Source organism: Amycolatopsis palatopharyngis (genome assembly GCF_003385185.1).
Lineage (GTDB): Bacteria > Actinomycetota > Actinomycetes > Mycobacteriales > Pseudonocardiaceae > Amycolatopsis > Amycolatopsis palatopharyngis.
The window spans coordinates 57,340-113,132 of the sequence record NZ_PQHZ01000016.1 but is presented as its reverse complement, the minus strand read 5'-3'; the positions used below and the strand labels follow the sequence as shown (position 1 = coordinate 113,132).

At 68.2% G+C, this 55,793-nt stretch carries 58 protein-coding genes, 1 tRNA gene and 1 pseudogene (2 of these 60 only partly in view); 30 read left to right on the top strand and 30 right to left on the bottom strand.

The features are described 5' to 3' along the window. Both D0C15_RS15050 and mscL read left to right on the top strand, forming a co-directional pair. Positions 1-150: the final stretch of an SAF domain-containing protein gene (locus D0C15_RS15050; RefSeq protein WP_162830086.1), read on the top strand. 525 nt of this gene lie to the left of the window's left edge; only the last 150 of its 675 coding nucleotides appear in the window; its start codon lies beyond the left edge, outside the window; its stop codon occupies positions 148-150. A 68-nt stretch (positions 151-218) separates the two neighbouring features. Next, positions 219-620, top strand: a complete 402-nt coding sequence (mscL, locus tag D0C15_RS15045; protein ID WP_116045546.1) for a large-conductance mechanosensitive channel protein MscL — start codon at positions 219-221, stop codon at positions 618-620. A gap of 22 nt (positions 621-642) precedes the next feature. On the opposite strand, the gene D0C15_RS15040 is transcribed toward mscL, so the two are convergent. Further along, the gene (locus tag D0C15_RS15040; RefSeq protein ID WP_116045544.1) at positions 643-834 is read right to left on the bottom strand and encodes a hypothetical protein; all 192 of its coding nucleotides are present in this window, start codon (positions 832-834) and stop codon (positions 643-645) included. Beyond that, positions 831-1,337: a MogA/MoaB family molybdenum cofactor biosynthesis protein gene (locus tag D0C15_RS15035; RefSeq protein WP_116045609.1), complete on the bottom strand. Its 507-nt coding sequence runs from the start codon at positions 1,335-1,337 to the stop codon at positions 831-833. The genes D0C15_RS15040 and D0C15_RS15035 overlap by 4 nt, the downstream gene beginning before the upstream one ends. Before the next feature lie 258 nt (positions 1,338-1,595). Between D0C15_RS15035 and D0C15_RS15030 the strand changes: the two genes are divergently transcribed. Next, positions 1,596-2,657 (top strand): NAD-dependent epimerase/dehydratase family protein, encoded by a 1,062-nt coding sequence (locus D0C15_RS15030; RefSeq protein WP_116045542.1) that lies wholly within the window; start codon positions 1,596-1,598, stop codon positions 2,655-2,657. Positions 2,658-2,690: 33 nt separating this feature from the next. On the opposite strand, the gene D0C15_RS15025 is transcribed toward D0C15_RS15030, so the two are convergent. The 3 genes from D0C15_RS15025 to D0C15_RS15015 form a co-directional block, all read right to left on the bottom strand. After that, complete coding sequence (locus tag D0C15_RS15025; protein WP_116045607.1) at positions 2,691-3,740, bottom strand: sensor histidine kinase; 1,050 nt, start codon at positions 3,738-3,740, stop codon at positions 2,691-2,693. After that, positions 3,737-4,468: a response regulator transcription factor gene (locus D0C15_RS15020; RefSeq protein ID WP_425455395.1), complete on the bottom strand. Its 732-nt coding sequence runs from the start codon at positions 4,466-4,468 to the stop codon at positions 3,737-3,739. The genes D0C15_RS15025 and D0C15_RS15020 overlap by 4 nt, the downstream gene beginning before the upstream one ends. Before the next feature lie 92 nt (positions 4,469-4,560). Beyond that, complete coding sequence (locus D0C15_RS15015; RefSeq protein ID WP_245975812.1) at positions 4,561-5,946, bottom strand: hypothetical protein; 1,386 nt, start codon at positions 5,944-5,946, stop codon at positions 4,561-4,563. Positions 5,947-6,100: 154 nt separating this feature from the next. Between D0C15_RS15015 and D0C15_RS15010 the strand changes: the two genes are divergently transcribed. Further along, positions 6,101-6,763, top strand: a complete 663-nt coding sequence (locus D0C15_RS15010; protein WP_116045538.1) for a glycosyltransferase family 2 protein — start codon at positions 6,101-6,103, stop codon at positions 6,761-6,763. Beyond that, positions 6,760-7,443 carry a TIGR04282 family arsenosugar biosynthesis glycosyltransferase gene (locus D0C15_RS15005; protein WP_116045536.1) on the top strand — a complete coding sequence of 228 codons (684 nt, stop codon included), beginning with the start codon at positions 6,760-6,762 and terminating at the stop codon, positions 7,441-7,443. Before D0C15_RS15010 ends, D0C15_RS15005 begins: the two co-directional genes overlap by 4 nt. Positions 7,444-7,592: 149 nt before the next feature. On the opposite strand, the gene D0C15_RS15000 is transcribed toward D0C15_RS15005, so the two are convergent. From D0C15_RS15000 to D0C15_RS14970, 7 genes are all read right to left on the bottom strand, one after another. Next, complete coding sequence (locus tag D0C15_RS15000; RefSeq protein WP_116045534.1) at positions 7,593-9,053, bottom strand: S1C family serine protease; 1,461 nt, start codon at positions 9,051-9,053, stop codon at positions 7,593-7,595. A 213-nt stretch (positions 9,054-9,266) separates the two neighbouring features. Further along, positions 9,267-10,352 (bottom strand): galactose-1-phosphate uridylyltransferase, encoded by a 1,086-nt coding sequence (gene galT, locus D0C15_RS14995; RefSeq protein ID WP_116045531.1) that lies wholly within the window; start codon positions 10,350-10,352, stop codon positions 9,267-9,269. Beyond that, on the bottom strand, positions 10,346-11,179 hold the full coding sequence (locus D0C15_RS14990; RefSeq protein ID WP_162830085.1) for a DeoR/GlpR family DNA-binding transcription regulator: 834 nt from the start codon (positions 11,177-11,179) through the stop codon (positions 10,346-10,348). The genes galT and D0C15_RS14990 overlap by 7 nt, the downstream gene beginning before the upstream one ends. 56 nt (positions 11,180-11,235) lie before the next feature. Continuing rightward, entirely contained in the window at positions 11,236-12,651 is a 1,416-nt protein-coding gene (locus D0C15_RS14985; RefSeq protein WP_116045529.1) for a sensor histidine kinase, read from the bottom strand. Then, on the bottom strand, positions 12,648-13,340 hold the full coding sequence (locus D0C15_RS14980; RefSeq protein ID WP_116045527.1) for a response regulator transcription factor: 693 nt from the start codon (positions 13,338-13,340) through the stop codon (positions 12,648-12,650). The genes D0C15_RS14985 and D0C15_RS14980 overlap by 4 nt, the downstream gene beginning before the upstream one ends. 63 nt (positions 13,341-13,403) lie before the next feature. After that, positions 13,404-13,997, bottom strand: coding sequence for a trimeric intracellular cation channel family protein (locus tag D0C15_RS14975; protein ID WP_116045600.1), 594 nt, complete (start codon positions 13,995-13,997; stop codon positions 13,404-13,406). 221 nt (positions 13,998-14,218) lie between these two features. Then, the gene (locus D0C15_RS14970; RefSeq protein WP_116045525.1) at positions 14,219-14,869 is read right to left on the bottom strand and encodes a response regulator; all 651 of its coding nucleotides are present in this window, start codon (positions 14,867-14,869) and stop codon (positions 14,219-14,221) included. 164 nt (positions 14,870-15,033) lie between these two features. Between D0C15_RS14970 and D0C15_RS14965 the strand changes: the two genes are divergently transcribed. The 3 genes and pseudogenes from D0C15_RS14965 to D0C15_RS14955 all read left to right on the top strand — a co-directional run bounded on the left by D0C15_RS14965 (position 15,034) and on the right by D0C15_RS14955 (position 16,282). Beyond that, a tRNA-Arg gene (locus D0C15_RS14965) sits at positions 15,034-15,106 on the top strand. A gap of 319 nt (positions 15,107-15,425) precedes the next feature. Continuing rightward, positions 15,426-15,814 (top strand): annotated as a pseudogene (locus D0C15_RS14960) (VOC family protein). Between the two features lie 45 nt (positions 15,815-15,859). Continuing rightward, positions 15,860-16,282, top strand: coding sequence for a VOC family protein (locus D0C15_RS14955; RefSeq protein ID WP_116045522.1), 423 nt, complete (start codon positions 15,860-15,862; stop codon positions 16,280-16,282). A gap of 68 nt (positions 16,283-16,350) precedes the next feature. Here the strand turns inward: D0C15_RS14955 and D0C15_RS14950 are convergent, their stop codons facing one another. Continuing rightward, positions 16,351-16,755 (bottom strand): TIGR03618 family F420-dependent PPOX class oxidoreductase, encoded by a 405-nt coding sequence (locus D0C15_RS14950; protein WP_116045520.1) that lies wholly within the window; start codon positions 16,753-16,755, stop codon positions 16,351-16,353. Then, positions 16,752-17,345 carry a dihydrofolate reductase family protein gene (locus tag D0C15_RS14945; protein ID WP_116045518.1) on the bottom strand — a complete coding sequence of 198 codons (594 nt, stop codon included), beginning with the start codon at positions 17,343-17,345 and terminating at the stop codon, positions 16,752-16,754. The genes D0C15_RS14950 and D0C15_RS14945 overlap by 4 nt, the downstream gene beginning before the upstream one ends. Before the next feature lie 92 nt (positions 17,346-17,437). Here D0C15_RS14945 and D0C15_RS14940 point away from each other — a divergent pair, with 92 nt between their 5' ends. Continuing rightward, positions 17,438-17,890 (top strand): winged helix-turn-helix transcriptional regulator, encoded by a 453-nt coding sequence (locus D0C15_RS14940; protein WP_116045515.1) that lies wholly within the window; start codon positions 17,438-17,440, stop codon positions 17,888-17,890. Between the two features lie 122 nt (positions 17,891-18,012). On the opposite strand, the gene D0C15_RS14935 is transcribed toward D0C15_RS14940, so the two are convergent. Then, entirely contained in the window at positions 18,013-19,365 is a 1,353-nt protein-coding gene (locus tag D0C15_RS14935; RefSeq protein WP_116045513.1) for an APC family permease, read from the bottom strand. Next, positions 19,365-20,369 carry a carbon-nitrogen hydrolase family protein gene (locus D0C15_RS14930; protein WP_245975810.1) on the bottom strand — a complete coding sequence of 335 codons (1,005 nt, stop codon included), beginning with the start codon at positions 20,367-20,369 and terminating at the stop codon, positions 19,365-19,367. The genes D0C15_RS14935 and D0C15_RS14930 overlap by 1 nt, the downstream gene beginning before the upstream one ends. Positions 20,370-20,388: 19 nt before the next feature. On the opposite strand from D0C15_RS14930, the gene D0C15_RS14925 reads away from it, so the two are divergent. Further along, positions 20,389-20,985: a TetR/AcrR family transcriptional regulator gene (locus tag D0C15_RS14925; RefSeq protein WP_116045508.1), complete on the top strand. Its 597-nt coding sequence runs from the start codon at positions 20,389-20,391 to the stop codon at positions 20,983-20,985. Positions 20,986-21,123: 138 nt separating this feature from the next. On the opposite strand, the gene D0C15_RS14920 is transcribed toward D0C15_RS14925, so the two are convergent. Beyond that, on the bottom strand, positions 21,124-22,656 hold the full coding sequence (locus tag D0C15_RS14920; RefSeq protein WP_162830084.1) for a S8 family serine peptidase: 1,533 nt from the start codon (positions 22,654-22,656) through the stop codon (positions 21,124-21,126). 233 nt (positions 22,657-22,889) lie between these two features. On the opposite strand from D0C15_RS14920, the gene D0C15_RS14915 reads away from it, so the two are divergent. The 3 genes from D0C15_RS14915 (at position 22,890) to D0C15_RS14905 (ending at position 28,777) form a co-directional block, all read left to right on the top strand. Next, complete coding sequence (locus D0C15_RS14915; protein WP_162830083.1) at positions 22,890-25,766, top strand: helix-turn-helix transcriptional regulator; 2,877 nt, start codon at positions 22,890-22,892, stop codon at positions 25,764-25,766. 198 nt (positions 25,767-25,964) lie between these two features. Beyond that, the gene (locus D0C15_RS14910; RefSeq protein WP_116045503.1) at positions 25,965-27,515 is read left to right on the top strand and encodes a S8 family serine peptidase; all 1,551 of its coding nucleotides are present in this window, start codon (positions 25,965-25,967) and stop codon (positions 27,513-27,515) included. Between the two features lie 140 nt (positions 27,516-27,655). Further along, positions 27,656-28,777, top strand: a complete 1,122-nt coding sequence (locus tag D0C15_RS14905; RefSeq protein WP_116045501.1) for a winged helix DNA-binding domain-containing protein — start codon at positions 27,656-27,658, stop codon at positions 28,775-28,777. On the opposite strand, the gene ilvA is transcribed toward D0C15_RS14905, so the two are convergent. Then, positions 28,761-29,999 carry a threonine ammonia-lyase IlvA gene (gene ilvA, locus D0C15_RS14900; RefSeq protein ID WP_116045597.1) on the bottom strand — a complete coding sequence of 413 codons (1,239 nt, stop codon included), beginning with the start codon at positions 29,997-29,999 and terminating at the stop codon, positions 28,761-28,763. The genes D0C15_RS14905 and ilvA overlap by 17 nt on opposite strands. Before the next feature lie 260 nt (positions 30,000-30,259). On the opposite strand from ilvA, the gene D0C15_RS14895 reads away from it, so the two are divergent. The 7 genes from D0C15_RS14895 to D0C15_RS14865 all read left to right on the top strand — a co-directional run bounded on the left by D0C15_RS14895 (position 30,260) and on the right by D0C15_RS14865 (position 36,639). Further along, positions 30,260-31,900, top strand: a complete 1,641-nt coding sequence (locus tag D0C15_RS14895; protein WP_116045499.1) for a pectate lyase family protein — start codon at positions 30,260-30,262, stop codon at positions 31,898-31,900. Positions 31,901-32,016: 116 nt separating this feature from the next. Next, the gene (gene tsaA / locus D0C15_RS14890; RefSeq protein WP_116045497.1) at positions 32,017-32,442 is read left to right on the top strand and encodes a tRNA (N6-threonylcarbamoyladenosine(37)-N6)-methyltransferase TrmO; all 426 of its coding nucleotides are present in this window, start codon (positions 32,017-32,019) and stop codon (positions 32,440-32,442) included. 104 nt (positions 32,443-32,546) lie between these two features. Then, on the top strand, positions 32,547-33,989 hold the full coding sequence (locus tag D0C15_RS14885) for a fatty acid desaturase (protein WP_116045495.1): 1,443 nt from the start codon (positions 32,547-32,549) through the stop codon (positions 33,987-33,989). After that, positions 33,989-34,180 (top strand): ferredoxin, encoded by a 192-nt coding sequence (locus D0C15_RS14880; RefSeq protein WP_116045493.1) that lies wholly within the window; start codon positions 33,989-33,991, stop codon positions 34,178-34,180. Before D0C15_RS14885 ends, D0C15_RS14880 begins: the two co-directional genes overlap by 1 nt. A 2-nt stretch (positions 34,181-34,182) precedes the next feature. Further along, positions 34,183-35,406, top strand: a complete 1,224-nt coding sequence (locus D0C15_RS14875) for an NAD(P)/FAD-dependent oxidoreductase (protein ID WP_116045490.1) — start codon at positions 34,183-34,185, stop codon at positions 35,404-35,406. A gap of 1 nt (position 35,407) precedes the next feature. Continuing rightward, on the top strand, positions 35,408-36,010 hold the full coding sequence (locus tag D0C15_RS14870; protein WP_116045488.1) for a TetR/AcrR family transcriptional regulator: 603 nt from the start codon (positions 35,408-35,410) through the stop codon (positions 36,008-36,010). 236 nt (positions 36,011-36,246) lie between these two features. After that, a complete protein-coding gene (locus tag D0C15_RS14865) occupies positions 36,247-36,639 on the top strand; it encodes a hypothetical protein (protein ID WP_116045485.1) in 393 nt (130 codons plus the stop codon). Positions 36,640-36,666: 27 nt separating this feature from the next. On the opposite strand, the gene D0C15_RS14860 is transcribed toward D0C15_RS14865, so the two are convergent. Next, positions 36,667-37,236: a carboxymuconolactone decarboxylase family protein gene (locus D0C15_RS14860; RefSeq protein WP_211323202.1), complete on the bottom strand. Its 570-nt coding sequence runs from the start codon at positions 37,234-37,236 to the stop codon at positions 36,667-36,669. Positions 37,237-37,276: 40 nt separating this feature from the next. Here D0C15_RS14860 and D0C15_RS14855 point away from each other — a divergent pair, with 40 nt between their 5' ends. The 4 genes from D0C15_RS14855 (at position 37,277) to D0C15_RS14840 (ending at position 40,910) form a co-directional block, all read left to right on the top strand. Continuing rightward, positions 37,277-37,798 (top strand): MarR family winged helix-turn-helix transcriptional regulator, encoded by a 522-nt coding sequence (locus D0C15_RS14855; protein WP_116045480.1) that lies wholly within the window; start codon positions 37,277-37,279, stop codon positions 37,796-37,798. A gap of 26 nt (positions 37,799-37,824) precedes the next feature. Then, a complete protein-coding gene (locus D0C15_RS14850) occupies positions 37,825-38,814 on the top strand; it encodes a sigma-70 family RNA polymerase sigma factor (RefSeq protein WP_245975807.1) in 990 nt (329 codons plus the stop codon). Between the two features lie 106 nt (positions 38,815-38,920). Next, positions 38,921-39,820, top strand: a complete 900-nt coding sequence (locus D0C15_RS14845; protein WP_116045475.1) for a glycoside hydrolase family 19 protein — start codon at positions 38,921-38,923, stop codon at positions 39,818-39,820. A gap of 115 nt (positions 39,821-39,935) precedes the next feature. After that, on the top strand, positions 39,936-40,910 hold the full coding sequence (locus D0C15_RS14840; RefSeq protein WP_116045472.1) for a LysR family transcriptional regulator: 975 nt from the start codon (positions 39,936-39,938) through the stop codon (positions 40,908-40,910). On the opposite strand, the gene D0C15_RS14835 is transcribed toward D0C15_RS14840, so the two are convergent. The 6 genes from D0C15_RS14835 to D0C15_RS14810 all read right to left on the bottom strand — a co-directional run bounded on the left by D0C15_RS14835 (position 40,876) and on the right by D0C15_RS14810 (position 45,848). Further along, entirely contained in the window at positions 40,876-41,688 is an 813-nt protein-coding gene (locus D0C15_RS14835; protein ID WP_170161341.1) for an alpha/beta hydrolase family protein, read from the bottom strand. The two genes, D0C15_RS14840 and D0C15_RS14835, sit on opposite strands and share 35 nt — an antisense overlap. A 213-nt stretch (positions 41,689-41,901) precedes the next feature. Continuing rightward, positions 41,902-42,834, bottom strand: a complete 933-nt coding sequence (locus D0C15_RS14830) for a GlxA family transcriptional regulator (RefSeq protein WP_116045470.1) — start codon at positions 42,832-42,834, stop codon at positions 41,902-41,904. Between the two features lie 7 nt (positions 42,835-42,841). Next, on the bottom strand, positions 42,842-43,438 hold the full coding sequence (locus D0C15_RS14825; protein WP_116045467.1) for an isochorismatase family protein: 597 nt from the start codon (positions 43,436-43,438) through the stop codon (positions 42,842-42,844). A gap of 78 nt (positions 43,439-43,516) precedes the next feature. Continuing rightward, entirely contained in the window at positions 43,517-44,359 is an 843-nt protein-coding gene (locus D0C15_RS14820) for an urea carboxylase-associated family protein (RefSeq protein ID WP_116045465.1), read from the bottom strand. Between the two features lie 11 nt (positions 44,360-44,370). Beyond that, a complete protein-coding gene (locus D0C15_RS14815) occupies positions 44,371-45,162 on the bottom strand; it encodes an isocitrate lyase/PEP mutase family protein (RefSeq protein ID WP_116045462.1) in 792 nt (263 codons plus the stop codon). After that, positions 45,159-45,848, bottom strand: a complete 690-nt coding sequence (locus D0C15_RS14810) for a hypothetical protein (RefSeq protein WP_211323199.1) — start codon at positions 45,846-45,848, stop codon at positions 45,159-45,161. Before D0C15_RS14810 ends, D0C15_RS14815 begins: the two co-directional genes overlap by 4 nt. A gap of 65 nt (positions 45,849-45,913) precedes the next feature. On the opposite strand from D0C15_RS14810, the gene D0C15_RS14805 reads away from it, so the two are divergent. Further along, positions 45,914-46,624, top strand: coding sequence for an ArsR/SmtB family transcription factor (locus D0C15_RS14805; RefSeq protein WP_116045460.1), 711 nt, complete (start codon positions 45,914-45,916; stop codon positions 46,622-46,624). A gap of 2 nt (positions 46,625-46,626) precedes the next feature. Here the strand turns inward: D0C15_RS14805 and D0C15_RS14800 are convergent, their stop codons facing one another. After that, on the bottom strand, positions 46,627-47,409 hold the full coding sequence (locus D0C15_RS14800; RefSeq protein WP_116045458.1) for an ABC transporter permease: 783 nt from the start codon (positions 47,407-47,409) through the stop codon (positions 46,627-46,629). Further along, positions 47,406-48,323 carry an ABC transporter ATP-binding protein gene (locus tag D0C15_RS14795; RefSeq protein ID WP_116045456.1) on the bottom strand — a complete coding sequence of 306 codons (918 nt, stop codon included), beginning with the start codon at positions 48,321-48,323 and terminating at the stop codon, positions 47,406-47,408. The genes D0C15_RS14800 and D0C15_RS14795 overlap by 4 nt, the downstream gene beginning before the upstream one ends. Positions 48,324-48,456: 133 nt before the next feature. On the opposite strand from D0C15_RS14795, the gene D0C15_RS14790 reads away from it, so the two are divergent. The 3 genes from D0C15_RS14790 (at position 48,457) to D0C15_RS14780 (ending at position 51,394) form a co-directional block, all read left to right on the top strand. After that, a complete protein-coding gene (locus tag D0C15_RS14790) occupies positions 48,457-49,629 on the top strand; it encodes a sensor histidine kinase (RefSeq protein WP_245975804.1) in 1,173 nt (390 codons plus the stop codon). Then, positions 49,626-50,297: a response regulator gene (locus D0C15_RS14785; protein WP_281270705.1), complete on the top strand. Its 672-nt coding sequence runs from the start codon at positions 49,626-49,628 to the stop codon at positions 50,295-50,297. Before D0C15_RS14790 ends, D0C15_RS14785 begins: the two co-directional genes overlap by 4 nt. Before the next feature lie 239 nt (positions 50,298-50,536). After that, positions 50,537-51,394, top strand: a complete 858-nt coding sequence (locus D0C15_RS14780; RefSeq protein ID WP_116045454.1) for an SAM-dependent methyltransferase — start codon at positions 50,537-50,539, stop codon at positions 51,392-51,394. A gap of 5 nt (positions 51,395-51,399) precedes the next feature. Here the strand turns inward: D0C15_RS14780 and D0C15_RS14775 are convergent, their stop codons facing one another. From D0C15_RS14775 to D0C15_RS14765, 3 genes are read right to left on the bottom strand one after another with little or no spacing between them, the layout of a single operon-like run. Then, on the bottom strand, positions 51,400-52,083 hold the full coding sequence (locus D0C15_RS14775) for a metal-dependent transcriptional regulator (RefSeq protein ID WP_116045452.1): 684 nt from the start codon (positions 52,081-52,083) through the stop codon (positions 51,400-51,402). A 21-nt stretch (positions 52,084-52,104) separates the two neighbouring features. After that, complete coding sequence (locus tag D0C15_RS14770) at positions 52,105-52,554, bottom strand: GNAT family N-acetyltransferase (protein ID WP_116045450.1); 450 nt, start codon at positions 52,552-52,554, stop codon at positions 52,105-52,107. Positions 52,555-52,568: 14 nt separating this feature from the next. Next, a complete protein-coding gene (locus D0C15_RS14765; RefSeq protein ID WP_116045448.1) occupies positions 52,569-54,173 on the bottom strand; it encodes an amidohydrolase in 1,605 nt (534 codons plus the stop codon). Between the two features lie 47 nt (positions 54,174-54,220). On the opposite strand from D0C15_RS14765, the gene D0C15_RS14760 reads away from it, so the two are divergent. Together D0C15_RS14760 and D0C15_RS14755 are read left to right on the top strand one after the other, a co-directional pair. After that, positions 54,221-54,991 carry an enoyl-CoA hydratase/isomerase family protein gene (locus D0C15_RS14760; RefSeq protein WP_116045446.1) on the top strand — a complete coding sequence of 257 codons (771 nt, stop codon included), beginning with the start codon at positions 54,221-54,223 and terminating at the stop codon, positions 54,989-54,991. Then, positions 54,988-55,793, top strand: the 5' portion of a protein-coding gene (locus D0C15_RS14755) for an AMP-binding protein (RefSeq protein WP_116045443.1). The gene runs 751 nt beyond the window's last position; only the first 806 of its 1,557 coding nucleotides appear in the window; it begins with the start codon at positions 54,988-54,990; its stop codon lies off the right edge, out of view. Before D0C15_RS14760 ends, D0C15_RS14755 begins: the two co-directional genes overlap by 4 nt.

The window sequence follows — 55,793 nt, the reverse complement described above, 5'->3', positions numbered from 1 at the left end:
GCCGTGCTGCCGGCCGCCGACGACCCTCGAGGTGGTCTTCGCCCTGGGCCCGACGGTGGCCCACTCGTGCTGCTGTCCGTCCCGGTGGCGTCCGCCACCACGCTGGCGTCGGCGTCACTCGGGCAAGCGGTAACCGTTACGCTCCGCTAGGGCGTGTCCGGGTCCACAAGGGAGCGACCGCCCCTCACCCCCGTCTCGACACCGCTTAGGAGAGCACTGTGCTGAAGGGCTTCAAGGACTTCATCATGCGCGGCAACGTCGTCGACCTCGCGGTCGCGGTCGTCATCGGTACCGCGTTCACGGCAATCGTCACGTCTTTCACCGAGGGCCTGATCAAGCCCCTGATCAACGCGATGGGCGGGTCCGAAGCCGGTCAGGGGCTAGGGTTCAACATCCTCAGCGGAAACGACTCCACATTCCTCGACTTCGGCAGCGTGATCAACGCCGCGATCAACTTCCTGCTGATCGCGGCGGTGGTCTACTTCGTCATCGTGCTTCCGGTGCAGAAGTTGCAGCAGCGGCGCAAACGCGGCGAGGAAGCTGGCCCCGCGGCGCCGACCGACATCGAACTGCTCGCCGAGATCCGGGACCTGCTCCAGCAGCAGCAGGGCCGCAGCTGAGCCGGCCCAGGCGCGCGGCGCCCTACCGGTCGTGGTGCGGAGGCCGGTTCTCCAGATGCCAAGCATCGGAGTCCCGGCTCCGCGCCTCCGGCTCACGCTCGTCCGACGTGGTGTCCGGCAATACGTCCCCGAAGACCGCGTCGAGCTCTCGCTTGGCGGGTCTACGGGGTGGTCGAGGCGAATCAGCGACCTGATCCGGCTCTTGTTCGGTCACGCCTGAGCTTCCTCGAGCCCCGAGAGCTCACCGATCACGAACGGCACCAGACCGGACAACGTCGCCATCCCGTCGCGGACCGCGGACCGCGAACCGGCCAGGTTGACCACGAGGGTGCTGCCGGACACGCCGACGAGCCCGCGAGAGATCCCGGCGTCCACCGCACCCGCTGCGAGCCCAGAGGAGCGCAGAGCCTCCCCGATGCCGGGAATGGGACGGTCGAGCACGCCTGCCGTGGCGTCCGGCGTGACATCGCGCGGGGACACACCCGTTCCACCGACCGTGATGACGAGGTCGGCGCCGCCGATGACCGCGGTGTTGAGCGCATTGCGGATGGCGACGGTATCGGCGTGCACCACCACGGTGCCATCAACGATGAAACCCGCTTCCTCGAGCAGCTCCGTCATCAAGGGGCCCGCGGTGTCCTCGTTCTCACCGTGGGCGGCGCGGTCGTCGACGATCACAACGAGAGCGCGGCCGAGGCGCTGTGCACTGCGTTCCATGAGCACCACCGTAGCCGGTTCGGCCGTCTCCGTCGGAGACAGCCGCGTCCAGCGCGGCGACCACCCGATGAACACGGGAAACCTGACCGAAGGCTTACGGCCGGATCGCTGGTACCGCGGCGGGCTCCGCCGCGTCCTAGTGCCCCATCAAGAAAGGTTCAGCACGATTCTCCACAGCCTCCCGCGCCTCGCCGGCGAACACCTCGATCCACGGACAACCACACCAACCTTCCTTGACGGGGCACTAGCGTGTGCTGGGTGCGAGTTCTCGTGACCGGTGGCGCCGGTTTCATCGGATCCCAGGTGGCCGATCTGCTGAGCGAATCAGGCCACGAACCAGTGCTGCTGGACAACCTGCTGCCGACCGCCCACGGGCCCGGTGGAGCTCCTCCCTACCTCGGCGGTCACCGGTTCGTTGAAGGCGACGTGACCGACGGCGGGCTGCTCGCCGAGCTGATGACCGAGGTCGACGCGGTCTGCCACCAGGCTGCCGTGGTCGGCCACGGCGTCGATCCCACCGACGCCCCTTCCTACGCGCTGCACAACGACTACGGCACGGCCGTGCTGCTGTCCGCGATGTACACGGCCGGCGTGGGCAGGCTCGTCCTCGCTTCGTCGATGGTCGTCTATGGCGAAGGCCGATACGCGTGCCCCGAGCACAGCACGGTGACCGCTGCTCCCAGAGTTCCCTCCGATGTGGACACGGGCAGGTACGAGCCGCGCTGCCGGGACTGCCAGGCCGAGCTCACTCCCCTGCTCGTACCGGAGGACGCTCCGCTGGCTCCGCGCAGCACCTACGCCGCCACCAAACTCGCCCAGGAGCACCTCGCGGGCGCCTGGGCGCGGCAGAGCGGGGGCGCGGTCTGGGCACTGCGCTATCACAACGTCTATGGGCCACGGATGCCGCAGAACACGCCGTACGCGGGAGTCGCGTCGCTGTTCCGGTCCGCCCTGCGCCGTGGGGAGTCCCCCACCGTGCTGGAGGACGGCCGGCAGCAGCGCGACTTCGTGCACGTCCGGGACGTGGCACGGGCCAACGTGCTGGCCCTCGAGTCGCCGGCCCCCGAGGGGGACCTGACCGCGGTCAATATCTGTTCCGGTCATCCGCACACGGTCGGCGAGCTCGCCGTGGAACTGGCCAAGGCGTGCGCGGGACCCGCGCCGACGATCGTCGGCGGCGCTCGACCCGCTGATGTGCGGCACGTCGTCGCCGACCCCGCGCTGGCGCGCAAGCTGCTCGGGTTCGAGGCGCGGACCGGATTCGCCGAGGGCATCGCGGCCTTCGCGAACGATCCCCTGCGTGAGGCCACAACCACCTGACGACCGGCCGAGGCCCGCCCACGATCGCTGAGGTCAGCGAGCGGCCAGCGGCAGCCGGACCTCGAATCGGCATCCCCGGCCGTGGTTGCACACCCCGATCCGGCCCCGGTGCGCCTCGACGAGTCCCTTGGCGATGGCCAGCCCCAGCCCGCCACCGGTGGTGCCGCCCGAGGGCTCGGGGGTGCGGGCCTGGGTTCCCCGGAACGCGACGTCGAACACCCGGCCGATCTCGTCCTCCGGGATGCCGCCGCAGGCGTCGTCCACGGAGAGCAACGCGTCCCCTCCGTCGACACCGACCTGCACGGCGACCGTTCCGTCCGGCGGGGTGTGCCGGATGGCGTTGGAGACGAGGTTGCGCACGATCCGCGCCAGCTCCGGATCGCTGCCCGCGACGACCGGCCAGGTCTGCGCGGTGGCGAGCACCTTGACCCGCTTCTGCTCGGCGAGCGGGGCCTGCGCGGCCACGGCGTCGCTGACCACATCGCGCAGGGGCACGGCGGAGAGCGTGAGCTGGAGTGCCCCCGCGGTGATCCTGGAGAGTTCGAAAAGGTCGTCGACCATTGCCGAAAGCCTGGTCGCCTCCCCGCTGATCCGGTGCGCGTACCCGGCCACCTCGCCCGGTTCGGCGACCACGCCGTCGGCAAGCGCTTCGGCCATCGCCCGGATGCCCGACAGCGGGCTCCGCAGGTCGTGACTGATCCAGGCCACCAGTTCCCGCCGCGATGCCTCCGCGGCCCGTTCCCGGTCCCTCGCCTCCCGTTCCCAGACACTGCGGCGGGCGATCGCGCGGCCGAGCACGATGGCCGCGGGAACGGTGACCGCGGCGACCAGTAGGCAGACCACCAGCATCGTGGTCAGTGCGGGGGTGAACATGAACCCGCTGACGCCGAGCACTCCGGCCAGGGTGGCGCCCACCGGGATCAGCACGAGCACGGTGAGCGTGCTGGCCAGCGAGCCCCGGCGCAGCCAGAACAGGATCACGCCACCGGCCACTGCCACCGGCAGCGCGAACAGGAGCGCGAACGGCAGGATGTGCCAGACGTGGATGAGTAGCTCGGCGAGCGACTCGCCCGACTCGATCATGGCGAGCACTGCGCGCTGTCTCCGTCCCCGGCCGGGTCGTAGCGATACCCGACACCCCATACGGTCGTCACCCGTTCCGGTTTCGCCGGATCGCGTTCGATCTTCTCCCGCAGGCGGCGGACGTGCACGGTCACCGTGGACTGGTCGCCGAAGTCCCAGCCCCATACCCGTTCCAGCAGATCGGATCGGGTGAACGCGGTGCCGGGATGGGTGAGGAAGTAGGCGAGCAGGTCGAACTCCCGTGCCGTGAGCGGCAGATCCGCGCCGCCGAGCCACGCCTGCCTTGCGTCGAGCTGCAAATGCAGGTCGCCGTCCACCAGTTCGGCGACCGCTGGTTCCTGCCGGGGCATCCGCGACCGTCGCAGCACCGAGGTGACCCGCAGGGTGAGTTCTCGTGGGCTGAACGGTTTGGTCACGTAGTCGTCGGCCCCCAGCTGGAGCCCGGCGATGCGGTTCTCCTCCTCGCCGAGCGCGGTCAGCATGACCACAGGGACCTCGCTGGACTCGCGCAGCCGCTGACACACCTCGAGCCCGCTCATTCCCGGCATCATCACGTCCAGCACCACCAGGTCCGGCCGGTGCTCGGCGAAACTGCGCAACGCCTGCTCACCATCACCGACCACCCGCACGGTGAACCCGGCGAGCTCCAGGTACCGGCGCACGACGTCGCGAACCGTCTCGTCGTCATCCACGACGAGGACCTGTCCGGTCTGCGCCAAGTCCCGCACCCCGTTCACCTCACGTCACTCCCGCCGGGCTCGACCACGCTCGGTGCCTTACCCGAACAGGTCGCGGTGCCGGTCGCGTGCTCATGATTCCCTCACCACACCGTCAGCACCAGGTGGTTCACCGTCAGCGCGACCACCGCCTGCCCGGCGAGCCACCAGCGCCGGGTCGCCGGCGGCAGCAACGCGGTCAGTGGCAGCAGCCACACCGCGAACGGCAGCCAGATCCGCTCAACCTCGGCCTTCGACAGCCCGGACACGTCCGCGACCAAGATCATCACCAGGGCCGCTCCGCCGAGCACGAGGGCGCCGTCCCAGCGCTGGATCGGCGTACGGGCACCAGCAGCGACACCCCGGCGCACCGCGGCGACCACGGCGGGGCCCACCGCGATGGCGAGGCAGGCCAGGTTCGCCCACACCCAGTACGAATACGGCCGCTCGCTGGCGATGCCCTGGTAGTAGCGCTGCAAGACGAGGTGATAGCCGTCCAGCCACCAGAATCCGGCGAGCGCGAACACCCCGACCACGGTCAGCGCGCCGCCCGTGGCCCACATCAGTGCGCGAAGGCTGCGACCGGCGAGCACCACGGCCAGCGCCAGCACGCCGAGCAGCACCAGACCGTAGGACAGGAAGACTCCGAAACCGAGCAGCACACCCGCGGCGGCGGCCAGTGGGATCGCGGAGCGCGCCCGCCGCGCGAAAGCTCGCACACTCAGCGCGAGCAAGGCGATCCCGCTCGCGGTGACCCCGGCGAACAGGGCGTCCGCGGAAACGGCGATCCACACCGCGCCGGGGAAGAGCACGACGAACGGCAGTATCGCCCGCGCCGCTTCCGGGCTGCCGAGGGCTCGCACGGTGACCGGCACGGCCACGGCGACGAGGCAGCCGGCGAGCACGCAGGCCCAGCTCGCGGCGGCGCCGCCGGAGAGACCGAGCCGGTCCAGCCAGACGAACACCAGTGTCGCGCCGGGTGGATGGCCGGAGACGTGCGTGGTCCACGAGTCCGGCCTGCCCATCAGGATCCGATCGGCAAAGGTGTGCACCATCCTCGGGATGTCCACGATGCCCGGTACCTCACGCAGGTACTCGGTGGGATGGGTGAGCCGCTGGGTGAATCCGCGGGACCAGCCGTCGATCAGTACGAGCGCCAGCGACCAGCACAGCGCGGCGAGGTAGCTCACCGGCAGCAGGCCGCGCCAGGGCAGGCGGGCGGCGAGTACAGGGCCCCAGGCGATCACCACGAACGCGACGAGCAACGCCAGTGGAGTGCCCGGGCCCACGTGTGGCAGCCAGTTGCCGAACAACGGCGGCGCGAACGCGAAGATGAGGACGCCGGAACCGTCCCGGTTGTAGTACAGCCCGACGGCGATGGCGGTGGCGACCAGCACCGCGGCGAACGTGACCACCAGCAGGTCAGCCCGCGTGCCGCCGGCCCGTTTCACCGTCTCTCCTGGCGCAGGCCTGCCTGGGGAGTCGACCACCAGCCGCACGATAGCCGCAGCCGGCGTTCGCCGTCAGCTGGACGGATGGTTCGTCAGGAGTCGGTAAGATCTCGTCACCCCAACGGTCTATGTCAGAGTTCGGTAAGCACCACAATCCTTTGGCTGACTCCATGGCGGACTTAGCCTGTCTGTTGTGCGAACCGAAGACGTCGACGTGGTCCTGCCGTGTCTGAACGAGGCAGGAGCCCTTCCCGGCGTGCTGGGCGCCATACCCTCCGGCTATCGGGCGATCGTGGTCGACAACGGCTCCTCGGACGGCTCGCAGGCCATCGCTGCCGGGCTGGGCGCGCTCGTCCTCACCGAGGCCCGCACGGGCTACGGCGCCGCGGTGCACACCGGCCTCGAGGCCGCCACCTCGGACGTCGTCTGCTTCATCGACGCCGACGGTTCCCTTGATCCCGGCGACCTGCCCCGGCTGGTGGCCGAGGTACGCATGCGGGGGGCGGATCTCGCCGTTGGGAGGCGGGTGCCCGCCGAGCGCGGGGTGTGGCCATGGCATGCGCGGGCGGGCAACCGGTTACTGGCGGGCGTCCTGCGCAGGCAGGGTCTTCCGGTGCACGACATCGCCGCTGTTCGAGCTGTCCGCAGGCAGGCGTTGCTCGATCTCGGCGTAGCGGACCGGGCATTCGGGTACCCATTGGAAATGCTGATCAAAGCGGGCAGGGCGGGCTGGCAGGTGCGCGAGTTCGACGTCGCCTACGGCAAGCGCGCGGCAGGCACCAGGTCGAAGGTCTCCGGTTCGGTACGGGGAACCGCTCGCGCCGTTCGCGACATGGCCAGGGTGCTGAGATCGTGAGCACGAAAGGGTTCTGTCTGCTCGTGGTGGCCCGATCGCCGGTACCCGGGGAGGCGAAGACCCGGTTGTGCCCACCTGCCACTGCCGAGCAGGCGGCCGACATCGCCGCGGCCGCGCTGCTGGACACCCTCGACGCCGTGCTTGCCGTGCCGGACTCCGTGCCGGTGGTGGCCTTGACCGGCGACCTCTCCAACGCGGCCCGGGCGACGGAGCTACGGGAAGTGCTGGAGCGGACGACAGTGCTGCCCCAGCGCGGCGACAGCTTCGCCCAGCGGCTGGTGAACGCGCATCTGGACACCGCGCGGCTGCGGCCACGACGGCCGGTACTGCAGATAGGTATGGATACCCCGCAGGTCAGCCCGGACCTGCTCGCCGGCCAGGCCGCCCGGCTGCTCGCAGGAGCCGACGCGCTGCTCGGACCCGCCTACGACGGCGGCTGGTGGACGCTGGGGCTGCGCGAACCCGTGACCGCGCGGGCGCTGGCCACGGTGCCCATGTCCCGGCCCGACACCGGAGTGCTGACCAGGAACGCGCTTCGGTCGGCGGGGCTGCGAGTCGTCAAGGGGCCTATGTTGTCCGATGTGGACACGATGGCGGACGCTGAATCGGTGGCGAACACGTTGCACGGCGGGCGTTTCGTCGAGGCGGTTCGGGCCGTGCGGCTCGACGCCCACCAATGACAGTCGCGCCGGCGACGCGGTAAGCGGACTCGAGTTCGCGCACAGACAGCGAAACGAGAGCCGCGGACGACCTGGCCGTCCGCGGCTCTCCGGTATTCCGACAGTATCGGTTTGCTGGTCTCGGTCGCGAGGCGACCGAGCGTGTGTGGTCAGTTCACCTCGACCGGTTTGCCACCGAGGGTGACTTCGACCGTCGAGTCGTCGGCGAGGGTGAAGGTGACGGTTTCGTTCGGCGCCTTCGTGCGGATCGCCGCGACGAGGGTGTTGGCGTCAGGAATCGGCCGGTCGCCGATCTTGGTGAGCACGTCACCCGGCTTCAGACCTGCCTTCTCGGCGGGGCTGCCCGGTTCGATCTCTCCGAGCACGGCCCCTCCCTGCGGGCTGTTACCCACCCTGGCACCGATGAAGGTCTGCTGCGCCTTACCGGTGTCGATGATCTGCTCCGCGGTCCGGCGGGCCTGGTCGATCGGAATCGCGAAGCCGATGCCGACGTTCCCGCCCTCCGACTGCTGTCCGGGCATGCCGCCGGACTTGGGGCTGTAGATCGCCGAGTTGATGCCGATGACCTGTCCGGCCATGTTGACCAGCGGGCCACCGGAGTTACCCGGGTTGATCGCCGCGTCGGTCTGCACGGCGTCCATCACCGTGGCCTGGTCACCGCCGCCACCACCGGCGCTGACCGGCCGGTGCAGCGAGCTGACGATTCCGGACGTCACGGTGCCCGCGAGCGAGAACGGCGAACCGATCGCCACGACACCCTGCCCGACGTCGAGGTCGTCCGAGCGGCCGAGCTCGGCAGGGGTGAGGCCGCTGACGCCCTCGGCCCGCACCACGGCGATGTCGGTCGTCGGGTCGCGGCCCACGATAGTGGCCTTCGCCTTGTCGCCGTTCTGGAAGGCGACCTGGATCTGCCCGCCGTCGGCGGCGGCCTCGACGACGTGGTTGTTGGTGAGGATGTAGCCGTCGTCACTGATCACGAAGCCGGATCCCTCGCCGCTGCCCGCGCGGCCTGCGACCTGGAGCTGCACAACGCTCGGCAGCACCTTCTGCGCGACGGACTCGATACTGCCTGCGGGCGCGTTGGCGGTCTGCTTGGCCGGCGGCGGGGCGTCGAGCGAGTTCGTCGCGCCGCTGCCCGTTGCGTCGCCCGCCACGAGGTAACCGGCCGCGCCACCCGCGCCGCCACCGAGCAGCAACGCGAGCAGGGCGATGCCGACCACCAGCTTGCCCGGTCCCTTGCCACCGCCCTGCCGCTGCTGCTGGGCCCCCGGCGGCTGCGGATACATCATCGTGGTCGAGGACGGGGAGTAGTGCGCCTGCTCCGGCGTACCTGGAGCGGCGGGGTAACCACCGGGCTGGCCAGGGCTCGCGTAGGGATTGCCACCGGGCCTCTCGGCGCCGAAGGGCTGCTGTTGCTGCGCGGCCTGCGCGTCTGGCTGGTGCTGCGTTCCAGGGGACCAGTGCGCCTGCGCGGGCTGCTCGCCTGTGGCGGGTATGCCTCGGGGTGGCGTGCTGGCGTCGTCCTGCGCCGGCCAACCGCCTCGCTCGACGGTGCCGGGCTCCTCGGGTGTGGCCTGACGGTCCTGAGCTGTGGGGTCGTTCTCGGTCATGTCACCACCATGCGCGTCCGTCCTGAGAACAGGCTGAGCTGATGCTGTGAGGGTGATGCGCAATTTGGCGGATGGTGCCAGGCCTGCGTTCACGCGGACCGGCTCGCGACAGCCGGACGCGGGCGACCCTCGCACCATATTCGCACTTGAGAGCGTGCATCACCCGAATATCCCATCCAACACTGTGCTTAACGCGTGAGTCGCGCCGGCGACTCAGCCCGCGGACCGCAACCGCTGCGCGATCTGCTCGGGAGTGGCGTCATTCACCCACACAGCCATGCCCGACTCCGAACCTGCAAGATACTTCAGCTTGTCGGCCGAGCGCAGCACGGAGAACAGCTCGAGATGCAGCCAGCACTCCTCCCTGCCCTGATCCACCGGCGCCTGGTACCAGCCCGCGACGTACGGCAGCGGCCGGTCGTAGAGCGCGTCGCAACGGCGCAGCACCTGGAGGTAGACCGCGGCGAAATCATCGCGTTCGTCGGCGCTCAGCGCGGGCAGGTCGGGCACCTGCCGATGCGGGACGATCTGCACCTGCACCGGCCAGCGGGCGGCCGGGGGAACGAACGCCGTCCAGTGTTCACCCTCGGCAACCACCCTGGTGCCGCCACGGCGCTCGGCGGCCAGCACGTCGCCGAGCACGTGCCTGCCGGTTTCCGCGCGATACTCCCGCGCGGTGCTGATCATGCGCTCGGTCCGGGGAGTGACGAACGGGTAGGCGTAGATCTGACCGTGCGGATGGTGCAGGGTGACGCCGATCTCCTCACCCCGGTTCTCGAAGGGGAAGACCTGCCGTACACCGTCCAGCTTGGACAGTTGCGTCGTGCGGTCCGCCCAGGCGTCGACGACCGTACGCACCCTGCGCTCGCCGAGTTCGGCGAAGGAACGGTTGTGGTCGCTGGTGAAGCACACCACCTCGCACCGGCCGCGCCCCGGAGCCACCGGGACGATGCCAGCGTCATCCACAGTGGATGGTTCGCCGGGCACGTCGAGCGCGAAGGAGGGGAAGCGGTTCTCGAACACCGCCACGTCATAGTCGGACTCGGGAACCTCGCTGGGCCGGCCCGGTGAGCTCGGGCAGAGTGGGCACAGATCCGCGGGTGGCTTGTAGGTACGGGTCTGGCGATGGGCCGCCATCGCGACCCACTCACCCGTCAACGGGTCACGCCGAATCTCCGAGGAGGCCGCGACAGGTGGCAGGTCACGGGTGTCGCGCGCCTGTCGCGGGGTCGCCGTGTCCGACTCGTCGAAGTAGATGATCTCGCGACCGTCGGCGAGGTGACGGACGGTCTTCAGCACGCAGATTCCTCCGGCAGGTCATCCGCCCCTTGCACAGGAGCGATCATCAGTTCGCCGACCCGTTCGGTCAGCACGTCACGGGCGGACTCCGGCAGGCCCGAGTCACTGACGACAGCGTCGGCCTCGTCCAGATCCGCGATGGTCGAGATCCCGATCACGCCCCATTTGGTGTGGTCGGCGAGCACGATCAGCTTGCGCCCGGCCTCGACGAGCGCGCGATCGGTCTCGCTCTCGGTGAGATTCGGTGTGGTGAACCCGGCCGTTTCGGACATCCCATGCACGCCGAGGAAGACCAGGTCCAGATGCAGGGTGCGCAGACTGTGCACGGCGACGGGCCCGACCAGCGCGTCGGACGGGGTCCGGACACCGCCGGTGAGCACGACCGTGCGGTCAGCCTGGCCGGAGGCGCGCAGGACGTCGGCGACCTGGATCGAGTTCGTGACGATCGTGAGCCCGGGGATCGAGTCGAGTGCGTGGGCGAGCGTCCAGGTGGTGGTGCCCGCCGACAGTCCGATGGCGGTGCCCGGCCGGACGAGGGTCGCGGCCGTCTCGGCGATCGCGTTCTTCTGGGCCCGTTGCCGGACCGACTTCGCCTCGAAGCCTGGCTCGTCGGTGCTCTTCCCCATCATCGAGGTGGCCCCGCCGTAGACCTTCTCCACCAGCCCGCGGCCTGCCAGCACGTCGAGGTCGCGGCGCACGGTCATGTCGGAGACGCCCAGCTTGGCGACCAGGTCACTGACCCGGACGGCGCCGTTGCGCCGGGCCTCCTCCAGGATGATCGCTTGCCGCTGCCGCGCCAGCACCGTCAACTCCCGTCCCCACGCCATAACCAACTACACAAAATCCTACACGATCAAACACGCGCGGGTGGGGTCCCCGTGTTTCAGCCGGGGATTCCCGGCAGCCGGATCGTGAGCAGGGCGCCGCCCTCAGGGAGGTTGGCCGCGTAAACGGCTCCGCCGTGTCGCTCCGCGGCCTGTTTGACTATGGCGAGCCCGAGCCCGGAGCCGGGTAGCGTCCGAGCCTCAGATGAGCGGTAGAAGCGATCGAACACCTTCGGCAGGTCGTCTTCGGCGATCCCAGGGCCAGCGTCGGCGACCTCCAGCACGGCGGTGCCGTCACCGAGCGGGCGCAAGCGCACCCGGACCACGGAACCCTCCGGCGAGAACTTCACGGCGTTGTCCAGCAGGTTGAGCACGGCGCGTTCGAGTGCGTTGGAGTCACCGGTCAGCACCCACGGCTGCAGCTCGACGTCGAAGTCGAGCTCTCCGGCACGTCTGCGGGCACGGTCCAGCGCGCGTTCGACGGTCTCCACGAGCTCGACCCGTTCGAACTCGGCGCGGGGCTCGTCCTGTCTGGCCAGCTCCACGAGATCACCGATGAGCTGGGTCAGTTCGTCGAGCTGACCACGAATATCCGTCTCGATCTCGCTTCTGTCCTGCTCCGAAAGGGTCGCGGTTCGCGACCGGCTCGCGGCGAGGAGCAGTTCCAGGTTGGTGCGCAGGGAGGTCAGCGGGGTGCGCAGCTCATGGCCCGCGTCGGCCACGAGCTGGCGCTGCCGTTCCTGGGACTCCGAAACGGCACCGAGCATCGTGTTGAAGCTGTGCGTGAGCCTGGCCAACTCGTCGTCGCCACTGACCGGAATGGGCCGTAGGTCGCCGGTGCGTGTCACCCGCTCGGTGGCGGAGGTGAGGCGTTCGACGGGGCGCAGGCCGCCGCGCGCCACCGCGGTGCCCGCGAGCGCGGCGACCACCACGCCCGCGCCGCTGATCAGGAGCAGCACGATGGACAGTTCGGCGAGGGTGTGTTTGGTGGGGCCGAGGGACTGTGCGAGCACCATCGCCTCGCCGATACCCGAAGGCAGGGCGATCACCCTGGTGTCGGTGGCGGTGTCGGTGCGCAGCGAGTACGGGGACTCGCCGCGGGCTACCGCGAGTTCCTTCTCGCCCCAGGGCGGTTGCCTGCCCTCGCCGGGGTAGACCAGCCGCCGGTCGCCGGAGTAGAGCAGGCCGATCTGGATGTCGGTGCTGGCCAGGAAGGCGCCGGGGATCTGTTGCAGCCTGCTCTGCACCGGAGGCGTCTCCACCGCGGCGGTGGCGCGCTGGATGAGGCTGTCGTCGATCTGCTGGTAGAGGTTGTCGCGGACGGTGAGATAGGCACCGAGCGAAACCAGGCCGACGGCGCCGGCCACGCAGATCGCCGCGAGCAGGGTGACCCTGACCCGCAGGGAGAACCGGCGCTGTACCGCGGGCTCGGGCGGCGGCGCGCCAGCGGGGGCGGTCGGGGCGACACTGCTCACGGAGGCGTCTCCCGCAGGACGTAACCGACGCCGCGAACGGTGTGGATCAGCCGGGGTTCGCCGCCGGCCTCGGTCTTGCGCCGCAGGTAACCGACGTAGACCTCGAGCGCGTTTCCTGAGGTCGGGAAGTCGTAGCCCCAGACCTCCTCCAGGATGCGGCCGCGAGTCAGGACGTGCTTCGGGTAGGACAGCAGGAGTTCCATCAGCGCGAACTCGGTCCTGGTGAGGCTGATCGAGCGCTCGCCCCTGCGGACCTCCCTGGTGCCGGGGTCGAGGGTGAGGTCGCCGAAACTGAGCATCTCGGTGTGCTGGTCGGACTGGCTCTCGTTGCCGGAGCGGCGCAGCAGGGCGCGGAGCCGGGCGAGCAGTTCCTCGAGCGCGAAGGGCTTGGGCAGGTAGTCGTCGGCGCCCGCGTCCAGGCCGGAGACCCGGTCGGAGACGGTGTCGCGTGCGGTGAGGACGAGGATCGGCAGATCGTCACCGGTGCTGCGCAGCCTGCGGGCGACCTCGAGGCCGTCAAGTCTGGGCATCATGACGTCGAGGACCATCGCGTCTGGGCGGTTGGCGACGATGGCGTCCAGGGCCTGCGCCCCGTCGCTGGCGAGTTCCACCTGGTAGCCGTTGAACTCCAGGGAGCGGCGAAGGGACTCCCGGACCGCCCGGTCGTCGTCGACAACGAGAATGCGCATAACCCCAGTCTTACTCGCGAGTCTGAGCCGCCGCTGAGAACACGCGCGGGACGGCCGGGAGTGTCACTCGACTCCGGTCCCCCTGGCGACGGGCGCGTTCCACTTCCGCCAGAGGGCGAGCACGCGAACGGTGACCACGACGGCCGCGGCGAACACGGTCACCGGTCCGGCGGGCAGGTGCACGAGGTGCCCCACGCCGACGAGTACGGCGCCGGCGAGGGCGGCGAGGGCGTAGATCTCCTTGCGCAGCACGAGCGGGATCTCGCGCAGCAGGACGTCGCGCAGCGCGCCCCCGCCGATGCCGGTGGTCATGCCGACGAGGCAGGCGGTGTAGACAGGCGCGCCCGCGTTCAGTGCGATCGCGGTGCCGGAGGTGGCGAACACGCCGAGGCCGACGGCGTCGGCGAGCAGGACGGCCTTGCGCAGCTTGGCCAGGACCGGGTGGAAGGCGAACACGGCGATGGCGGTGGCGGCGCAGACGGCGAGATAGGGCCAGGTGCGCAGAGTGGTCGGCGGGTTGATGCCGAGCAGGACGTCACGGATGATGCCGCCACCGAGCGCGGTGGTGAGGCCAAGTACGACGACGCCGAAGACGTCGAGCCGGGCCCAGACCGCGGCGAAGGAGCCAGAGGCGGCGAACGCCACCAGCCCGAGCATCTCCAGCGCGTACAGCACGTTCTAGTACTGGTCAGTGTTCGATCGGCGGCGCTTCGCGAACTCAGCACCGCGTGCAACTCCCTCGGAGGAACAACACCCACCGTGGTCCACCACCGTTGCCTCCTCAGCCAGCGTTCAATCGGCAGCGCTTCGCAAGCTCAGCACCGCGTGCAACTCCCTCGGGGGAACGACATCCGCCGTGGTCCATCACCGTTGCCTCCTCAGTCGATCAGGCCGCCCCGGTAAGCGAGCAATGCCGCCTGCACCCGGTTGGCGGCCCCGATCTTGGACAGGACGGCTGAGACGTAGCCCTTGACGGTCGCCTCGGAAAGGTGCAGCTTGCTGCCAATCTCGGCATTGGACATGCCCTGGCCGATCAGGCCGACCACCTCGCGCTCACGGTCGGACAGCGAGGAGAGCAGCTTGCGCGCGGGCTGGGCCGCGCGCTGCTCGTCGCGGTGGGCGTGGACCATCCGGGCCGCGACCCCGGGGTCGAGGACCGCGCCACCCCTGGACAGGTCCCGAACCGCGCGCAGGAGCGCGGCAGGGTCGATGTCCTTGAGCAGGAAGCCATTGGCTCCGAGGCGGAGGGCAAGGCTCACGTACTCGTCGATGTCGAACGTGGTCAGCATCGCCACGAACGGTGGTTCGGGCAGCGCGTGGATGGCGCGGAGCGCGCGGATGCCGTCGTCGGCGGCGCGCATTTTGATGTCGAGCAGAGCGACATCGGGACGGTATCGGCGGGCGGCCTCCACGGCCGACCTGCCATCGCTGGCTTCTCCGACGATCTCTATGTCCGGCGCTCCCGACAACATGGCGCGCAGGCCCGATCGGACCAGCTCCTCGTCGTCGGCAAACATGACCTTGATCAACGACGCCTCCGGAACGTGTGGCGGGGTTCACCCGCTTGTGGTTAACGAAGGCTACCCACTGACGGTTTGTTGACGGTAACCACACACCCACCCGGGCGAGGCGCACGCCGATCCCGCCGCGCCGATACCACCCGCCGCCCGGTAGGCTATGCGCGCACGTCCCCGCCCTCGTAGCTCAGGGGATAGAGCACCGCTCTCCTAAAGCGGGTGTCGCAGGTTCGAATCCTGCCGGGGGCACAGAATCCCTGGTCGCGACAGTGATCAGGGATTTCGCGTCTCACCGGCCTTCCTTAACCCTTCCTTTTCGCGAGGTAGTCCGCGATCTCCCGAGCGTGTTGTCCGGGTCCCTCCGCGTCCCGGTGGCCGACGGAACACCAACTACGTGGTGGTCCTGTTCGCATTTCCCAGGCTGCCAATTCCTCGACGAGATCGTTGCGCTTAGCCGGTGGCCGGGCGAGGACCCGAAACCCGTCGCGCCTGCTCACTTCGCCCGGTACGGTCTCGAGCTGTTCCGACTGCGGAGAGCCGCTCCCACGCTGAAAGTAGGTTTTCGTTAATGGCATGTCGTATCAGTGAGCTCGTCCTTGATTGCCGCGACCCAGAGATGCTGGCGCGGTTCTGGTGCGAGGTCCTGGACTTCATAGAACTCGGTCGCGAAGAGGGCCAGGAGGGTTACGCCATCGAGATCGGACCGCGCGAAGAGTTCGGCGGGCCGCAGCCGACGATCATCCTCAGAAGCGGGAACGAGCCGGAGCACGGAAAGCCCAGGCTGCACATCGACGTCAACCCCACCGACCGCGATCAGGAGGCCGAACTCGAACGCCTCCTGAAGCTCGGGCCCGTCCGGCCGACATCGGCCAGACCGGCGAGGAGCAATGGAAGGTCCTCGCCGACCCCGAAGGCAACGCGTTCTGTCTGCTCAAGACCCGCCTCAACCCACTCTGAGTCCCAGTCGCGACAAGCTGTGCGCCACGCTTTGGAGGTACCGCGATGAGGACATTACATATCGGACTGCGGGTGACCGACCTCGAGCGCTCCCTGGCGTTCTACTCGGCGATCGGTTACGAGGTCGTCGGCAGTGTGCCCGAGACGCCGATCGGGCATCTGACCATGCTCAAGCTCCCCGACGATGAGTTCGTCACCGTCGAACTCGTTCATGACGGCAAGCCGGTCGACCGCGGCACCGATTTGAGTCACCTCGTCGTGAAGGTCGACTCGATGCCCGACATGCTGGACATCCTGGCCCGCCACGGGATCGAACCAATCGGCCAGGGACAGGAAAGCGACGACGGTTTGAAGACGACGTTCATAACCGACCCGGATGGTCGCCGCATCGAACTCGTCCAATGGCCTGCGGGCCACGCTGACGGCATCACCAGTGCCGACTGGCCAGCGAAGGATCCCCATGAGTAGGACACCAATCCCGCTCGGCGAGACCGGACCGCAGGGCGAGCAACGGATGTTAGCGGGACCGGTACCTCTCAACCCGCGCTTTGGCGTTCGGGTTCGATAAGCAAGACGACTCGCTGCTCGCCGCGCGAGTAGGGACCGCCGATGTACTTCGTTGAGATCTGGTCGACGATCTCCCAGGCGGCGTCGCCCTCGATCCATTCGACGACCCTGCCGCGAACGATGACCGGCTGGAACGGGTTGCCAGCCGGCGTCATGGACAGCGCGACCCTCGGGTCGCGGCGCAGGTTGCGAGCCTTGCGGGTGCTCGGGCCGGTGAGGATCGCGATGTGGTCGTCGTGCGTGCCGATCCAGACAGGCACGGAGTGGGGAGCACCGTCGGGAAGAACGCTGGCAAGGTGGGCGATCGGGGTGCCTTCGAGCACGCGGCGCACGGTGGGGCCGAGCGGCGCCGTCTGTCCAATTGCGACGGTCATCGCACGACCTCGTAGTGGAGATGCGTGACGCTGGTCGCCGGGACAGCGTCGACGAGCCGGAGACGCACGTGCTCGGGCAGTGCCTGAAAGAAGGGCCTGCCCTCGCCGAGCAGGATCGGCACCTGATGGAGGACCACCTCGTCGACGAGCCCGGCCTTGAGCGCCTCGGTCGCGACGCCGCCGCCCATGAGGCCGACATCCTTGTCGCCCGCGGCCTCCTTCGCCGCCGAGACCGCGTCCTCGATGCCGGTGGTGACCAGGGTCTGCCGCTCGGTCATCTCCGGAGCCGGCCGGTGGCTGAGAACGAGCAGCCGAGCCGCCGGATGGGGGCTGCCGCCACCAAAATGGTCGGAGTCCTCATAGGTGTTGCGGCCTGCCACGACCGCCCCCACACGTGCGGCGAGGCTGTCGAAGACCCGTGCGCTGGGTTCGCTCAGCCGGAATCCGTCGAACACCTGACTGGGCGTGTCGCCGTCGAAGTACCAGTCGAACAGCATCGTCCCGTCCCCGAGTCCGCGACCGGCACCCGGATCGCGACCGGTGATATACCCGTCGACCGAAACCGCATGGGCGCTGATGACCTTGCTCATCTCCGAGATCCTTTCTGGAGTTCCTTCAAGAGACTTCGCGAGCATAGCGTCATCAGTTCCCTAAGGGAACCCCGATTTGTTAGATTGGTTCCATGCAACGCACCAACTTCAGTCAGATGGCTTGCTCGATCGCGCGCACGCTCGATGTCATCGGGGAGCCCTGGTCGCCGCTGATCCTGCGGGACGTATGGGTCGGGCTGAGCCGGTTCGACCAGCTCCAGGGCGACCTCGGGATCTCCCGCAAGGTCCTGACCGAGCGGCTGAACCACCTCGTCGACCAGGGCGTACTCGAGCGCCATCCCTACGACCAGCGGCCGCGGTACGAGTATCACCTGACGGAGAAAGGCGTCGAGCTGGTGGACCTGCTCATGGTCATGGTCGGGTGGGGGGACAAATGGCTGGCCGGCGAAGCAGGTCCGCCAGTGCTCTACCGCCACCACGCTTGCGGCGAGATCAGCGGTGTCGACCTACGCTGCGCCCGCTGCGGCGAATCGATGCACGCGGGCGACGTCGACCTGCTGCCCGGCCCCGGCGCCGCCGTGTGACGGGTTGGTCTTGTTCCCTGTCCGGCGTGCTGACCACGGCTTTCACCGGCACCGGGCGACCCGCCACGCCAGCGTGATCCCTGATCGGCGCTCGGCGGCGTGGCGGGTGCCCGGATGACCTGTTACACCGGCGCTGGCTCCTGAGTTGGCTTGTCTGTCATGGCGAACTCGGGCACGGGCTGCCGAAGTCCCTTGGTGAGAACGATGAGGTACATGATTCCCAGCGCCAGCCAGCCGAGACCGAGGTAGATCGCGGTGGAGCTGAGCTGGCTCAACAGGTACACGTTCACGGCCGCGCCGACGGCGGGCACAAGCAGGTACCCCAGTGGCGAGGGCCGTTGCGATCGGTGCCGATGGCGAATGAAGTAAGCGATGACCGAGACGTTGACCAGGGTGAAGCCGAGAAAGGCGCCGAAGTTGATGAACGACAGGGCCAGGTCCAGGTTCAGGGTCAGCGCGATCATCGCGACGACGCCGATGAGCAGCAGGTTCGGCACTGGAGTACGAAGCTTCGGGTGCAGGCGACCGAAGAAGCTGCGGGGAAGCACACCGTCACGACCCATGACGTAGAGCAGGCGGCTCGTGCTCGCCTGGATCGCCAGTCCGGACGCGAATCCGCCGGTGATCCCGATGACGTTGACGACATTGGCGAAGGTCGTACCGCCGACCAGAGCCGCGATGGAGTACCCAGCGGCCTCTGGGTTGTCGAACTGCCCTCCGGGGTGGACCCATTGCAGCAGGAACGACATCGTCACGAAAATCAGCCCACCGATGACGACGATGAGCACGATCGCTCTCGGGATGGATCGCTGTGGTTGGTGGGTTTCCTCGCTGAGCGTGCTGACGGCGTCGAAACCGAGGAACGAGTAGGCCGCGATGGCGGCACCGGCGACGACCGCGGTGACCGTGGTTCCTGAGTTCCAGAACGCGTCGGCCGGTGGCCCGGTCGAGGTGGTGGACAGGTAATGCACACACACGGTCGCCAAGGCCACGATGCCGGTGAGCGTCAGCGCCATCAAGGTCTTGTTGACCCGGTCGGTGAGCACGATGCCGACGATGTTGATGCCGGTGGTCAGGACGATGTTGATGATCAGCCAGATCCAGACCGGAACGGCGGGGAACTGCGCATTGAGATAGATCGACTGGATCAGCCAGGCGACCATGGGCAGGAAGAAGTAGTCCAGCAGGATGGCCCACCCTGCCAGGAAACCTATACGTGAACCCAGCATTCTGCGTGCGTAGGTGTAGACCGACCCGGATTTCGGGAACGCCCGGGCCATTTTGCTGTAACTGAGTGCGGTCAGCAGCATCGCGACGGTGGTAAAGATGTAGGCCAGTGGCGCACTGCCGTCCGTCGTGGACGCGATCACCCCGAAGGTGGTCACCACAATGACGGGTGCCATATAGGCCACACCGATGAGCACGACCGAGGGCAACGTGAGCTTGGCGACGAGATCATTGTTCTGGGAAGACATCACGAACTCCCCTCGGCCGAGACAGCCACGACGGCAGGTGCGCCGGACGTGCTCGCATGTGGACCGTGACCGCTGTTCCAAGTGCCCGGGGTGATCTGGCCGCCGTACAACGGCAGCGACAGTGGTGTGTCCTCCGGATGGAACTGGCTCCACATGCGATTCAAGCCAGCCGTGCCGTACTCACGAACCTTGGTCACCTCTGCGAGATCCACCGTGGCGTCCAGGACAACGCTTTCATCACCGCGCGCTTCGCTGAGCACGGATCCCTCGGGATCGACCAGCAGACTCCGGCCCAGTCCGTCGGGACCCGCCGCGTTGACGCTGCCGATGAAGACCTGGTTGGTGATCGCGGTCGCGCGGGCAAGTACGGTTTCCTGCGCCCGATCGACCGTCGGTGTCCGCACCAGGTTGAGGACGAGTTCGGCACCCATCCACGCGAGATGGCGGGCGTGTTCGGGGAACCAGGCGTCGTAACAGATAGACAGCCCGACGCGGCCGAAACCCGCCATGTCGAACACCACGAACTGCGAGCCCGGCGTCGTCGTTTCGTAGGGCCGCCACGGGAAGATCTTGCGGTAGTACGCAATCCGCCTCCCCTGGGGGGAGTACACGGAAACAGTGTTGAAGATTTCGTTGTCAGCGCCGCGCTCATACACCGTTCCGGGTGCCAACCAGATCCCGAGATCGCCCGCGAGCTCGGCCAGCGCACGATCGCGGGGCCCGTCCAGCGGCTCCGCGGTCGCCTCCATCGCCGCGGCCGCACCCCCTACCGGCAGATCGGCGCACAGATGCAACTCGGGGTAGACGACCAGACTGACGTGCGGAGAGGTACGGACGAGCTGTTCCAGGCTCGAAGAGAACTCGGCAAAGTCACTCCCCGGACAGGCGGGGGCCTGAACAAGGGCCATGGGCAGCGGTTGCCTCATGAGGCCTCCTTGTGGGTCGGATTCATTAAACGAAGTTTGTTTAATGAATTTCTGGTTGTCAACCCCCAACGACTTCATGACGTGCGAGGATCCAGGCATGCCCCGCCCGAAGAACCAGACCGCACGACGAGCCCAGCTGGTCAACGCCGCCGCGGAGACCGTGCTCGAACATGGATCGGCCGCCGCGAAACTGCGCGACGTCGCCGAGCGAGCAGGCCTGACCCCGGCATCGGTGCTGTACTACTACCCGGACATTCAAGATCTATTGGCTGCCGTGTTCGAACACGCGAGTGCCGTCTACTGCCAGCGCCGTGCAGAGCAGATCGCGGAGGCAGCAGGCTCCGTACAGCAACTGCGTGCCTGCATCCGTTCAGGACTCCCCCGCGACGACGACACCGAGAACACCACGCGCCTGCTGTTCGAGTTGCTGCCCGTCGCGCTCCGCAACCAAGCCACCACCGAGCTGCAACGGGCGTTCGTGGCCCAGCAGACCGCCCTCTACCAGCGCGTACTCGAAGCCGGCGAGCACGCCGAGGAATTCCGGCTCACCGCGGCCGCGCCTGTGCTGGCACGCAGTTTCGTGGCACTCGAGGACGGCTACGCACTGGACACATTGGTAGGCGCCGCGACCCCCGACGACATCGAAGAGTGGCTACTCCTGCACGCTCGAACCGTCACCCGAGCCGAGATATGACAGGTAGCTGAACGCGTCCAAACAGGACCCCCGCCTCGCATTCAGTCCGTGAGAACAAGAAGCCGCCTGCCACGTGTACAGAACTGCGCCGGGGCGGGGCCGCCGTTGTGGTGGCCCCGCCCCGGGTTTTGTGGGTGGTCAGGCTGGGAAGCAGTAGGCGGAGGTGCCGAAGTCGTAGCACTGCAGGGTGCGCTGGGTGCTGTCGGTGTTGCCGTCGTTGTCGGTGACGGTCAGGGTGGAGGTGTGGTTGCCAGCGGTGGCGTAGTCGTGCCGGGTGGTTTCCCCGGTGCCGGTGTTGCCGTCGCCGAAGTCCCAGGCGTACGAGGCGATACCGGTGTCGTCGGTGGAGGCACTGGCATCGAAGGCGCAACCGGTGTTGAACCCGCACTGCACCGTGAAACTGGCCTCCGGAGCGTCACCCGGCGGGTCCGGATCCGGATTACCCGGCTCATCGCCCCCGATGAAACCGGTGTAGAGCAGGAGGTTCGGCGAGCCGCTACCAGGGTTGCCCACGACACCGTCGGTGGCGTTGCTGGCGAGTTCCTGGGCAACCTTCGCCGGGGTCGCCGACGGGTCGGTCTGCAGATACATGGCGGCGGCACCGGCCACGTGCGGACTGGCCATCGACGTACCGCTCATCGTGGACGAACCGCTGTTGATCCCGGTGGAGGTGATGTTGCTGCCCGGCGCGAACAGGTCCACGCAGCTGCCGTAGTTGGAGAAGCTCGAACGGTTGTCGCGGCGATCGGTGGCCGCGACGGTGATGGCCTCGGGAACCCGCGCGGGACTGGTACCGCACGCGTCGGCCGAGCTGTTACCGGCCGCGACCACCACGACGAATCCCTGATCCACCAGGCTCTTCACCTGCTCGTCGCCGACGCCCACGTCGTACATACCCAGGCTCATGTTCACCACGGCCGGTTTGGTGCCGTTCTCGGCCACCCACTCCATCGCGCTCACCGTGGCCGAGTCCGGCCCTGCGTTGTCGCAACCCAGCGCACGGACGGCGACGATGTCTACCTGCTTTGCCAGGCCGTAGCTCTTGCTCCCGATGGTGCCCGCCGTATGGCTGCCGTGCCCGTGGCAGTCCTGGGCCTCACGATCGTCGTCGATGAAGTCGTAGCCGTAACTCGCCCGGCCTTCCCATTCCGGGTTCGACGGCGCGATCCCGGTGTCGATGACGTAGGCGGTGACGTCGGAGGCCGAGTTGCTGTAGTTGTATGTCTGGTCGAGCGACGAGCTCCGCTGGTCGACCCGGTCCATTCCGTAGGAAGGCGGGTTCTGCTGGGAGCCGATGCCGCGGGTGATGCCGTCCTCGTACACGGTGCGCACCGAAGGGTCGGCAGCCAGTCGCCCGGCGTCCTGTTCGGACAGCCCGCGGACCGAGAAGCCGTGGATTGTCGCGGTGTAGGTGTCGTTCAGTGAACCGCCATATCGCGCCGCGAGTGATGCCGACGCCTGTTCTATCGCCGACGCGTTCGCCGTCGCCTGCATTCCCTCCTTCAGCACCACGATGTAGCTACCGTCGACGTGCTCGGCCGTCTGCACCACGTCGCCCTCGGGTGCGGCAGCGATGGCGGGGCCGGTCGAAGCCGCGGCCATCGCCACGGCTGTCGTGACGAGGACGGCCGCAGCCGGCAGCCTTCTCCACAGATGTCTCTCTCGCTTCATTGCGTCCCTTCCAGAAAGTGAGATCGACCGTCGAAGGTGTCGCGGCCACAATGCGAACGACCTCCACAATGGCCACTCACCTCGGTCACAGTGCTCAACACTGTTGGCGAGCAACGAGGCGGAGACAAGCAAACCTCCGCTTTCTAGGGATACGCATCTATTGCGACAGGACCGCCCAAGCAACCTGCCAAAGAAGGTATCGACCGGGCGATCACCCGGCCTACGCTCCCTGGATGGTCCTCCTGCGTTCCAGCTCAGCCGCCACGGCCGGATGCCGTGGGGAACGCAGGGCGTCGACGGCCGAGACCTTCGCCGGCAGTTCGGATGAGCTTGCCCGCCTGCTCGACTCCCTGTCCGCCCCGCCGAAAGTCGTGCGAGTGGAGGGCGAGGCCGGGATCGGCAAGAGCGAACTTGTCCGTCAAGCGCTCCGGCATCCGCGACACCGGAACCGCCAGGTGCTGACGGGTGCTTGCCTGCCACTGTCCACGCCGCTTCCGTATGGCCCGATCGTCGACGCTTTGCGGCAGGTCACCTCGGGAACTGACACGACCACCGGACAGCTGAAATCCGCGGTTGCCGCCCTCAACGGACCGATGTCCGGCCGTAACGAGGCGTTCCACTCGATCCGGCAACTGCTGGGCGGGCTGGGGCAGGCGATTCTGGTCGTCGAGGACGTGCACTGGTGCGACCAGGAGACCGCGGACCTGCTGATCTTCCTGACCCGCAGTCCGCCACCTGAATTGTCCGTCATCCTCACCTTGCGACCCGAGGAGATCTCGGCGGGCCACCCCACACCGCGAGTCGTCGAATCGGTCGCCGGCATGGCGACGACTCGGATCGCCCTGGGTCCTCTCGCCCCCGCCGAGGTGCGCGAGATGGCCGCAAGCCTGCTCGAACTCTCGGCGGTACCGGTCGGGTTCGCCGACGAACTACACCAGCGAACCGCTGGGATCCCGCGACTGGTGGCTGAACTGCTGGCGGATCTACGCCGCCGCCTCGGTTCCGCACCGCCGACGCGTAACGAGCTCAGGCCGGAACTGCTCGATGCACTGGACCCGCCACGGTCGTTGTGTGATCGCCTGGGCCTGCGCGTCTCCGAACTGGGACCGACCTCGGTGGCCGTGCTCAGTGCGATAGCGGTACTGGAGGAACCTGCCACGGAAAGCGAGATCGCGACCGTTGCCGGGCTTCCCGCGCGCCGGGTGGCCGATGGCGTGGTGCGGGCATTGCGCGCCGGGTTGCTCCACGAAACCGCCGATCGACGATACGGGTTTCGACCTCCCCTGGCCCGAGATGTCGTGTACGCCGCCGTGCCCGGTCCGCCACGCCGACTCCTGCACGCTCGGACGGCCGAACTGCTGGCGGCGTCGTCCACCCCGCCCGAACTGCGGCTGGCGCAGCATCATCGGCAGGCAGGGAATTTCGAGGCATGGGCGCGCCACACCCGCACCGCCGTCGACCTCGCCATGGGCGCGGGCGACGTAGCCTCCGCGCTGATCCTGCTGGAAGACGCGTTGGACGATCCGGACCTTCCGCTGCCTGCCCGCAACACGTTCGCCGTCCGGTTCAGCTGCGAGGCCTCCCACGGCATCGTGCAGGCCCACACGATCGAGCGGTTACGTGCCGTACTGCGGGACGAGCGGTTGAGCCGTGCCACTCGTGCCGAGGTGCGGCTGAACCTGGGTCGGCTACTGATCAACCAGGTGGGATTGGTGGAGGCCGGGACCACGGAGATCGAGTTGGCCATCGATGACCTGCAGCGGCACGCCACACTCGTGGCGCGTGGTCTGGCCAGCCTGACGATGCCGTCGTTCGGACCGGCCCCGGTCGAGGCGAACCTGCGCTGGCTCGGTGAGGCCGAACGAATCGCGCGGGACAACAACGACGACGAACTCCGCATGAACCTGCTCGCCAATCGCGTCACCGTGCTCATTCAGCGCGCCGATCCCTCCGTCTGGGACGTGGTGGCCGGCCTGTGGGACGAGGATGCTTCGGGCAAGGTTCGCAAGCAGTTGACGCGTGCCTTCGTCAATCTCGCCGACGGCACGGCATGGAACGGACATTTCCAGCAGTCAAAGGACTTCCTCGAGAAGGCCGGTCAGCTCATCGAGACGGATGAGGACCCGTACCTGTCACTGCTGACCACCGGTACACGGCTACGACTCGACGCGCTCACCGGCAACTGGGATGCGTTGGGCACGCATGCGCGAGAAATGATCCACACCGCCGGAGAAAGCCACTTCCTCGCCGCCGAAGCCTGGCTCGCGCTCGCCTGGGTCTCACTCGCGCACAGCGACTGGCCCGTCGCTACCGAGCAGTTCACCAAGGCCGCCTCCTCCGCGGGAGGCAGCTTTCCCATCCTCGCGGCGGCCGACGCGGGAAAAACCACGTTGCGTCTGGCACAGGGCGCTGTCGCCGCCGCGGTAACGGAAGCGGAAGCCGGAATTGATCGGATGCGCCGTAAAGGCAATTGGGTCTGGGCCGCAGATCTCGCGCCGGTCGCGGTACAGGCATTCGTGCGCAGTGGCCGCATCGACGACGCTGTCCGCCTTTCCGAGGAATACACCGCAGGCATCGCCGGTTGCGACGCGCCACTCGCGTCGGCTGCCGCTGCTGAGTGCCAGGCGTTCATCACCGCGAGGAAAGGCGGGGCGGATGAGGCCGCGACTCATTTCGGCGAGGTTGCGGCGCTATATGCGGAGTTACCCAGTCTGCTGTCCGCTGCCAGGTCGAATGAATCGGCGGCCCGATTCGCCGCGCAGGCCGGGAACACAACGGATGCGGCCAGGTACTTCACCAGTGCCCTCGACACCTACACACGACTCGGCCTGCAACGGGACATGACCCGGTGCAAGCGAACTCTCGGCCGATTCCAGGACGGTGAAAGAAAACGTGGGCGCAAGGGTTACGGTGCCGCGCTGTCCCCACGGGAGCGGGACGTCGCCCGACTGGCCGCCCAGGGCCTCACTAATCGACAGATAGCGGAGGCACTGTTCCTTTCGCCGCGGACGGTCGAGCAACATGTGGCGAAGGCTCTTCGAAAGCTGGGATTGCAAACCCGTGTCGCACTGGCCCATTCAGGAGCGAGTATTCACCTCAACCCCGAATGACGATTCAACGCTCAGTTTTCACTTGTCAGGTTTTCTGTATTTGCTTCCGCAATCGTACGTATCGTTTCGCCAATTAGTTGCGTGCGTCTACGTATGGAAAAACACGCGTCGCAACTGCTTACATAGCGTGATCGTCGTCTCGGCATGACGGTACCTGCCGAGTGTTTGTTCACTCGATTGTGAGAATTGGAGTAACTGATGCGTGTACATCATCGGTCCCGGCGGAGATTGCTCTGCGCCACTGTGGTGGCAGGGGCGACCGCCCTGGCCGGCTTCGGGACCAGCGGCGCGGCCATGGCGCAGGACACCGGGGAGATACGCAACGCGGGCGCGGCCAACACGGTGCCGAACAGCTACATCGTGGTGTTGAAGGAATCCGAGGTCAGCGCCAAGACGGTGAACCAGGCCGCGTCGAGCCTGGCGGCCCAGTACGACGGCGAAGTCACCTTCACCTATGACAGCGTGCTGCGCGGTTTCTCGGTGAAGATGTCGGAGCAGCAGGCGCTGCGCCTGGCGGCTGACCCGGACGTGGCTTACGTCGAGCAGGACGCCATCGCCACCACCAGCGCGACACAGAACAACCCCACCTGGGGTCTGGACCGGATCGACCAGGCCAACCTGCCGATGGACGATCAGTACACCTACCCCGACAGCGCGGGTCAGGGGGTCACCGCCTACGTCATCGACACCGGTATCCGCACCACGCACAACGAATTCGAGGGCCGGGCCAGCTCCGGCTACGACTTCATCGACAACGACAGCAACGCCAACGACTGCAACGGGCACGGCACGCATGTGGCGGGCACCGTGGGCGGCAGGAGTTACGGCGCGGCCAAGAACGTCGACCTCGTCGGCGTGCGGGTGCTCAACTGCGAGGGCCGGGGGGCCTACTCGGTGATCATCGCCGGGATGGACTGGGTGGCGGACAACGCCCAGAAGCCGGCCGTGGCGAACATGAGCATCGGCGGCACCACCGACAGCTCGGTCAACCGGGCCGCCACCAACCTGATGGAGTCCGGCGTCACCACCGTGGTCGCCGCGGGAAACTCGAACGAGGACGCCTGTAACTCCTCCCCCGCCAGCGCCTCCGCGGTGATCACTGTCGGCGCGTCCAACGCACGCGACGAACGCTCCACCTGGCCGGAGATTCCGGGCGCGGAGTCGAACTACGGCCGCTGCCTGGACATCTGGGCTCCGGGTACCGACATCACCTCCGCCTGGATCGGCGGCGACACCGCAACTCGCACCATTGACGGCACTTCGATGGCCAGCCCGCACGTGGCCGGTGCCGCCGCGCTGCACCTGGGCATCAGCCCGTCCGACTCCTCGCAGCAAGTGCGCGATGCCCTCGTCGGCAACGCCACCACCGACGTACTCACCGACATCAAGTACGGCTCACCCAACAAGCTCCTCAACACCTCGTACCTGAGTGGCGACGGTCCGGGCGACCCGGACCCGAACCCGCCGGGTGACGCTCCGGAGGCCAGTTTCACGGTGCAGTGTGGGTTCAACACCGGTTGCGCCTTCGATGCCAGTGCCTCCACCGACGACACCGGTATCGCCTCGTACGCCTGGGACTTCGGCGACGGCAACACCGGCACCGGGGAAACCACCCGGCACGACTACGCCACCGCTGGCAACCACACCTCCACCCTCACCGTCACCGACAACGACGGCAACACCGACAGCACCCAACGCACCCTGCAGTGCTACGACTTCGGCACCTCCGCCTACTGCTTCCCAGCCTGACCACCCACCACACCCGGGGCGGGGCCACCACAACGGCGGCCCCGCCCCTTTCACGCATGCTCCCGTGCCAACGAAGGGGTCCGCGCTCGTCGGCCAACGACACCGCTCACCGAAGCACGCGGCGCCGATAGTCTGTGTCCATGACCGTGCTCGACGCTCGGGCGCTCAACCGGGCCCTGCTCGCACGCCAGCTGTTGCTGCGCAGGCATGAGATGACCGCCGAGGACGCGCTCGAGCGACTGATGGGGTTGCAGGCGCAGGAGCCGCTGGAGCCGTACGTCGGTCTGTGGAGCCGGTTGGCGGCGTTCGAACCCGCCGAGCTCGTCGCGCTACTGGAGGGCCGCAGAGCCGTTCGCACGCTGTTGATGCGCCGGACCCTGCACCTGGTCACCGCCCGCGACTGCCTCGTACTTCGTCCGGTACATCAGTCGATGCTGGTCGCGCGGATGGTTTCGACGTTGCGCAGGCGACTGCCCGAGGTCGACCTCGCCGAACTGACCCTGGCCGGCCGGCCGCTCTTCGAGGAACAACCGCTCACGGTATCCGACGCAGGGCGCACTCTCGCCGACCGCTGGCCCGGCGCGACGCCCCGCGACCTCGGCGACGCGCTCAGCTCGCTCGTGCCACTGGTGCAGGTGCCGCCGCGCGGCATCTGGGGGCAGAAGGGCGCGGCGCGGAACACCACCATCGAGGCCTGGCTGGGTAGTCCGCTCCCCGCGGCGTCCCCGGAGACGGTGGACGACCTGATCCTGCGTTACCTCGCCGCGTACGGACCCGCGGCCAGCGCGGACATCCGATCGTGGTCGGGGTTGAGCGGGCTTCGTGAAGCCATCCGAAGACTGCGGCCACAGCTGCGGTCCTTCCGCGACACCCGCGGCCGGGAACTGTTCGACGTGCCAGACGGTGCCCTGCCCGATCCGGACACCCCCGCGCCGCCACGCTTCCTGCCCGCGTTCGACAACGCCGTACTCGCCTTCGACGACCGGAGCCGGATCATCGACGCCGAGCACCGAGGACTCAGCGTGAGCGGCGCCCGGTTCCTGCTCGTCGACGGCCGGGTCGCAGGCACCTGGGAGGTCTCGGCGGAGGACGAGACGGCGACCCTGCACGTCACACCGCTTTCCCCACTGACTCGCCGGGATCGCGCGGCGGTGGTGGCCGAGGGCGAGAACATGCTCGGCATGCTCGGCGAGGGCGCCGCCCATCGAAGCGTCGAGGTTCTGGCGTCCTCCGGTCCCCCGCGTGCTACACGAGGAACGTGAACAGTGGACTGTCCGGAGAGACCTGCTCGATGCGGTGCGGGGCGGAGTCCATCCGCTTGAGCATGGGCTCCAGGTTCTCCGGCGCTCCCAGCTCGATCCCGACAAGGGCCGGGCCGGTCTCCCGGTTGTTGCGCTTGACGTACTCGAAGAGCGTGATGTCGTCGTCGGCTCCGAGCACGTCGTCGAGGAACCGGCGCAACGCTCCCGGCTCCTGCGGGAACTCGACGAGGAAGTAGTGCTTGCGGCCCTCGAACACGAGCGCCCGCTCCACGATCTCGGCGTACCGGCTCACGTCGTTGTTGCCACCGGAGAGGATGCAGACAACCGTCGCCCCCTCCTGCAGGCCGAGATCCAGCCCGAGCGCGGCCGACGCGAGCGCTCCCGCGGGCTCGCTGATGATCCCGTCCGACTGGTAGAGATCCAGCATCTCCACACAGAGCTGTCCCTCGGGTACGGCGACGAGGCGCGGCCGCCACTGCGCCGCGATGGCATATGTGTGCTGCCCTACCTGGCGCACCGCGGCACCGTCCACGAACGGATCGACATCGGCCAGCGGTACCGGCCCTCCCTCGGCGAGCGCGAGCGCCATACTCGCGGCGCCGAACGGTTCCGCCCCGATCACCGTCACCTCGGGATGGTTTTCGCGCAGCCAGGTCAGCGTTCCGGCAAGCAGGCCGCCACCGCCGACCGGGACGATGATCGCGTCCGGCGGGTGCCCGAGCTGTTCGATGATCTCCTTGACCACCGTGCCCTGCCCGGCGATGGTCCGCGGGTCATCGAAAGCGGGGATCAAGGTGGAGCCGGAAACCTGCGAGTACGCGCGCGCCGCCGCGGCGGCCTCGTCATACGTCTCGCCCTCCACCACGATCTGGACGTGCCTGCCCCCGAGGGTCGCGACTCTGTCCCGCTTCTGCCTCGGGGTCGTCCTCGGCAGGTAAACCCGAGCCGTGACGCCAAGCGATGCGCACGCGAACGCGACGCCCTGCCCGTGATTGCCCGCGCTCGCGCACACGACTCCGCGTTCCCGCTGCTCGACGGGAAGACCACTGATCAAGTTGTAGGCGCCACGTCCCTTGTAGGACCGGACGGCGTTGAGGTCCTCGCGCTTGAGCCGGATGTCGAGCCCGTACCGGACCGACAGCCGCTCGTTGCGCTGCAGCTGACTCGGCGAGATCACGCCCGCGAACCGTTCCGCGGCCGCGGCGACGTCGGCCGCGTTCACCAACCCCGTATGCGAGGAGTTATCGGACACCGTCCCGTCCTCCTGTCCTGTGTGCAGTCCACCAGTCTACCGGCCCGCCAGCGTCCACTGTGCAACGGCTGATGCCGGAGCGACCCGGCAGGCCCGCGCGGTGGCGCTCATCAATCAGTCAACAAAACCCAACCACGACCTCAACCCAGATTCCCGTCCTTTCGCGGCTGATTGTCCCGTCCTTTTTGTCCTACGCTCGCGTCAGTTCCGTATCCGTGAAGGAGGCAGCCGTGCATCACGAGCAGGCCGGAAATCCGCACACTCGACGCGAACTGTTCCGCGCAGGAGGTGTACTCCTCGCAGCCGCGGCAACCAGCCCGCTGCTTCCGGCTCCCACGGCCGCGGCGCGCACTCGCCCCGCGTCAGGCGCACCATCCGGACCCTCCGCCGGATGGCAGTCGAAAATCTTGCACTACGGCGATGACGGAAAGCTGGTCTATGTTCCAGATTCGAACGGAAATCGCATTCCGGATTTCAGCTTTGCCGGCTACCGCAACGGCGAGACACCGCTTCCCGAGGTACCGGCGGTATTGACGATCCGCCCTGTCTCCGGCGACAACACCGCGCATATTCAAGCCGCTCTGAACGAGGTCGGCCAGCGCGAGCCGGACGGGAACGGCCATCGTGGTGCCGTCCTGTTACGTCCCGGCACCTACCGCGTCTCCGGCACGATCCGGGTGAACCGGACCGGAGTAGTGCTGCGCGGTTCGGGCGAGAGTGTCGACCCGGAAATCGGCACGATCATCAGGGCGACCGGAGACTCCCGGCAGACGTACGTGATCGAGGTCGGCGGGCAGACCGACGAGTGGGCCACCGAGGTCCCGGGCACTCGCACCGACGTAACCTCCGAGTTCGTTCAGGTCGGCTCCCGGACGTTCACGGTCGCCGATGCCTCCCGCCTCTCGATCGGCGACAATCTGATCATCAGGCACCCCTGCACGAAGGAGTGGCTGAGCGCGATCGACGGCGGCGGAACCGGCAGCCAGCCATCGTGGGGCGTCGGTGAACGGCCCATCATCTACAACCGCTACGTCAGAGACATCCAGGGAAACGAGATCACGGTCTGCGCCCCCGTCTTCAACCAGCTGGACCGCTCGCTCGCGCGATCCTCGGTATACGTGTGGGACAACACCGAACTGGTCCGCGACGTCGGCGTCGAGTCACTGCGGGTGGACATTCAGGCTGCGAGTGCCGAGGACGAGAACCACGCACAGAGCGGCATCCGGCTGCGGCGGGTGGAGGACGCATGGGTCCGGGATGTCACCGTGCTGCACTTCAGCTTCGCGGGAATCGACACTCGTGCGGCCACCCGGGTGACAGTGCGGGATGTCCGGGCCAGCCATCCCCGATCGCGGATCGCGGGCGGCAGGCGGTACAACTTCAATGCTGGTGCGCTGGCCCAGCAGGTGCTGTTTCAGGGACTGTGGGCCACCCACGCACGACACGCCTTCGTTTCCAATGGCACCAGCCGCACTTCCGGTTGCGTCTGGCAGGACGGATTCAACCAAGAGGGATACAGCGAGAGCGGCGGCCATCACCGGTGGAGCCAGGGTCTGCTGCTCGACAACATCAAGGAACTCGACAGCAACAGCGGACGCGGGCACGTGATCGCCCTGCACTGCCGAGGTGCCCTTGGCACCGGGCACGGCTGGTCCTCGGTGCACAGCGTGGCCTGGAATTGCACGGTCGACAACGGTAAGCACGTGGCCGTGCAACGACCACCCACCGCACAGAACTACGCGATCGGCACGGCGGGGAAGGCCAGCGGCAACGGTTGGACCGACCAGCCCGCCGGCCATATCGAGGGCACGAACCGCGGCGGACTCGAACCTTCCTCGCTGTACCGGGCGCAACTGTCCGACCGCCTCTAGTCCGGCTGAGCGCGTAGACGGACCTCGCGGACCGGCTCGGCCGTTGGTTGCCGCTGCCCCCTTGCCGCGTCAAACTTCTCGGCGCAGCAAGCAGGTCCCGGAGTCAATGAGGTGACATGAGCGAATCGGCTTACCAACTGCGGCCCATCGGCTGGGTACGCTCCCCGCTGACCGACCGGAGCAACGCGCCGAAACAGGGTGACGAAGGCGCGCCGGAGGCACGAGTCGTCTTCCTGCCCGAACTACAGGTGGCAGCGGCGGATCTGCGTGCTGGAGAACAGGTGGTCCTCCTGACCTGGTTGCACCTCGGCCGCCGGGACGTGCTCTCGGTGCGTCCACGTAGCGACGCCAATCGGTCCCCCCGGGGAGTCTTCTCGACCAGATCCCCGGATCGCCCGAATCCGATCGGTCTGCACACGGTGACGATCGTCGAGGTGCCGGACGCCGAGGAAGGGGTCATCGTGGTGCGCGGCCTCGAGGCGATCGACGGAACCCCGGTCCTGGATGTGAAACCCGTTCTTCGACAGATCGCCGAGCGCTGAGCCGGCGAGGACGCGCGCATACGTTCAACTTTACAAATCGCCAGACCTTGTCAAGTCAGCTTTACATCCGCTACGGTTCTGTAAAACGACGCGGGAGGTCCGATATGACGAGCCTCGGCAAGGACACTGGCACGATCCTGGAAGGATCCACGGACCAGTGGCGGGACAAGAAGCGATACCTGTGGCTGATCGGCCTCGTAGTGCCGTCCCTGGCGTTCGCCGCATTGGGATTGCACGCGCTGACCGGCTGGGGTGTCTGGTTGTGGATCGGCCCGATCGTGATTCTCGTGGTCGTCCCCGCCATCGACCTGCTGGCCGGCCTGGATCGTTCCAACCCGCCGGACGACGTGATCGAGGCGCTGGAGAACGACCGCTACTACCGCTGGATCACGTACCTGTTCCTGCCCATCCAGTACGCGGGGTTCGTCGTCGGGTTCTGGCTGATCAGTACTGGTGATCTCGCTGTCGTCGACAAGATCGGCCTGGCCGCCACCATCGGTTCCATCGGCGGTATCGGCATCAACACGGCGCACGAACTCGGCCACAAGAAGGAAAGTCACGAACGCTGGCTCTCCAAGATCGCTCTGGCACAGAGCTTCTACGGCCATTTCTACATCGAACACAACCGCGGCCACCATGTACGGGTCGCGACACCGGAAGACCCGGCGAGCAGCCGGTTCGGCGAGAGCTTCTACCGGTTCTGGCCACGCACGGTCTTCGGCTCGCTCAGGAGCGCGTGGCGGCTCGAGAAGCGGCGATACGCCCGCCACGACAAGCACCCGTTCCGGATCGGCAACGACGTGCTCAACGCCTGGTTGATGTCGGCCGTCCTCTGGGGCGCGATGCTGCTGTGGCTGGGTGTCGGAATACTGCCGTACCTCCTGCTCCAGGCGGTCGTCGGGTTCTCCCTGCTCGAGGTCGTCAACTACATGGAGCACTACGGGATGCTGCGCCAGAAGGTGCGCAGCCGCGGTAAGGAGCGCTACGAGCGGGTGGCCCCCAGCCATAGCTGGAACTCCAACAACATCGCCACCAATGTGCTGCTCTACCACCTGCAGCGGCACAGCGATCACCATGCCAACCCCACGCGTCGCTATCAGACACTGCGTGACTTCGAGGAATCCCCGGTACTGCCCACCGGGTACGCGGGAATGATCGTGCTCGCGCTCGTCCCGCCGCTCTGGCGCAGGGTGATGGATCCGCGCGTACTCGCACATTTCGACGACGATGTGCGCGGTGCCAATATCTCGCCGCACAACAGGGAAAAGGTGCTGGCGAAGTATCCCGCACCCGCCGCGACGGCCGATCCGCCCGGCCGCCATGCGGCCGGCAACCACCAGTCCGGAAAGGACATTCGGCAGGCAGCGACACGTCGGGGCGGCCAGTGCCCTGGATGTGGTTATGTCTACGACGAGGCCGTCGGCGACCCAAGGGAGGGGTTTCCCGCGGGCACCCCGTGGTCAGCGGTTCCGGACAACTGGTGCTGCCCGGACTGCGGGGTCCGAGAGAAGATCGATTTCGTCGTACCGGGGACGGTGAGTGCGTGATGCGTATCGAGGTCGATCGGGACAAGTGTGCGGGTCTCGGCATGTGCGAGGCGATGGCCCAGGAGTTCTTCGAGGTACAGGACGACGGCACGATGCTCGTCCTCGACGAACACCCCGGCGAGGAACACCGCCAGGATCTGACGGCCGCCGTCGACTCCTGCCCGGTGCTGGCACTGAGTCTGCGGGACTGACCATGCGCAGGCTCGTGATCGTGGGCGCGTCACTGGCAGGCCTCCGGGCCGTGGAGTCCGCACGCCGCAACGGCTTTACCGGGGAGATCGTCCTGGTGGGCGCGGAGGAGCACCTGCCATACGATCGGCCGCCACTGTCCAAGGCGTTCCTCCGGCAGGACGGCCCGGCGCATGTGGTGCCGTTCCGGCCCGAACGCGAGCTGCGCGAGGAGCTGGACGTCGACCTACTGCTCGGGGCTCCGGCCGAGGGACTGGACACCACCGCCCGCGAAGTCACGGTCGCGGGAATGGGGCTGCCATACGACGCGCTGGTGATCGCCACCGGCGCCACGCCGCGCTCGCTTGCGGGTACGGCTGGCGTCGCGGGAGTACACGCGTTGCGCACAAAGGACGACGCTGTGTCGATCCGAAATGGACTGGATGCCGGTGCGCGAACAGTGGTGATCGGTGCCGGCTTCATCGGCTCAGAAGTAGCCTCGGCCGCGCGCGGACGTGGCCTGCCGGTCACAGTGGTCGAGGCACTCGACGTACCGCTGAGCCGAGCCATCGGCAGCGAGGCCGGTCTGGCGTGCGCCGAACTGCACCGCGCCAACGGCACCGAGCTTCGCCTCGGCACCGGCGTCTCGGGCATCGAGTCCACCGGGAGCAGGGTGACCGGCGTACGACTCGACTCCGGGGCCGCACTCCCCGCGGACCTGGTCGTTCTCGGGATCGGCGTCACTCCGGCCACCGGATGGCTGGAAGGCAGTGGTGTCGACCTGCACGAATCCGATCGCGGAGTGGTGTGTGACGCGACCCTCGCGACCAGCGCGCCGGGGGTGTACGCGGCTGGCGATGTCGCGCACGTCGCCAACCCGCTGTTCGACGGCGAGCTGATGCGGCTGGAGCATTGGACGAATGCGGCGGAACAGGGAGCGGCCGCGGCGCGGCACGCCGTGGACCCCGCGGGGGCGAGAGCACTGGCGACGGTGCCGTACTTCTGGTCCGACTGGTACGCCCACCGGCTGCAGTTCGTCGGCACCGCTCGTGCTGACGAGGTCGCGGTCCTCCGTCGGGACGACGCGGGCCTGGTCGCGCTCTACCGGCGCGGGGACCGGATCGCCGGAGCGCTCACGGTGGACCGGCCGAAGGAAATCATGAAGTACCGCAAGCGGATCGCGGACAGCGGACCCTGGACGGAGGCCTTGGCATTCGCCGACGCGGGGAAGGCCTCCGCGACTGCCTAGGATGGTCACCATGACTGCGTCGGCGACCGCACGGGAGAACGGGACCGCACTGCGACGAAGGATCATCGCCGCGGCGGTCGAGCTGACGACGGGTTCCGGATGGGCCACGGTCACGATGGCTCGCCTCGGAGACGAGGTCGGGGTCAGCAGGCAGACGGTGTACAACGAGATCGGCTCGAAGACCGCACTCGCCGAGGCCATGGTGCTCACCGAGCTGGACCGGTTCCTCCGCGTGGTGGAGGCGGCGCTCGACCAGCACCCGGACGACCTGGTCGAGGCCATCCGGGAAGCGGCACGGGGAGTGCTGGAGCTGGCCAGGGACAACACGCTGCTGCACGCGATAGTTTCGGCCACGCACGGCGCGGGCACCGACCTACTGCCGTTGCTCACCACCCACGCCGACTCCCTGCTTGCCACCGCGAAAAGCGTCATCACCGATCGCCTCGCCGCGTTCACCCTGCCGCTGGACGAGGACAGGCTGGCGGTGACGATCGACGTCGTCGTCCGGTTCGTGCTCAGCCACGTAATGCAGCCGTCTGGCACACCGGCAAGTACCGCCGACGGTATCGCGTGGATGGTACGGCAGGCACTGATCGTGCAATAACGTCCACATGGGACGGTAGTTGGGCCGGACGGTGTCCTGCAGGCTCCAGCGGGAAGCAGGACGCAGCGGACGCGGAGGACGTCTACCGGGAGGTCGACGGCCCTACCGGCACCGGCCATCCCCGGGCTCGCGGAGCTGCGGTTGCCGCAGGAGCGCTGAACGAATCTCCCGCTTCCGGTTTGTACGCCGAACCTGGGGGTAGTTCGACAGGTACCCACCGACGAAGGACTCGCATCATGGACGTACCGCGAAACAGCGACCTGGATGCTGCGGCCACCGACCTCGCTGCGCAGGCCGAACGGGCGACCCACGACCTGTACCACCGGACCTGCGGAGACGAGTGCGTCGACGGACCTGCCGACGTCTACCAGGTCCTCGGATCACTGAAGTTGCTGGTGAACAGCCTCTCCCGGAGCTTGCCCGAGATGAGCAGATGGCTCGAGCAGAAGATGTGGTCGGGTGAACTGGGGCGCGCGGACAATACGGACAGTGAGGTGAACTTCGACCGCCTCACCGACTCGGTGTTCGACGCGACCACGGCACTCGCGCGCGCTCACCTGATCAGCGCACAACTGGGCCAGGAGCTGGAAATGGCCGAGGCGGCAAGCAGACAGCTCGCCAGACCGTGACCCTGCGTTCACGGCCGACCCGCCGCGTCACGGCCGGGCCTGCGGGCCCGGCCGCTTTTCGGACCAGGCGAAGGCCGCGAGCTGGTCGTCCAGGGGCGCTTCGGTAAGCCGGTTCGCCAGAGTCGACATCGTGTAGGTCCCGATGCCCAGAACGACTTCAAGAGCGTTGCGATCGCTGAACCCGGCCGCGAGGAAGGCTCGCAACGCTTCGCCTGAGACCGCACCGGCGCTCGCGAGGACCTCGATGGTGAACTCGCGGATGGCGTCGAGCCGGGCATCCCGCAGCGGCCGTTGCTCACGTAGTGCCGACACGAGTTCGTCTGCCTCGCCCATCTTGACCAGTTTCGCCGAGTGCATGGCGACGCAGACATGGCAGCCGTTGCGCGTCGCGATCGTCATGATCACCACTTCCCTGGCCACCGGATCGAGGGTTGCCATCTCGAACATCGCGCTGAGTTGCAGGAAGCCGTCCAGCAGGTGCGGCGAGGTGGCCAGCCGCGCGACCGGCGAAGGCAGGTAACCGAGACGCTTGCGGGTGGCCTCCATCGAACGCCTGGATGCGGGTGGCGCGGACTCGACAGTGTGTTCGGCGAACAGGTTCTCGGGCATGTGCTCCCTCTCGGCTAAACTAGACAACATGGTTGACTATCCAGGGGAAACAGTAAACCAGGTTGTCGAATCTGCCAACCCTGCTCCCCAACAGGGGCCCGCCTGGGAGCTGCCCCTTCTCCTGTTCGCCGGCTTTCGCTCACTCATCGACCGGCTGCACGACGAACTGGCCGAGCAGGGGCATCCGGAGGTACGTCCCGCGTACGGCTTCGCGATGCAGGCGATCGGACAGGACGGCGTCACCGCGAGTGAACTGGGCAAGCGGCTCGGCGTGTCCAAACAGGCGGCGGGCAAGACGGTCGAGCGGCTGACGCGTCTCGGTTACGTGGAACGGCTTCCGGACGCCGCCGACGGCAGACGCATGCTGGTTACACTCACCCCGAGGGGAATCGACGCACTCGCCCGATCCGCCGCGATCTTCGAGCAACTGCGGGCCGAATGGGCCGCGGACCTCGGTGCCCGGCGATTGGCCGACTTGACCGCCGCGCTGCGCACCATGGCACCGGCAGACGGTTTCCGGATGGATGTGGCGGGCTGGTTCGGCGGCTGACCGCCCTGGCGGAAAGGACAACGATCGTGGCCAGCGCGACTACTACGGTCAACGACGATTTCCTGGCCAAGGCCAACCCGTTCCGCCGGGAACTGCTCGCGCACTGTTACCGGATGGTGGGTTCGGTGCACGACGCCGAGGACCTCGTACAGGAGACCTATCTGCGAGCCTGGCGCGCCTACGACAAGTTCGAAGGACGCTCGTCGTTGCGCACCTGGCTCTACCGGATCGCCACGACCACCTGCCTGACCGCGCTCGAGGGAAGGCGCAGGCGGCCGATGCCCGCAGGACTCGGCGGAAGCGCCCACCCGGATACGCCGGTCGCCGAACAACCCGATGTGCCCTGGCTGGAGCCGGTCCCCGACGCCATGATCGGTGCTACCCGAACCGATCCAGCGGCCATCGTCTCAATGCGCGCGAGCACCCGGCTCGCGCTGATCGCGGCGCTGCAACATCTGCCACCCCGTCAACGGGCCGTCCTGCTGCTGCGCGACGTGCTCGCCTGGCGGGCCGCCGAGGTCGCCGAACTGCTCGACATCTCGACCGCCGCCGTGAACAGCATTCTGCAGCGCGCACGGGCCCAGCTCGACCAGGCGGCGCCCAACGAGGACGAGGTCACCGAACCCTCGACACCGGGGCAGCGGGAGCTACTCGATCGCTACGTCGCGGCCTTCGAGAAGAAGGACGTCCCTGCCATCGTCGAACTGTTCAGTACCGACGTCGTCTGGGAGATGCCGCCGCTGAGCGAGTGGTACCGGGGCCCCGAGCACGTCGGGAGACACCTCGCCGTCCGCTGCCCCGGCGGTCCGGACGACATCCGGATGGTTCGCACCAGCGCCAACGGGCAGCCCGCCTTCGCGCAGTACCTCCGCGCCCCGGCGGGATCCGGTACCCACTTCCTGCCGTTCAACCTGCAGGTCCTCACGCTCACCGGGAACCGGATCACCCACGTGGCGAACTTCCTCGACACAGGGCTGTTCGAGAAGTTCGACCTGCCGCAGCACCTCGCGGACTGAACCGCGAAGCGCCGAACGGTCCCTTCGTAGGTTGTATGGTTTAGACCATTCCCGTTAAGTGGTGGCCGATCGTGTCCGGTCAAGCCGCACGAAAGGTGTACCGCTGATGAAACTGAATCGTTCCCGGATAACGGCGAGCCTGCTCGCCATGGCCGTGGCCGGTGTCCTGGCCGTCGTCCTACCGGCATCCACAGCGTCCGCCGCGGACTGCGCGACACCCTGGAACTCCTCGGCGGCGTACTGGGGCGGCACCACGGTCTCCCACAGTGGGCACAACTGGTCCGCGAAGTGGTGGACCCAGAACGAGATTCCCAGCACCGGCGGTTCCGGAGTGTGGGCCGACCAGGGGACCTGCGGTGGCAGCACACCGACCGACCCGAACCCCTCGGGCTTCGTCGTCAGCGAGGCCATGTTCAACCAGATGTTCCCGAGCCGGAACTCCTTCTACACCTACAGTGGACTGACCGCGGCGCTGAGTTCGTATCCCGCTTTCGCCAACACCGGCAGCGATACGGTCAGGAAGCGCGAGGCGGCGGCCTTCCTGGCCAACGTCAACCACGAGACCGGCGGCCTCGTGCACATCGTGGAGCAGAACACCGACAACTACCCGCACTACTGCGACGCGAGCCAGCCCTACGGCTGCCCGGCGGGACAGGCGGCGTACTACGGCCGCGGTCCGATCCAGCTCAGCTGGAACTTCAACTACAAGGCAGCGGGCGACGCTCTGGGACTCAATCTGCTGCACAATCCCTACCTGGTGCAGAACGACGCGGCGGTGGCCTGGCGCACGGCGCTCTGGTACTGGAACACCCAGAGCGGCCCCGGCACGATGACCGGCCACCACGCGATGGTCAACGGCCACGGCTTCGGACAGACGATTCGCAGCATCAACGGAGCGCTCGAATGCGACGGCCGTAACCCGGGGCAGGTGCAGAGCCGGGTCGACGCCTACCAGCGGTTCACCCAGATCGTGGGCACCACCGCCGGCGACAACCTGTACTGCTGATCGAACGTCCCGCGCGGCCGGGGGAAGGCGCACTGCGCGCCTTCCCCCGGTTCGCCACGCTTCGCCGGACTACGCGGTTAATCTGAGGAAACAGAACCCAGGGAGCCGGTGCAGCGTGGAACTCGATCTCGCCCAGGTACGGGCCTTTGTGGTCACCGCTGAGCGGCGCCACTTCAGCCGGGCCGCGGAAACACTGTTCCTCAGCCAGCAGGCGTTGTCCAAACGCATCCGTAAGCTCGAGGAATCACTGGCGCGGCCGCTCTTCCTCCGCACCAACCGATCGGTGGAGCTGACCGAGGACGGCGAGCGGTTCCTGCCCCATGCTCGTGCGCTGATCCGCGCCGCCGACACCGCGCTCGCCGCGATGACGGAGGGGGACCGGCCGCTGCGGGTCGACCTGATCGACAACCGCCTCGCACCGATGCGCATCCTGCGCAGACTCGCCGTTCGCGATCCGGAACTACGAATCGAACGCGGTGCTCGCCACGGCCTCGCCAACGCACTGGACCCACTGGTGCTGGGCGAGATCGACGTGGCGTTCGGCCGGGTGAACGACCTCGGCCGGGATCTGCCCACGGAACTCGAACACCGGCTCGTCCGCCTCGAACCACTGGTCGCCCTGCTGGCGCCGGAGCACCCACTCGCCGGAGGGAAGGTGATCAGGTGGGCCGATCTGCGTGCCGAGGGGATCTGGTTGCCGTCGCTGGCCGGGCCGGTGGAGTGGCTGTCCTACCTGCGGCATATGTGCGCGGCCTTCGACGTCCCGATCGACGACTCCGGCGTCAGCTTCGATCTGCGGCACACCCTGGAACAGACCAGGTACGGCAGGCAGCGGGTCACGCTGGCAGGGGCCGATATGGAACTCGCCCCGGACCTCAACCTGCGGGTACTGCCGTTCGAACCCGCGCCGTTGTTCCCGTGGTCGGCGGTGTGGCGCAGGGACGGTCAGCATCCGGCCCTCCGGCGGATGCTGACCCTGCTGGGCCGGACGAGCCGAGCGGAGGGCTGGTGCGACCACGATCCCGAGCGATCCTGGCTACCCGATGCCGATCAGCTCACGCTCGCAGATGCCGCGCGAACCACGCGGTGAACTCGGCGTCGACAACGGCCGCGTGCGGGGTCTGCGGTGCCGCGTCCAGACCTGGCTCCTCGGCCAGGGCGTGCTCCATGCCGGGCACGGTGACCAGGCGTGAGCGCTCGCCGAGCACCTCGTGCAGTGCGGCCGCGGGCTCACGGAACGCGATGTCATCGTGCTCGCCCACGACCAGCAGCACGTTCGCGTCGAGTTCACCGCAGCGCCGCACGAAGTCGTAGTTTCCCGCGACAGCACGAGACCGTTCGGACCACTCGTAGGTGACGCCGAACCGCCGTTCGTTGGCGGCGACGGCCGGTGCCAGTTGCGTGACCGGGCTGACCAGCGCCGCCGCGTCGATGGACACCTCGGAACGGGCCAGTACCTCGAGTGCGATCGTGGCACCGGCCGAGCCGCCCGCGACACCGACCGGGCCTTCGGCCAGAGACAACTGGGATCGAAGCTCCGTCAGGGCAGCGGGAAACTCGTCGGCGGCCTGCGCGGTCACAGGCTCCGCGACGTTGAGTACGTAATCGGCACTGGCAAGGCGGAAGAACTCGTCGAACCCGCCCTCCGGCATCCGGGCGCCGGACATCGGCAACCCGAAGTACACCCGCCAGGCCCGCAGTCCGGCCATCGGCAGTGCCGCGGCCATCGCGGCCTCGCTGCGCGGTGCGTCCATCAGGTGCCAGGTGACCACCAGTGGAGCCGCCGCAGACGCGTCGGCAGGTGGCAGCGCCACGAACGGAACTCCGGCGGCCACACCCTGAATTTGCGCTGAGGTCTGCATCGTCATCTCCTCGTCCCCGCCGGCTCGATGTGTCCGGCTGCTGAGAACGAGCAAACCCCAACTGCGTATCCCCTGGCCAACAGCTATTCGAGGGCCGATGACAACCGTTGGTTGTGATCGGCGGTCAGGATCCGGGCTGTGAACTCCTCCACCACGGACCCACCGGCTTCGACAACCTCGCCCCGCTCTGCGAGTCGACCCCGGAAACGGCACCAACCCTCATGCGCTCCCGCCCCCAGTACCTGACCGTGTCCGGCTCCGGAGCCGGCGCAGCATCCGGGCATCGCCGAATCCGACGGCACGGGCAGCCGACTCCACCGTGGCCCCCTGCCCGATCAGGTTCTCCGCGTGCTCGACCCGCAGAACCTGCTGGTAACGCAGCGGAGTGATCCCCGTTTCCCGCGCGAATGTCCTTGTCACGGTCCGCTCGCTGCATCCGGACGATCGCGCCAGTTGCGCGAGCGAGAGTGTCTCGGTGAACCGGGCGTCGATCAGATCCTGCACTCGGTGTACGACATCACTGAGGTGCGAACGGTGCCGCAACATGGCGCTGGACTGCCATTCGCCGCCGTTGCGGCGGGCGTAGACGACCATATTGCGGGCGATCCGCGCGGCGACCGCAGGGCCGTGACGGGTGGACACCAGGTACAGGGCGAGGTCGATCCCGCTGGCGATCCCGGCGGAGGTGACGATCCGTCCGTCCACTGTGTATAGAACGTCGCGGACCACAGTCGCCTTCGGGTACCGGCTCGCCAGCTCGTCCTGCAGATCGTGGTGTGTCGTGCACCGGCGGCCGTCCAGCAGGCCGGCCCGGCCCAGCGCCTCGGCTCCCGCGCACACGCTGGCGACGGTGCCGCCCGACTCATGGTGCTCGCGCAACCAGCGCAGGGTCGACTCCGCCAGCGGCCCGGTGCGGGCGAGCCGAGGAGCCCGCCAGCCGGGCACGAGGACAAGATCGCTCGAGTCCAGCTCGGGCAGGCCCTCCTGCGCGCACACCGGAAGACCCTGCGCGGTCGGCACCTCCGCCCGCTCCGCCACGTGTTGCAGCGTGTAGTCCAGCCCGAGGTCGGCGGCGCTGGAGAACACCTGCGCCGGCCCGGCGAGGTCGAGCAGGTGCAACCCCGGAACGAGGAGGAAAACGACTCGGCTCACGATCCGGTCAGCTTACTCCGGCCGGCTCCACCACGTCGGCGATCGTCGCGATCCTGGCGAATCGGTGGGCGAGAGCGTACTCCGTGCGCGACACGACGTCCTCCGCGGAGAGCGTGCGCGGGTCCGCGAGCAGCTCATCGACCGATCGGTCCCGAGGTGCGTCCGGGTGCGGGATGGGGAAGGTAGCGGTGGCCTCGGTGACGAAGGTGACGTCGAAACCGAGGTCCGTGGCGACCCGCGCGGTCGTCTCACAGCACTGCTCGGTCTGGATCCCGCAGATCACCAGTTCGCGAATACCCGCGGCGGTCAGCGACTGCTGCAGGTTGGTTGTGGTGAACGCGTTACGGGACGTCTTGGTGAGTACCGGTTCTCCCTCGCGCGGAGTGAGCCCGGCCATCGGCCGGACGAAGCCACCGTTGGGATCGAAGACATTGCCCGTGCCCGGCTCGGTGTGCAGCACCCAGACCACCAGATCGTCGCTGTCGCGGGCCGCGTCGACGAGCACACCTGCGCGGTTCGCGATGTCCGGGTTGGACACCGCGGACCAGATGGGCCGCTGCTGGAAGGATTCCTGGACGTCGATGACGAGAAGTGCTCTGTTCATACGGTCGAGTCTTCCCCTGCACAACCGCGATCGGCAGACACGATCACGCCGAGGTACGGAACGATCCGGTCAGGACGCTCACGCCTTCTCCCCTACCGGCACAGCCATCCCGTGCCTTCCGGCGTACGAGGCGACCGGCGGCGGGCTCCAGTCCTTGGTGAGTTCGGCGCGTGGCCGGTACACCTCCACGCCCAGCGGTCTGCACACCTCGATCGGATCGCGCGCGTCCGGCCCCCACAGCGGGATCGACAGGTCACCCGCCGGGCAGGTCGAAAGTGCGCACAGCAGGTCCTGTTCCGCGAAGAAGTCGAAGTGGTCACCGGCCCGGGCCGGAGACGTCTTCATGAAGTAGCGGTCCTCGTCGTTGAGGCCGGTGCACTGGAAGACGTTGAGCACGTCGTGCACGTCGAACTCGGTCAGGCCGTACGGCAGCACCGCCCGAACCAGGTTGGAGTGGCAGTGGAAGTCGTAGTCCGCACCACTGAGAATCCGGTTCACATACGGGTCACAGCGGGTGCCGAGCAGGTCGTGCACCCGGCCTCCCTCGCTGTCCGTTCCGTAGGACTCCAGGCTGTCCGCGATCACGGTGAGCAGTGGGCGCAGGTACGGCAGAGTGGACCAGAGCCGGTCGTACCGGGTCACGTGCGCGGCCTGCAGTTGCCGGGTCCGCGAGGCCCACAGCCGCTCCCTGGGGTTGTGCCGGTTCCACACGTTCAGGTCCCCCACCTGCGGACCTTCCGGCGTGCTGATCCGGCATACGTATCCCGCAGGCACCTCCCACGCCCTGCCTGACCTGATCGGCAGGACGAAACTCTCGACGAGCTCCCGGCCCTCCTCCACGGCCAACCGGTCGTAAAAGGGCTTGTCGACGTCCATGATGCTGCCGGGTAGTGGCTGGTATGCCGCCTTCGGAGATCCCATGGGCGGTCAATCTAGTTCCGTCCGCCATCGTTCGCGAGGCGCTGGATCTCGTCGTAGCCGGGAATCCCGTCAGGCAGCGAGCCCCCGTCGCGGATCGCCTCGGCCGCCCGCACCGCGGCCTGTACCGCGCGGCGGAACAGGAGAGATCCGGTGCTGATCCGCCGCACCCCCAGCTCTCCCAGTTCGGCCACGGACTTTCCGCCCGGCAGGTGGAGCACGTTCAGCGGCGCGTCGATCCCGGCGACCAGGGCGCTGATCTCCACACCGGCACGCACCCCTGGCACGAAGACGCCGTGTGCTCCCGCCGCGACGTACCGCTCGGCCCTCGCCAGCGTCGGCGACGGTGTCGACATATCGACTCCAAGCCAGTACGTGTCCACCCTGGCGTTGACGAACAGCGAAGGCACCCGCTCCGTGATCGCGGCGATGAGCTCGCTCTGGTGCCCCGGGTCGGCGAGTTCGCTGCCCCGGCCGTCCTCGATGTTGAGCCCGGCCGCTCCCCTTGCCGCGATCTGCTCGGCGAACGCGGCGACCTCGGCCGGATCCTCATTGAAGCCGGCCTCGATGTCGACCGTGACAGGACAGGGCAGGTCACCGAGGAGTTCCGCGAGGGCGAGGGTCTGGTCGCGGGTACGGGCGACGCCGTCGGGCAGACCATGCGCCGCCGCCACACCCAGGCTGGTCGTGCCGACAGCGGCGAAACCGGCGGCCGCCAGCGCCGCGCCCGAGGCGTGGTCCCAGGCGTTGGGCAGCAGCAGCGGCTCGTCGCCGTGGTGCAGTGCGTGGAAGATCTCCCTGCTCATCGAAAGCTCACCCCTTCTGCGACGCCCGCCGCGACGGCGACGGCATGTTCCTGTCCCGGACAGCGGTGCAGGCCCGCTCCGAACGGTAGTCCGGCCGCGGCGAGGTCGACCTCCAGCCGCACACCGCCGGGAGCGATGCGTCTGGTGCTCCGGACCGGTGGATCACGGCGCAGCACTTCCGCGACGACAGCGTCCGGGACCCGGTTCCCGTCGTGCCGTACGGCGTCCATGACGCTTTCCACCAGGGCCGCCGTAGCGTCGCACGCCTGCACGAGCAGCCCGATCACTGCCGCGGTGCGTTCGTCCGCGGTCCCCCCGCAGCAGGCGACAAGCCGCGCGACGGCGCGATCGGCGGCGGAAAGTGTGACGGAGTCATGCGCGGTGTGCGGGTGATAGGCCGCGGCGATCGCGGAGACCGTCGCCGCACGCACACCCGTGATCCCCAGCGCCTCGGCGAGCAGTTCGACCGGCGGCGTATGTGGCCTCGCGGCCGCGTTGGCGCGCAGATCGCCCGGTGGCACCTTGGCGAGCAGTTCGACGGCAGTCGCTCTGCGGCGTTCGTGATCTACTCCCGAACTGAACCGGGCGACGGTGCAGCGGAGCCATTCGATGCCCGCGGGAACGGGCGGGACCGCGCAGCGGTCGTCTTCGAGTGTGGCCGCGTCCGCGGCGGTGTGGGTCCGCATAGGGCGAAACTACGAGCGGAACGGTTCGGTGGTGGCCGAAACGTTCGAGGGGCAGAATCGAGTCCATGTCGCGCAGCGCCGAACTCGCGGACCTCGCGGGGTTGCTGGCCGATCGCACCAGGGCCGCCTTCTGCCTCGCACTGCTCGACGGCAGGGCCTGGACGGCCGGTGAACTCGCGACGCACGCAGGTGTCGCCGCCTCCACCGCCAGCGAGCACCTGGACCGGCTACTCGCCGGCGGGTTGCTGGTCCAGCGCAGGCAGGGCAGGCACCGGTACGTCCAGATCGCGGGACCGCAGACCGCGCAACTGCTGGAGACGCTGACCGCACACCTCGAACCCGCGCCGCGTCCCGCCAACTCGCTGCGCTCGGCCACAGTGTCGGCCGCACTGGCGCGCGGACGCACCTGCTACGACCACCTCGCGGGCAGGCTCGGCGTTGCCATCACCGACGCGATGACCGCGCGCGGACTGCTCGACAGGCGAAACGGCTTCACGCTGACCGAGTCCGGAGTGGACTGGCTCACCGGCCCACTGGGCGTCAATCCGGAGGTGTTGCGCACGAGCCGCCGTCCGGTCGCCAGGGAATGTCTGGATTGGACCGAACGGCGGTCACACCTCGCGGGAACGGCGGGGGCGCAGCTCCGGCTGCGCCTGGCCGGCAACGACTGGATCCGGCGAACCGGCAGTGGCCGCGCCGTCCGGCTGACACCGGCGGGCGCGGCCGCACTGCACGAACTGCTCGGGCTGGAGGCCGACGCGATGGAGCTGCTCTGACCTCAGGCGTCCCTGCGAGCGAAGACCACCATCGCGCCACCGACCATCAGCACGACGTAGACCAGCAGCACCATTCCCGCCCCCATTGGCGACAACAGCGCACCAGGGTTCGCTGCCGCCAACTGTCCCGGCAGGTTCGGCAACATCACCGAGGCGATCCTGTCGTTCCACGGTGCGGGCAGGAACATCGTGATCACCGGTGCGACGAACAGCAGCGCCGTCATCGTCACCAGGGTGCCCGCACTGGAGCGAAGCACCGTGGCAAGACCGAAGGCCACCAGCGCGACGACCATCACCACCAGTCCGTTGGCGAGTACCAGCGGGATCGCGTCGGCCGGTGTCTCCCACGGCGAGATCGGGCGGGGACGGTCACCGACGATCAGCCAGGTCGAGAGGAACGCCAGCCAGGCGAGCATTTGCCCGGCGACGAGCGCGCCACCACCGAGTACCACCGTCCGTGCCAGCATCATCGTGCGGCGCCGCGGCACGGTGACGAGACTCGTCCGGATCATCCCGGTGCCGTACTCCCCGGCTACCGCGAGTCCACTGAGCACCGCGAGGCAGAACATGCTGAACGGCGTCGAGAGCAGTCCGACGTCGGCGCTCGCGAACAGGGCCTGCTCGCTCGGTGGCGAGTCGTCCCAGTCGGCGGTCATCAGCATCGCGATGACAGAGGTCAGTGCCAGTGCCACCAGGGCTGCTCCGAGCACGAAGTAGGTGGACCGCACCGTTCGCAGCTTGGTCCACTCCGAGGCGATGACATCTCCCAGCATTGCTGTCCTCATCGGACACTTTCCTCCAGTCCTGCCCGGTACTGCACGCTCTCGTCGGTGATCTCCAGGTAGGCCTCCTCCAGCGAGGCACTTCGCGGGGTGAGTTCGTGCACGGATATCCCCCGTTTCGCGGCGATGTCACCGATCTTCACCGGATCGCATCCGGTCACCGAGAGCGCTCCGTCCGGCTCGCCCAGCACTGTCGCGCCCGCGGCCGCCAAGGCCGCGCCCAGCTCGGCGGGTTTCGGGGTACGCACGAACACGTCCCTGCGGAAGTGCGCCAGCAGGTCGGCCATCGAGGTCTCGGTGACGAGCCTGCCGCGTCCGAGCACCAGCACGTGATCCGCCGTCAGCGCCATCTCGCTCATCAGGTGGCTGGACACCAGCACCGTGCGCCCTTCGCCGGCCAGCGACCGCATCAGCTCACGGATCCAGCGGATGCCTTCCGGGTCGAGCCCGTTCACCGGTTCGTCGAACAGCAGCACCCCCGGATCACCGAGCAGCGCGCCCGCCACCCCCAGCCGTTGCTTCATTCCCAGCGAGTAGCCGCCGATCCGCTTGCGCGCGACCCCGCCGAGTCCGACCTGCTCCAGTACCTCGCTCACCCTGGCCCGCCCGATCCGGTTCGCCCGTGCCAGGCAGTACAGGTGATCTGCCGCCCTGCGTCCCCCGTGCACCGCTGCGGCGTCCAGCAGCGCACCCACCTCATGCAGTGGCCACCGGATCTGCGCGTACCGCTTGCCGTTCACCAGCGTCCGTCCCGAATTCGGGGTGTCGAGGCCGAGAATCGTGCGCATCGTGGTGGACTTGCCCGCGCCGTTGGGCCCGAGGAACCCGGTGACCCTGCCGGGCCGCACGGTGAAACTCAGCCGGTCGACGGCGAGCGTCGCGCCGTATCGCTTTGTCAGTTCCGCTACTTCGATCATGTGCACAACGCTGCCGCTACCAGCGCGAAAGCACATCGGACCGGAGCCTGGGACCGCATTCGGCAGGTCAGACCCAGGGCTGACCTACCGGGGTCCGACGCGCGAACGAAGGCGACCGGCTAGCGTCGCCGGGGTGGCCGAGACCCGCGTACGTGAGCTGATGAGCAGCAGGTTCCGCGACGCCCACCTGCACCTGCTCGATCTGGCCGTCGCCATCGCCACGCTGGTGGTCTACATCGGATTCTCCCAGGCCGGCACCAGTCACGTTCCCGAAGGCGCCCCGTGGCTCGGCTGGCTGATCGCTGCGGCTGTCGGCCTTCCGCTGGCGGTGCGCAGACGGTGGCCGCTTCCGGTGCTGTTCGTCGTGCTCACCGGGCAGTTGGCCGCGACCTGGCTGCACATGATCCTGGAGCCCTACCTCGCCTCGGCCTACGCGCTCTATCTGGTCGGTCTGGCCGAATCGCTGCGCCGCTCGATCGCCGGTCTCGTGCTGGCGATGGCAGGCTCGGCGATCGCGGTGCTGGCGAACCAGACCGCGACGGAAAGCGACGCCACCTTCGCGGCGGTCTGGTTCATCCTCGGTGCCGCGTGGGTCGCAGGACGTGCGATCCGGAACAGGCGCGCCAAGACCGCGGCGGAGTCCGAGCACCGGGCCAGACAGGCGGTCCTCGACGAGCGCCTGCGCATCGCCCGGGAACTGCACGATGTCGTGGCGCACAGCATGAGCCTGATCGCGGTGAAGGCGGGTGTGGCGCACCATATCGCCGAGGACCGTCCCGAGGAGGCAAGAGCCGCGCTCGGGATCATCGAGACCACGACACGCGAAGCCCTCGTGGAGATGCGCCACGTCCTCGGTGTCCTGCGTTCGGGTGCGGAACTGGATACCGAACTCACGCCCGTACCTGGCCTTGCCGGGCTGCCCGCGCTGGCCGAGCACGCGAGGATGGCGGGGGTGACGGTGGAGCTGGAGGTCGACGGGCAGGACCGATTGCCCGACGGAGTGGAGGTGTCGGCGTTCCGGATCGTGCAGGAGGCGCTCACGAACGTGGTTCGGCACGCGGCGCCCGCACACTGCCAGGTGCGGGTGCGAATCGGGGACGGCGAGGTGCGAATCGAGGTGACCGACGACGGACCCGGCCTCCGCCAGCCGGCGGATCAGACCGTCCCCGGCCACGGCCTCATCGGAATGCGGGAGCGGGTGGCCGTGTACGACGGCACATTCGAGGCAGGACAACGGAATCCGGGGGACTCGGGAGGATTCGCCGTGACCGCCACCCTGCCCTTCCGGGGCGGGGACGCGACGTGAACGCGGAGAGACAGGTCCGGGTGCTGATCGCGGACGATCAGGCACTGTTGCGGGGCAGTTTCCGGATGCTGCTGGAGAGCGCGCCAGGGCTCACCGTCGTCGGCGAGGCGGGAAACGGTGCCGAGGCCGTCGAACTGGCCGTGCGGGAACGACCCGATGTCGTTCTGATGGACGTGCGCATGCCGGAGATGGACGGCATCGAGGCGACGCGGCGGCTGTGTGCGGCTGCCGCCGGTCCCCGTGTCCTGATCCTCACCACCTTCGATCTGGACTCCTATGTCTTCGCGGCGCTGCGGGCCGGGGCAAGCGGCTTCCTGCTCAAGGACACCCCGCCCGCCGATCTGCTGTCGGCCGTCCGCGTCGTCGCGGCGGGTGAGGGCCTGCTCGCACCCACCGTCACTCGACGGTTGATCGCCGAGTTCGCGGCCCGTCCGCTGCCCCGGCGCACCCCGCAGCGCACGCTCGACGGGGTGACCGCACGCGAGCGGGAGGTGCTCGCGCTGATCGCCGCAGGCTTGTCGAACGACGAGCTCGCCGCCGAGCTGCACCTGAGCATGGCGACGGTGAAAACGCACATCGGCCGGCTACTGGCCAAACTGGGTGCACGCGACCGCGCCCAACTGGTCATCGCCGCCTACGAAAGCGGCCTGGTAACCCCGGCAGGCTGAGCGTCAAACGCCCCCAATGTGGCATTCGGGACGCTGGTGTTCCCCAATGCGGCATTCGGGACGTTCAAGTTCCCCAATGCGGCATTCGGGACGTTGGAGTTCCCCAATGCCACATTGGGGAACACCTCTGGCGCGGGGCTGCGGGCCGGCGGGCGGCGTCCGACTCATGGCCGTGGCAGGCGTTCGGCGGGGTCCGATAGCCTGCGTAGGCATCACCGAACGTGACGGGGGTAACCAGCATGACCGACGGCGAAGACCGTTCACCAGAAGCGCCTCCTGGTGTCGACCTCGAGAAGCCGTCGGCGGCCCGGATCTACGACTGGTACCTCGGCGGCACCCAGAACTGGGCGGTCGACCGCGAGTTCGGCAGGAAGATCGAACAACTCTGGCCGCACGCCAAGCACGGCTCGCGGCACAACCGGCAGTTCATGAACCGCGCCGTCCGCGCGGCCCTCGATGCCGGGATCAGGCAGTTCATCGACCTCGGCTCCGGCGTGCCCACCGTGGGCAACGTGCACGAGGTGGTCCGCGACCACCTGCCGGAGTCGGAGCACGCCAGCGTGGTCTACGTCGACTTCGAGGCGGTCGCGGCGGCACACGCCAGGCTGATCCTGGAACGCGAGGGCGCGACCGACTGGGCTGCCCTCGTGCAGCAGGACATGCGGCATCCCAATGCGATCCTCAACGATCCGGAGACCCAGCGGCTCATCGACCTCGATCAGCCGGTCTGCCTGCTGATGATCGCCGTGCTGCACTTCGTCGGTCCCGACGACCGGCCACTGGACATCATCAAGGCCTACACCGACCGGCTACGCGCGGGCAGCTGGCTCGCGCTGTCACATATGACCGTTCCGGACGACCCGGAGGCCGCGGCGGGTGTGCTCCGCTTCGCCGAGCAGTACAAGTCGACGGCCAACCCGGTCTGGCTGCGGCCACGCGAGGAGATCGCGTCGTGGTTCGACGGACTGGACCTGCTCGAGCCCGGGGTGACCCACCTGACCGACTGGCGCCCCGACTTCGACGCGGACAACCTGCCGCCACGCGATCTGGCTGCGAAACCGTTCGCCTGGTGCGGCGTCGCCGAGAAGCAGGCGTAGGGCTTCTACCGCACCGCCACGGACAGTGCCTGGGCGATCTCCTTACCGAGCGCGTGCGTCGCCGCCTGCGCCGGTGACCCCACCCGGACCACTATCGGCCCGCCGAACGGCTGGCGCTCGACCACCTCGATCCGCTCACCGAGGCCGATAGCACGCTCGGACAGATACCGCAGCAGCTCCGGATCGGTGTCCCAGACGCGCACGATCTCGCCAACGGTGCCCGGCTCCAGCTCGTCCAGCAGGTGCGTGGGCAACTCCTCGACACTGCCGTCCATCGCTGGAATCGGATCGCCGTGCGGATCGCGCACCGGGTTGCCCAGTTTCGCCGCGATGCGCTCGATCAGCCGGTCGGATACCGCGTGTTCGAGCTGGTCGGCCTCGACGTGCACCTCGTCCCAGGTGTAGCCGAGTTCGGAAACCAGGTAGGACTCGATCAGCCGGTGCCTGCGCAGTACGGCGCGCGCGAGCAGGCGTCCTTCCCCGGTCAGCTCGATACCGCGGTACGGAACGTGGGCGACCAGCCCCTGCTGGGAGAGCTTGGTCACCATGCCCGACGCCGACGAAGGGCTCACCTCGAGGCGGCTCGCCAGCGAGGTGTTCGTCACCGGCTCGCCCCGCTCCGCCAGACCGTAGATCACCCTGAGGTAGTCCTCGATGGACGAGGACCGCCGATTCGTTCCATCAGGCATACCGCATACGATACGGCGCCCTCACTCCCGCGCGGGCCGCCACCGGTAGCGGGTCCACCCGTGCACCTCCTGCGCACCGAGCTGCTTGTAGAACGCGGCCGCCCTGTCGTTGCCCTCCTGCATATCCCACTCGACCCTGCCGGCGGTGCGATCACGCAGCTCCGCCAGTAGTTCCCCGCCGAGTCCGTACCTGCGGTGCTCGGGCCGGATGAACACGTCGTCGAGCCAGATCCCCGGGCGCGCCTCCCAGGTGGAGAAGCTCCAGGTGCAGAAGGCGAAACCGGCCACCGTGCCCTGCTGCCCCGGCGGCTCGGCGATCAGCACCCACGCCTTGGGGTCCGTGCCGAAGAGGTGCCGCCGCATGTCCTCGCGGTCGAGGACGAGCTCGTCGTTTCCCTCGTAGCGGGCGTGCTCCTCGATCAGCGCGCAGATCTCCTCGACGTCGCCTTCCACGGCATCGCGTACGGGCATGTGCTCTCCTTTTCTCAGCTCTGGTACACAAGTTCACCGCCGACGACGGTGCCCAGCACACGGACCGAGTCGAGGTTGGCCTCGTCGGTCGGATCGGCGGACAACGCCACGAAGTCGGCCAGTTTGCCGGGCTCGAGGGTGCCGAGGTCCCGTTCGCGAAACGCCGCGTAGGCGGACCCTTCGGTGTAGGCGCGCAGCGCCTCGGCCGCGGTGAGGCACTCGTCCGCCCCGAGCAGGTGCCCACCGGCCGTTTGCCTGCGCACCAGGTCTGCGAGGCCGAGCAGGGGAGCTCCGTTGACCACCGGGCGGTCGGAGCTGGCCGGGAGCATGCAGCCGGCGTCCAGGAAGCTGCGGCCCCGGTAGCACCATGCTTCCCGTTCGGGGCCGAGCGCTTCACGCATACCGTCGCCGATCTCGTTGACGAACCGGCCCTGCGGCACGGGGATCAGTTCCAGCTGGGCGAGCCGGTGCAGCTCGGCGGGCGGGAGCACACCACAGTGCTCGATGCGGTGGCGATGTCCGGCGCGCGGGTGCGCGGTCAGCGCCGCGGTGTAGGCGTCCAGCACCGCGGTGACCGCCCTGTCCCCGATCGCATGCGTGGCGATCTGCCAGCCCGCCGCGTGTGCCCGCAGGATGGTCTCGGCCAACTCCTCCTCCGGAAGCTGGAAGTAGCCCCGGTTGCCCGGCTCGCCTGCGAAGTCGTCGTGCATCGCAGAGGTGCGGCCGATCAGCGAGCCGTCGGCGAAGATCTTCATCGGCCCGATCCGCAGCCATTCGTCGCCGAAACCGCTGCGCAGTCCCAGGTCCAGGGAGAACGCCACGTCGTCGGCCGGGTCGTGCTCGAGTTCGTGGAGCACACTCGAGGCGACCATCAGCGTGGAGCGCACGTGCAGCGTGCCCTCGTCGCGGGCACGCTGGTAGGCCGCCACCTCGCAGGGCGTCTCTCCGACGAGGCCGCCGCCGACTCCCGCCTCCTGCACGCTGGTGATGCCCTCGGCGAGGAACTGCCTGCCCGCTCTGTCGATCGCGCGAGCGACGGTGGCTATCGGCGTCGGGTAGATCAGCGGGCGAAGCAGGAGCTGGGCCTGTTCCCGCAACAGGCCGGTCGGTACGCCATCGGCGTCGCGGACCAGATCGCCACCGACCGGCACGTTCGCCAGGTCGAGCTGGTCGAGCACGCGGGAGTTCACCACGGACATGTGTCCCGACGTGTGCTTCAGGCGTACGTGGTGCTCCGGGGCGGCTCGGTCGAGGCCCTGCCGGGTCGGGTGTCCACCCACGAGCTTGTTCTGGTCGTATCCGCTGCCGACGATCCAGCCGCCCTTTGGCTCGCTCGCGGCCCTGCGGGCGACGGCGGCGTAGACGTCTTCGACGCTCGCGCAGTGGGCGGGCCCGAGCGGAACCTCGTCGAGGGTCATCCCGAACCACGCCATGTGGTTGTGCGCGTCGTGGAAGCCGGGCACCACGGTCGCGCCGTCGAGGTCGATACGCCTGCGTGCGGTGAGTTCCGCCGCCTCGTCGCCGAGCGCGACGATTCGGCCGTGCAGCACGGCCAGTGCGCGCACCGGCTGCCACGGGGTGAGGAACCGCGCGTTCTCGTAGACCGCATCAACTCGCATGGGCGCCAACTCTATCGATCGATCGATCGGATGGCTAGGCTCCTGCCATGACCTCTGTACCGAGCACCGTCGAACTCGCCGTGGACGGCGGCGTCGCCGTCGTCCGGCTGAACCGCCCGCAGCGACTCAACGCGGTCGTGCCAGAACTAGTCGATGACCTGCTGGCCGTCCTGCGTACGGCCGGCGCGGACCCAGAGGTCCGCGCGGTCGTACTGACCGGGAGGGGCCGCGCGTTCTGTGCAGGCCACGATCTCAAGGAGCCGCCCGCGCAAGGAGACTCACGGGCACGGCTGGAACGGCTGCAGGACGTCACCCGCTGCCTGCGCGGGCTGCGCCAGCCGGTGATCGCCGCCGTGCACGGCTACGCGATCGGCGCAGGAGCCGAGTTCGCCCTCGGCTGCGACCTCGTGCTCGCCGCCGAGGACGCGGTGTTCGCCTTCCCCGAGGCGGGCCTCGGGCTGAGCGTCACCGGCGCCGCGTCTCGCCTGCTGCCGCTGCTGGTCGGCCCGCTCAAGGCGAAGCAACTGCTGCTGCTCGGCGAGCGGATCGACGCCGAGACCGCCGCGAAACTGGGGCTGGTGAACGAGGTACTGCCCGGCGACGAGCTACTCGAGCAGGCACTCACCTGGGCACGCAAGGTGGCCGAGCACCCCGTTTCTTCGGTGGCGCTCGCCAAACGCGCGTTGGACCAGGGCATCGACAGCTCGCTGGAAACCGCGCTGGAACTCGAGATCAGCCATGCTCTGGTCACCGAGCACTCGGCAGAGGTCGCCGAGTCCTCCGCCAGGTTCCGGTCCCGTTCCGGAGCCGACCGATGAGCCCAGCAGGCCTCGACGACGTGCACGACCTCGCCACCCTGCTGGACAGGGCTGTCGAAATCTGGCCGGACAAGGACGCCTGGGTCTTCGATGCCACCGGCGAGCGCTTCACTTTCGCCGAGGTGGGCGACCGGAGCGCCGAACTCGCCGCCGCGCTCGCCGAGACCGGGGTGCGGCCAGGCGATCGGGTGGCCGTGATGCTGCGCAACCAGCCTGAGTTCCCACTGCTCTGGCTGGCGCTGGCGAAACTCGGCGCCGCGCTCGTCCCGGTGAACATCAACTACCGGGAACTGGACGGAAGACACGTGCTGGCACACTCCGGTGCCCGGTTCGCCGTCACCACACCGGAGTTCCACGAGCTGCTCACCACCATCGCCGAAGGCACGGCTGTACTGCGGGTGCTCGACGTGGCCGAGCTGACGTCGCGGACAGCGGCCCCGGAGTTCCATCCGGTCGGGGAGTCAACGGCCAATATCCAGTACACCTCCGGCACCACGGGCGCACCAAAGGGATGCGTGCTGCCGCACAGTTACTGGACGACCCTCGCCAGGGGGCTGGTCACGGAGTTTCCCTCGATCCAAGACGATGACGTACTGCTCACGGCCCAGCCGTTTCACTACATCGATCCACAGTGGAACGTCGCGGTGGGGCTCGCCTCCGGCGCGACACTGGTGGTGCTGGACCGGTTCCATCCCTCGACGTTCTGGGCCAAGGTGCGCGAGCACGGCGTCACCTGGTTCTACTGCCTCGGCCTGATGCCCACATTGCTACTGCGTGTTCCGGAGTCCGAGGAGGACCGTCG

Coding starts and splice junctions, on each gene's coding strand:
- D0C15_RS15035 (WP_116045609.1), bottom strand. CDS start 1,337: ATGGAACGCAGTGCACAGCGCCTCGGCCGCGCTCTCGTTGTGATCGTC.
- D0C15_RS15025 (WP_116045607.1), bottom strand. CDS start 3,740: ATGATCGAGTCGGGCGAGTCGCTCGCCGAGCTACTCATCCACGTCTGG.
- D0C15_RS15000 (WP_116045534.1), bottom strand. CDS start 9,053: ATGACCGAGAACGACCCCACAGCTCAGGACCGTCAGGCCACACCCGAG.
- D0C15_RS14990 (WP_162830085.1), bottom strand. CDS start 11,179: ATGGCGTGGGGACGGGAGTTGACGGTGCTGGCGCGGCAGCGGCAAGCG.
- D0C15_RS14980 (WP_116045527.1), bottom strand. CDS start 13,340: ATGCGCATTCTCGTTGTCGACGACGACCGGGCGGTCCGGGAGTCCCTT.
- D0C15_RS14975 (WP_116045600.1), bottom strand. CDS start 13,997: ATGCTCGGGCTGGTGGCGTTCGCCGCCTCTGGCTCCTTCGCCGCGGTC.
- D0C15_RS14955 (WP_116045522.1), top strand. CDS start 15,860: ATGAGGACATTACATATCGGACTGCGGGTGACCGACCTCGAGCGCTCC.
- D0C15_RS14950 (WP_116045520.1), bottom strand. CDS start 16,755: ATGACCGTCGCAATTGGACAGACGGCGCCGCTCGGCCCCACCGTGCGC.
- D0C15_RS14945 (WP_116045518.1), bottom strand. CDS start 17,345: ATGAGCAAGGTCATCAGCGCCCATGCGGTTTCGGTCGACGGGTATATC.
- D0C15_RS14940 (WP_116045515.1), top strand. CDS start 17,438: ATGCAACGCACCAACTTCAGTCAGATGGCTTGCTCGATCGCGCGCACG.
- D0C15_RS14935 (WP_116045513.1), bottom strand. CDS start 19,365: ATGTCTTCCCAGAACAATGATCTCGTCGCCAAGCTCACGTTGCCCTCG.
- D0C15_RS14930 (WP_245975810.1), bottom strand. CDS start 20,369: ATGAAGTCGTTGGGGGTTGACAACCAGAAATTCATTAAACAAACTTCG.
- D0C15_RS14925 (WP_116045508.1), top strand. CDS start 20,389: ATGCCCCGCCCGAAGAACCAGACCGCACGACGAGCCCAGCTGGTCAAC.
- D0C15_RS14920 (WP_162830084.1), bottom strand. CDS start 22,656: ATGAAGCGAGAGAGACATCTGTGGAGAAGGCTGCCGGCTGCGGCCGTC.
- D0C15_RS14915 (WP_162830083.1), top strand. CDS start 22,890: ATGGTCCTCCTGCGTTCCAGCTCAGCCGCCACGGCCGGATGCCGTGGG.
- D0C15_RS14910 (WP_116045503.1), top strand. CDS start 25,965: ATGCGTGTACATCATCGGTCCCGGCGGAGATTGCTCTGCGCCACTGTG.
- D0C15_RS14905 (WP_116045501.1), top strand. CDS start 27,656: ATGACCGTGCTCGACGCTCGGGCGCTCAACCGGGCCCTGCTCGCACGC.
- tsaA (WP_116045497.1), top strand. CDS start 32,017: ATGAGCGAATCGGCTTACCAACTGCGGCCCATCGGCTGGGTACGCTCC.
- D0C15_RS14885 (WP_116045495.1), top strand. CDS start 32,547: ATGACGAGCCTCGGCAAGGACACTGGCACGATCCTGGAAGGATCCACG.
- D0C15_RS14880 (WP_116045493.1), top strand. CDS start 33,989: ATGCGTATCGAGGTCGATCGGGACAAGTGTGCGGGTCTCGGCATGTGC.
- D0C15_RS14875 (WP_116045490.1), top strand. CDS start 34,183: ATGCGCAGGCTCGTGATCGTGGGCGCGTCACTGGCAGGCCTCCGGGCC.
- D0C15_RS14870 (WP_116045488.1), top strand. CDS start 35,408: ATGGTCACCATGACTGCGTCGGCGACCGCACGGGAGAACGGGACCGCA.
- D0C15_RS14865 (WP_116045485.1), top strand. CDS start 36,247: ATGGACGTACCGCGAAACAGCGACCTGGATGCTGCGGCCACCGACCTC.
- D0C15_RS14855 (WP_116045480.1), top strand. CDS start 37,277: ATGGTTGACTATCCAGGGGAAACAGTAAACCAGGTTGTCGAATCTGCC.
- D0C15_RS14845 (WP_116045475.1), top strand. CDS start 38,921: ATGAAACTGAATCGTTCCCGGATAACGGCGAGCCTGCTCGCCATGGCC.
- D0C15_RS14835 (WP_170161341.1), bottom strand. CDS start 41,688: ATGACGATGCAGACCTCAGCGCAAATTCAGGGTGTGGCCGCCGGAGTT.
- D0C15_RS14825 (WP_116045467.1), bottom strand. CDS start 43,438: ATGAACAGAGCACTTCTCGTCATCGACGTCCAGGAATCCTTCCAGCAG.
- D0C15_RS14820 (WP_116045465.1), bottom strand. CDS start 44,359: ATGGGATCTCCGAAGGCGGCATACCAGCCACTACCCGGCAGCATCATG.
- D0C15_RS14815 (WP_116045462.1), bottom strand. CDS start 45,162: ATGAGCAGGGAGATCTTCCACGCACTGCACCACGGCGACGAGCCGCTG.
- D0C15_RS14810 (WP_211323199.1), bottom strand. CDS start 45,848: ATGCGGACCCACACCGCCGCGGACGCGGCCACACTCGAAGACGACCGC.
- D0C15_RS14805 (WP_116045460.1), top strand. CDS start 45,914: ATGTCGCGCAGCGCCGAACTCGCGGACCTCGCGGGGTTGCTGGCCGAT.
- D0C15_RS14800 (WP_116045458.1), bottom strand. CDS start 47,409: ATGAGGACAGCAATGCTGGGAGATGTCATCGCCTCGGAGTGGACCAAG.
- D0C15_RS14795 (WP_116045456.1), bottom strand. CDS start 48,323: ATGATCGAAGTAGCGGAACTGACAAAGCGATACGGCGCGACGCTCGCC.
- D0C15_RS14780 (WP_116045454.1), top strand. CDS start 50,537: ATGACCGACGGCGAAGACCGTTCACCAGAAGCGCCTCCTGGTGTCGAC.
- D0C15_RS14775 (WP_116045452.1), bottom strand. CDS start 52,083: ATGCCTGATGGAACGAATCGGCGGTCCTCGTCCATCGAGGACTACCTC.
- D0C15_RS14770 (WP_116045450.1), bottom strand. CDS start 52,554: ATGCCCGTACGCGATGCCGTGGAAGGCGACGTCGAGGAGATCTGCGCG.
- D0C15_RS14765 (WP_116045448.1), bottom strand. CDS start 54,173: ATGCGAGTTGATGCGGTCTACGAGAACGCGCGGTTCCTCACCCCGTGG.
- D0C15_RS14760 (WP_116045446.1), top strand. CDS start 54,221: ATGACCTCTGTACCGAGCACCGTCGAACTCGCCGTGGACGGCGGCGTC.